The organism is Roseovarius tolerans, from assembly GCF_900109855.1.
Taxonomy (GTDB): Bacteria; Pseudomonadota; Alphaproteobacteria; order Rhodobacterales; family Rhodobacteraceae; genus Roseovarius; species Roseovarius tolerans.
On record NZ_FOBO01000009.1, the window covers coordinates 54100 to 111473 of the forward strand.

General features: G+C 65.4%; 52 protein-coding genes (2 of these 52 only partly in view). 27 read left to right on the forward strand and 25 right to left on the reverse strand.

Annotated elements, in window-relative coordinates:
* On the forward strand, positions 1–634 hold the 3' portion of the coding sequence (locus BMX04_RS10440) for a YeeE/YedE family protein (RefSeq protein ID WP_074786224.1). It extends 413 nt beyond the left edge of the window; only the last 634 of its 1047 coding nucleotides appear in the window; its start codon lies off the left edge, out of view; its stop codon occupies positions 632–634.
* Between the two features lie 285 nt (positions 635–919).
* Here the strand turns inward: BMX04_RS10440 and plsY are convergent, their stop codons facing one another.
* From plsY to BMX04_RS10470, 6 genes are all read right to left on the reverse strand, one after another.
* The gene (gene plsY, locus BMX04_RS10445) at positions 920–1528 is read right to left on the reverse strand and encodes a glycerol-3-phosphate 1-O-acyltransferase PlsY (RefSeq protein WP_074786226.1); all 609 of its coding nucleotides are present in this window, start codon (positions 1526–1528) and stop codon (positions 920–922) included.
* Positions 1528–2808, reverse strand: a complete 1281-nt coding sequence (pyrC, locus tag BMX04_RS10450) for a dihydroorotase (protein WP_074786228.1) — start codon at positions 2806–2808, stop codon at positions 1528–1530. Before pyrC ends, plsY begins: the two co-directional genes overlap by 1 nt.
* Positions 2809–3780 (reverse strand): DUF4268 domain-containing protein, encoded by a 972-nt coding sequence (locus BMX04_RS10455; protein WP_074786230.1) that lies wholly within the window; start codon positions 3778–3780, stop codon positions 2809–2811. It abuts the gene before it with no gap.
* Positions 3781–3881: 101 nt separating this feature from the next.
* A complete protein-coding gene (locus BMX04_RS10460; protein ID WP_083398161.1) occupies positions 3882–4334 on the reverse strand; it encodes a hypothetical protein in 453 nt (150 codons plus the stop codon).
* Positions 4331–4861 (reverse strand): hypothetical protein, encoded by a 531-nt coding sequence (locus tag BMX04_RS10465; RefSeq protein WP_074786232.1) that lies wholly within the window; start codon positions 4859–4861, stop codon positions 4331–4333. The genes BMX04_RS10460 and BMX04_RS10465 overlap by 4 nt, the downstream gene beginning before the upstream one ends.
* A complete protein-coding gene (locus tag BMX04_RS10470) occupies positions 4858–5799 on the reverse strand; it encodes an aspartate carbamoyltransferase catalytic subunit (RefSeq protein ID WP_074786234.1) in 942 nt (313 codons plus the stop codon). The genes BMX04_RS10465 and BMX04_RS10470 overlap by 4 nt, the downstream gene beginning before the upstream one ends.
* A gap of 174 nt (positions 5800–5973) precedes the next feature.
* Here BMX04_RS10470 and BMX04_RS10475 point away from each other — a divergent pair, with 174 nt between their 5' ends.
* From BMX04_RS10475 to BMX04_RS10510, 8 genes are all read left to right on the forward strand, one after another.
* Positions 5974–6768, forward strand: a complete 795-nt coding sequence (locus tag BMX04_RS10475) for a uracil-DNA glycosylase (RefSeq protein WP_074786236.1) — start codon at positions 5974–5976, stop codon at positions 6766–6768.
* A complete protein-coding gene (locus BMX04_RS10480) occupies positions 6765–7385 on the forward strand; it encodes a LysE family translocator (RefSeq protein WP_074786238.1) in 621 nt (206 codons plus the stop codon). The genes BMX04_RS10475 and BMX04_RS10480 overlap by 4 nt, the downstream gene beginning before the upstream one ends.
* A gap of 6 nt (positions 7386–7391) precedes the next feature.
* Complete coding sequence (gene moaB / locus BMX04_RS10485; RefSeq protein ID WP_074786240.1) at positions 7392–7934, forward strand: molybdenum cofactor biosynthesis protein B; 543 nt, start codon at positions 7392–7394, stop codon at positions 7932–7934.
* Positions 7935–8039: 105 nt separating this feature from the next.
* Positions 8040–9485 (forward strand): efflux RND transporter periplasmic adaptor subunit, encoded by a 1446-nt coding sequence (locus BMX04_RS10490; RefSeq protein WP_074786242.1) that lies wholly within the window; start codon positions 8040–8042, stop codon positions 9483–9485.
* 5 nt (positions 9486–9490) lie between these two features.
* Positions 9491–12838 (forward strand): efflux RND transporter permease subunit, encoded by a 3348-nt coding sequence (locus BMX04_RS10495; RefSeq protein WP_074786244.1) that lies wholly within the window; start codon positions 9491–9493, stop codon positions 12836–12838.
* A 42-nt stretch (positions 12839–12880) separates the two neighbouring features.
* A complete protein-coding gene (locus tag BMX04_RS10500) occupies positions 12881–13819 on the forward strand; it encodes a bifunctional riboflavin kinase/FAD synthetase (RefSeq protein ID WP_074786246.1) in 939 nt (312 codons plus the stop codon).
* Entirely contained in the window at positions 13816–14286 is a 471-nt protein-coding gene (locus BMX04_RS10505; protein WP_074786248.1) for a YcgN family cysteine cluster protein, read from the forward strand. Before BMX04_RS10500 ends, BMX04_RS10505 begins: the two co-directional genes overlap by 4 nt.
* Positions 14286–15332: a threonine aldolase family protein gene (locus tag BMX04_RS10510; RefSeq protein ID WP_074786250.1), complete on the forward strand. Its 1047-nt coding sequence runs from the start codon at positions 14286–14288 to the stop codon at positions 15330–15332. Before BMX04_RS10505 ends, BMX04_RS10510 begins: the two co-directional genes overlap by 1 nt.
* 8 nt (positions 15333–15340) lie before the next feature.
* Here the strand turns inward: BMX04_RS10510 and BMX04_RS10515 are convergent, their stop codons facing one another.
* The gene (locus tag BMX04_RS10515; protein WP_074786354.1) at positions 15341–15739 is read right to left on the reverse strand and encodes a (R)-mandelonitrile lyase; all 399 of its coding nucleotides are present in this window, start codon (positions 15737–15739) and stop codon (positions 15341–15343) included.
* Between the two features lie 515 nt (positions 15740–16254).
* Here BMX04_RS10515 and rpmB point away from each other — a divergent pair.
* From rpmB to BMX04_RS10530, 3 genes are all read left to right on the forward strand, one after another.
* Positions 16255–16545, forward strand: a complete 291-nt coding sequence (gene rpmB, locus BMX04_RS10520) for a 50S ribosomal protein L28 (protein ID WP_050662501.1) — start codon at positions 16255–16257, stop codon at positions 16543–16545.
* 120 nt (positions 16546–16665) lie between these two features.
* Entirely contained in the window at positions 16666–17013 is a 348-nt protein-coding gene (locus BMX04_RS10525) for a DUF2946 family protein (RefSeq protein WP_074786252.1), read from the forward strand.
* Positions 17014–17054: 41 nt separating this feature from the next.
* A complete protein-coding gene (locus tag BMX04_RS10530; RefSeq protein WP_074786253.1) occupies positions 17055–17519 on the forward strand; it encodes a copper chaperone PCu(A)C in 465 nt (154 codons plus the stop codon).
* Positions 17520–17800: 281 nt separating this feature from the next.
* Here BMX04_RS10530 and BMX04_RS10535 read toward each other — a convergent pair whose 3' ends face one another.
* Positions 17801–18493, reverse strand: a complete 693-nt coding sequence (locus BMX04_RS10535; RefSeq protein WP_074786255.1) for an NAD-dependent deacylase — start codon at positions 18491–18493, stop codon at positions 17801–17803.
* A 40-nt stretch (positions 18494–18533) separates the two neighbouring features.
* On the opposite strand from BMX04_RS10535, the gene BMX04_RS10540 reads away from it, so the two are divergent.
* The 3 genes from BMX04_RS10540 (at position 18534) to cuyB (ending at position 21102) form a co-directional block, all read left to right on the forward strand.
* Positions 18534–18971 carry a low molecular weight protein-tyrosine-phosphatase gene (locus BMX04_RS10540; protein ID WP_074786257.1) on the forward strand — a complete coding sequence of 146 codons (438 nt, stop codon included), beginning with the start codon at positions 18534–18536 and terminating at the stop codon, positions 18969–18971.
* A 145-nt stretch (positions 18972–19116) separates the two neighbouring features.
* Positions 19117–20412 carry a histidinol dehydrogenase gene (hisD, locus tag BMX04_RS10545; RefSeq protein WP_074786259.1) on the forward strand — a complete coding sequence of 432 codons (1296 nt, stop codon included), beginning with the start codon at positions 19117–19119 and terminating at the stop codon, positions 20410–20412.
* A gap of 9 nt (positions 20413–20421) precedes the next feature.
* Positions 20422–21102: a cysteate racemase gene (gene cuyB / locus BMX04_RS10550; protein ID WP_074786261.1), complete on the forward strand. Its 681-nt coding sequence runs from the start codon at positions 20422–20424 to the stop codon at positions 21100–21102.
* Positions 21103–21162: 60 nt separating this feature from the next.
* On the opposite strand, the gene BMX04_RS10555 is transcribed toward cuyB, so the two are convergent.
* A complete protein-coding gene (locus tag BMX04_RS10555; protein WP_074786263.1) occupies positions 21163–21897 on the reverse strand; it encodes a hypothetical protein in 735 nt (244 codons plus the stop codon).
* 140 nt (positions 21898–22037) lie between these two features.
* Between BMX04_RS10555 and BMX04_RS10560 the strand changes: the two genes are divergently transcribed.
* On the forward strand, positions 22038–22310 hold the full coding sequence (locus tag BMX04_RS10560; protein ID WP_217644459.1) for a winged helix-turn-helix transcriptional regulator: 273 nt from the start codon (positions 22038–22040) through the stop codon (positions 22308–22310).
* A gap of 17 nt (positions 22311–22327) precedes the next feature.
* Here the strand turns inward: BMX04_RS10560 and BMX04_RS10565 are convergent, their stop codons facing one another.
* The 3 genes from BMX04_RS10565 to ubiA form a co-directional block, all read right to left on the reverse strand.
* Positions 22328–22660, reverse strand: a complete 333-nt coding sequence (locus tag BMX04_RS10565) for a hypothetical protein (RefSeq protein WP_050662492.1) — start codon at positions 22658–22660, stop codon at positions 22328–22330.
* Positions 22647–24563: an OmpA family protein gene (locus BMX04_RS10570; RefSeq protein ID WP_074786267.1), complete on the reverse strand. Its 1917-nt coding sequence runs from the start codon at positions 24561–24563 to the stop codon at positions 22647–22649. Before BMX04_RS10570 ends, BMX04_RS10565 begins: the two co-directional genes overlap by 14 nt.
* Before the next feature lie 61 nt (positions 24564–24624).
* Positions 24625–25587, reverse strand: coding sequence for a 4-hydroxybenzoate octaprenyltransferase (ubiA, locus tag BMX04_RS10575; RefSeq protein ID WP_074786269.1), 963 nt, complete (start codon positions 25585–25587; stop codon positions 24625–24627).
* 11 nt (positions 25588–25598) lie between these two features.
* Between ubiA and BMX04_RS10580 the strand changes: the two genes are divergently transcribed.
* The 6 genes from BMX04_RS10580 (at position 25599) to BMX04_RS10605 (ending at position 30910) form a co-directional block, all read left to right on the forward strand.
* The gene (locus tag BMX04_RS10580) at positions 25599–26324 is read left to right on the forward strand and encodes a 16S rRNA (uracil(1498)-N(3))-methyltransferase (protein ID WP_074786271.1); all 726 of its coding nucleotides are present in this window, start codon (positions 25599–25601) and stop codon (positions 26322–26324) included.
* Complete coding sequence (locus BMX04_RS10585; protein WP_074786273.1) at positions 26321–26848, forward strand: hypothetical protein; 528 nt, start codon at positions 26321–26323, stop codon at positions 26846–26848. The genes BMX04_RS10580 and BMX04_RS10585 overlap by 4 nt, the downstream gene beginning before the upstream one ends.
* A gap of 68 nt (positions 26849–26916) precedes the next feature.
* Positions 26917–28287 carry a glutamate--cysteine ligase gene (locus BMX04_RS10590; protein ID WP_074786275.1) on the forward strand — a complete coding sequence of 457 codons (1371 nt, stop codon included), beginning with the start codon at positions 26917–26919 and terminating at the stop codon, positions 28285–28287.
* 206 nt (positions 28288–28493) lie between these two features.
* Positions 28494–28928, forward strand: a complete 435-nt coding sequence (locus tag BMX04_RS10595) for a universal stress protein (RefSeq protein ID WP_074786277.1) — start codon at positions 28494–28496, stop codon at positions 28926–28928.
* A 29-nt stretch (positions 28929–28957) separates the two neighbouring features.
* A complete protein-coding gene (locus BMX04_RS10600) occupies positions 28958–30511 on the forward strand; it encodes an alanine/glycine:cation symporter family protein (RefSeq protein WP_074786279.1) in 1554 nt (517 codons plus the stop codon).
* Positions 30512–30625: 114 nt separating this feature from the next.
* Entirely contained in the window at positions 30626–30910 is a 285-nt protein-coding gene (locus tag BMX04_RS10605; RefSeq protein ID WP_074786281.1) for a sll1863 family stress response protein, read from the forward strand.
* A gap of 75 nt (positions 30911–30985) precedes the next feature.
* On the opposite strand, the gene BMX04_RS10610 is transcribed toward BMX04_RS10605, so the two are convergent.
* The 8 genes from BMX04_RS10610 to BMX04_RS10645 all read right to left on the reverse strand — a co-directional run bounded on the left by BMX04_RS10610 (position 30986) and on the right by BMX04_RS10645 (position 41231).
* Positions 30986–32335, reverse strand: coding sequence for an aminotransferase class III-fold pyridoxal phosphate-dependent enzyme (locus tag BMX04_RS10610; protein WP_074786283.1), 1350 nt, complete (start codon positions 32333–32335; stop codon positions 30986–30988).
* 111 nt (positions 32336–32446) lie between these two features.
* On the reverse strand, positions 32447–33760 hold the full coding sequence (locus BMX04_RS10615) for a M16 family metallopeptidase (RefSeq protein ID WP_074786285.1): 1314 nt from the start codon (positions 33758–33760) through the stop codon (positions 32447–32449).
* The gene (locus BMX04_RS10620; RefSeq protein ID WP_074786287.1) at positions 33757–35100 is read right to left on the reverse strand and encodes a M16 family metallopeptidase; all 1344 of its coding nucleotides are present in this window, start codon (positions 35098–35100) and stop codon (positions 33757–33759) included. The genes BMX04_RS10615 and BMX04_RS10620 overlap by 4 nt, the downstream gene beginning before the upstream one ends.
* 69 nt (positions 35101–35169) lie before the next feature.
* Positions 35170–35703 (reverse strand): DUF3035 domain-containing protein, encoded by a 534-nt coding sequence (locus BMX04_RS10625; RefSeq protein WP_050662480.1) that lies wholly within the window; start codon positions 35701–35703, stop codon positions 35170–35172.
* A gap of 50 nt (positions 35704–35753) precedes the next feature.
* Positions 35754–36224 (reverse strand): signal peptidase II, encoded by a 471-nt coding sequence (gene lspA, locus BMX04_RS10630; RefSeq protein WP_050662479.1) that lies wholly within the window; start codon positions 36222–36224, stop codon positions 35754–35756.
* An 8-nt stretch (positions 36225–36232) separates the two neighbouring features.
* Positions 36233–37822: a bifunctional phosphoribosylaminoimidazolecarboxamide formyltransferase/IMP cyclohydrolase gene (gene purH / locus BMX04_RS10635; protein WP_074786289.1), complete on the reverse strand. Its 1590-nt coding sequence runs from the start codon at positions 37820–37822 to the stop codon at positions 36233–36235.
* Between the two features lie 32 nt (positions 37823–37854).
* The gene (locus BMX04_RS10640; RefSeq protein ID WP_074786291.1) at positions 37855–39597 is read right to left on the reverse strand and encodes a heparinase II/III family protein; all 1743 of its coding nucleotides are present in this window, start codon (positions 39595–39597) and stop codon (positions 37855–37857) included.
* A gap of 365 nt (positions 39598–39962) precedes the next feature.
* On the reverse strand, positions 39963–41231 hold the full coding sequence (locus BMX04_RS10645) for an RsmB/NOP family class I SAM-dependent RNA methyltransferase (protein ID WP_074786293.1): 1269 nt from the start codon (positions 41229–41231) through the stop codon (positions 39963–39965).
* 68 nt (positions 41232–41299) lie between these two features.
* Between BMX04_RS10645 and BMX04_RS10650 the strand changes: the two genes are divergently transcribed.
* Positions 41300–41491 (forward strand): DUF1674 domain-containing protein, encoded by a 192-nt coding sequence (locus BMX04_RS10650; RefSeq protein ID WP_074786295.1) that lies wholly within the window; start codon positions 41300–41302, stop codon positions 41489–41491.
* Positions 41492–41504: 13 nt separating this feature from the next.
* On the opposite strand, the gene BMX04_RS10655 is transcribed toward BMX04_RS10650, so the two are convergent.
* From BMX04_RS10655 to BMX04_RS10670, 4 genes are all read right to left on the reverse strand, one after another.
* The gene (locus BMX04_RS10655) at positions 41505–42110 is read right to left on the reverse strand and encodes a LolA family protein (RefSeq protein ID WP_074786297.1); all 606 of its coding nucleotides are present in this window, start codon (positions 42108–42110) and stop codon (positions 41505–41507) included.
* Positions 42111–42226: 116 nt separating this feature from the next.
* Positions 42227–42937, reverse strand: coding sequence for a dimethylsulfonioproprionate lyase family protein (locus tag BMX04_RS10660; RefSeq protein ID WP_074786299.1), 711 nt, complete (start codon positions 42935–42937; stop codon positions 42227–42229).
* A gap of 131 nt (positions 42938–43068) precedes the next feature.
* Complete coding sequence (locus BMX04_RS10665) at positions 43069–45963, reverse strand: DNA translocase FtsK (protein ID WP_074786301.1); 2895 nt, start codon at positions 45961–45963, stop codon at positions 43069–43071.
* Between the two features lie 18 nt (positions 45964–45981).
* Positions 45982–47160, reverse strand: a complete 1179-nt coding sequence (locus BMX04_RS10670; protein ID WP_074786303.1) for an aminotransferase class I/II-fold pyridoxal phosphate-dependent enzyme — start codon at positions 47158–47160, stop codon at positions 45982–45984.
* A 245-nt stretch (positions 47161–47405) separates the two neighbouring features.
* Here BMX04_RS10670 and BMX04_RS10675 point away from each other — a divergent pair, with 245 nt between their 5' ends.
* Positions 47406–50279: a type I secretion protein gene (locus tag BMX04_RS10675; RefSeq protein ID WP_074786305.1), complete on the forward strand. Its 2874-nt coding sequence runs from the start codon at positions 47406–47408 to the stop codon at positions 50277–50279.
* Between the two features lie 176 nt (positions 50280–50455).
* Here BMX04_RS10675 and epsE read toward each other — a convergent pair whose 3' ends face one another.
* Entirely contained in the window at positions 50456–51670 is a 1215-nt protein-coding gene (epsE, locus tag BMX04_RS10680) for an exopolysaccharide biosynthesis GT4 family glycosyltransferase EpsE (protein ID WP_083398162.1), read from the reverse strand.
* Between the two features lie 92 nt (positions 51671–51762).
* On the opposite strand from epsE, the gene BMX04_RS10685 reads away from it, so the two are divergent.
* The 3 genes from BMX04_RS10685 to BMX04_RS10695 form a co-directional block, all read left to right on the forward strand.
* Complete coding sequence (locus BMX04_RS10685; protein WP_244888523.1) at positions 51763–52608, forward strand: glycosyltransferase family 2 protein; 846 nt, start codon at positions 51763–51765, stop codon at positions 52606–52608.
* Positions 52609–52821: 213 nt separating this feature from the next.
* Positions 52822–54189 (forward strand): oligosaccharide flippase family protein, encoded by a 1368-nt coding sequence (locus tag BMX04_RS10690; protein ID WP_074786309.1) that lies wholly within the window; start codon positions 52822–52824, stop codon positions 54187–54189.
* 117 nt (positions 54190–54306) lie between these two features.
* A protein-coding gene (locus tag BMX04_RS10695; RefSeq protein WP_175477351.1) for a type I polyketide synthase crosses the window boundary here: on the forward strand, positions 54307–57374 show its 5' end (the start). Its footprint extends 3328 nt past the window's final position; the window shows 3068 of its 6396 coding nt (coding positions 1–3068); it begins with the start codon at positions 54307–54309; the stop codon falls past the right edge of the window.

Consider the following 57374-nt stretch of genomic DNA (forward strand, 5'->3'; position numbering starts at 1 on the left):
CCCGCTGGCGCGGCTGCGGATCATGGCGACCGAGGCCACCACGCCGGCGCTCGACACGCAAAGCTATGCCCAGATCGTCGAGCGCCTGACCGGGGTGCCGATGATCTGGGCGGGGCTGCTCATTTCGGGCGGTATCGCACTTCTGGCGCTTGGCTCGCGCGGGTTCCTGCGCGATCGCCGGTCAATGCTCTGGGGTGCGCTGGTGGGGCTTGCCATCACCTCGGGTTGGGTCGGCACGTCATGGGTGGCGACGCATGGCTTCATGCTGCAACCGGTCCAGAGCCACACGTTTTCCGCACCGCTTGGCGAATCCATCCTGTTCCTGATGACCGCCAGTGGCGGCGGGCTCAGCTTTGGCGTGGCCTCGGTCTTCGGCGTGCTGGCGGGCGCGTTCTGTGGCAGTCTGATCAAGGGGCATTTCCGGTGGGAGGCCTGCGAGGACCCGCGCGAACTCAAGCGGCAGATCCTCGGCGCGGTCTGCATGGGCTTCGGCGCGGTGCTGGCCTTCGGTTGCACGGTGGGTCAAGGCATCTCGGCGTTTTCGGTGCTGTCGCTCAGCGCGCCGGTGACGTTTGCGGCGATCTTCGCGGGCGCGGCGCTCGGGTTGCGGCAACTGATCACGGGTTTTGCCTGAAGGGGACCAAGCGGGGCGCGGCATCGATTTTGGCCTGGAGCTGGCGTTCGACTAAGCCTCGCCATTGCCAGGCCGCGGATTGGCGATCCTACGCTCTCTCAGCGCGCTTTATGTCTGCCAAATCCGAAAAACTCTAATCGGCGCGCTCACTTGGACAAATCGCCAGTCCGTGGGGGCGGCCTGGCGATGGCGCGGCGGCCTTCGGCCTTGTTCCGCGCCGGGTCTGCTGCGCAAAGGTGCGCTTCAGACCCAAATCCACCAAACCAGCACCACACCGTATCCGTCTCACCCCTTCTGACCGATCTTCGGTTCGGTCCCTGCGTTGATCCGCGCGATGTTGTCGCGGTGTCGCCAGAAGATCAGCCCCGTCAGCAGCACCGCCAGCACCAAGGCCTCGCCATAGCCCATCAGCAGCACCCAGATCACCGACGAGGCAGCCGCCACCAGCGCGCCCATCGACGAGATCCGCGATAGCTTGGCCGCCGCCAGCCAGGTCACGCAACAGGCGATCCCTACCGGCCAAGCCAGCGCCAGCATGAGGCCGAGGAATGTCGCCACCCCCTTGCCGCCGCGAAACCCCAGCCAGACAGGGTAGCAATGGCCGACAAATGCCATGAGCGCGGCAAGCTGCACCGCGTCGCTCCCCGCATAGGCCCGCGCCAGCAGTACCGCGACCGCGCCCTTGCCGCCATCGAGCAACAGTGTCAGCGCCGCCGCCGTCTTGTTGCCGGTGCGCAGCACATTGGTCGCGCCGATATTGCCAGAGCCGATGTCACGCAGGTTTCCCAACCCCATCAGGCGCGCCAGAACCATGCCGAAGGGGATCGAGCCAAGACCGTAGCCGATCGCGGCCCAGAGCAGAAGCACGCTCAAATCGCTGTCAAAGGGGGGCATCACTCGGCCTCGTATACGCGGGTTCCGGCAACATAGGTCGCGGTGACCCTACCCTGTAGCCGCGCCCCGTCAAAGGGGGTGTTCTTGGATTTCGAGTTCAGCGCGAACCGATCCAGCACGAAGGGCTTGCCCGGATCAAAGAGCACAAGATCAGCCGGTGCGCCCTTGGTCAGCCGACCACAGGACAGCCCCAGCCGTTTCGCGGGGTTGAGCGACATCGCCCGCCAGAGCGTCGGCAGATCGAGCGCCTCGGCATGATAAAGCCTGAGTGCGGCGGGCAACAACGTCTCGAGCGCCACCGCCCCGCTCGCCGCCGCCTCGAAGGGCAGGCGCTTGCTTTCCTCGTCCTGCGGGGTGTGCATCGAGGAAATGATGTCAATCAGCCCCTCGCGCAGCGCCTCGATCACCTCCTGCCGGTCCTCCTCGGAGCGCAGCGGCGGCTTGACCTTGAAGAAGGTGCGGTAGTCCGACACGTCAAGCTCGTTCAGCGTCAGGTGGTGGATCGAGGTGCCTGCGGTGATATCCAGCCCGTTGCGCTTGGCCCGTTTCAGGGCGGGAAGCGCGCGCGCCGTGGTGATCTGATCGGCGTGATAGCGCGCGCCGGTCATCTCCAACAGCGCGATGTCCCGGTCGAGCCCCATCCGCTCGGCCATCGGCGAGACCGCAGGCAGGCCGCGCAGACTGGCGAACTTTCCGGAGGTCGCGGACGCCCCCGCGCTCAGCCCCGGATCTTGTGGGTGCCCGATCACCAATGCGCCTAGGCTGCGCGCATAGCTCAACGCGCGGCTCAGCACCTTGGTGTCGCGCACCACGTGGTCGCAATCGGTAAACGCTACGGCACCTGCGTCCATCAGAAAGCCGATCTCGACCATCTCACGCCCCTCGCGCCCCTTGGTCAGCGCGGCCATAGGCAGGACATTCACCGGGGCCGCCTCATTGGCGCGGCGCTCCACGAATTCGAGCACCTCTGGCGTGTCGATGGCAGGCAGCGTGTCGGGCCGGGTGGCCATGGTGGTGACGCCCCCCGCCGCCGCCGCGAGACCGGCGGAGCGATAGCTTTCCTTGTGCCGCTCGCCCGGCTCGCAGACCTTGACCCCGATATCGACGATACCGGGCGCGAGACACTGCCCGGCGCAATCAATCACAGTCTCGGCCTGCGGCCCCTCATCCCCGGTGCCGCGCGCGGCGATCACGCCCTTTTGGATCAACAGCCAGCCAAGCGTATCCGTCCCCGCCTCGGGGTCGATCAGGCGGGCATTGGTGAAAACGTTTGTAGTCATTCAATCATCCTCACGAACATCACGCCTGTCTAACCGTGTCACATGCGGATGAAATACCTCGCGCATGCGAACAGCATTCCGAACCAGCCATTCATGCTGACGCGGCCATTCCGCTTCATTCGCGATATCTGCTTTCAGGAGATGGCAAATCCGGGCGTCTTGCTTTTCCGGCAAACCTTGCCACTCGAGAGCCGAGCCGAAAGCGGTATCCAGTTCCGGTTTTCGTGCTTCAAGTGCCGCGAAATCCTGCTTGGCCCACTTTCCTGCCAGATAGATCTCGACCCGCACCCAGTTTTCTCGCGTGTTCATCGCCATATTCAAACCAACGCCCGTCTTACCGATTCCATGTGACAGCCAGGACTGCGCAGGTGCGGATACCGGGCGCATCGGCCCGCCATTCTGCGCTAATAGCGCTTGCACGCCGTTCCAGTAGCGTTGCTGCAAGGCGCGCGTGGGGGTCAGGGTATCTTCGACGGTTCTTTTCGCAGCGGCAGTGTTCCGTGACCAGTCGTTCGGCTTGCTAACGACGTTGAACTTGGGCGCGGCCGGGCTGTCGCCGATGCGCCAGAGCTCCACCTCCAGCGCAAAGAACCGCACTTCGGTATCAGTGATCTCGTTGAGCCAGTCCATGGCCGCCCGGTGCTCATCAGCCACCCGCGCCGCGATCCAGACAATCGTAACCGCATCCAGCCCTGCCGCGTAGGTCATCAACTGTCCCAGGTGCGTGTGATCGGTCCGCTCAAGTTGGTTTTCCACCAGAACCCAGCGGTCCGAGAGCGTGTTCTTGCACAGGATATCGGCGCGAAACGGCCCGACATTCTGCTCGACCGCCTCTAGCTCAAGGTCGATCTCGAGGGTTTCCCCCAAGAGCGCGAGATTGTCTTCACGCGCGAGCCACGGTGTGAAGTCCTGCGCCTCCGATTGCCAAATGTCGCGCAATTCAACCCTGTTCAGTCTGCCCAGTTCACTCATCCCGCCACCCATACCATTACGACCGTGAGCGCAACGATTACCAGCAGCGCCAGCATGGCGATCTTGCCGGATATGCGCGGATCTTTTGGTTCCTGCATCGCTCAGCCCTCCTTCAGACCGGCGGCGGCGCGAAGGCGGGCCTCGACGCCCGTACGGTCGGCCTGATACTTGATCAGGTGCTTGTCCCCGGCGGCGGTGATCACTTGCACAGCACTACCCAGCCCGCGCACCGTCTTGATCTCGGCCAGCCGCACCGCGCGCGTCTGCGGGCCAAGGAGACGATGATCTGTCAGGTCCCACCGCGCCTTGAGCTCGTCCGAGGCCACGTAACCCGCCCGCACGGCGATGGCGGCCAGCCCGCCGACCGCCCCGGTCCAGGCATGCGGATTGCCGACGGCCCAGAGCACGGCCATGCCCAACGCCATGGCCCCCGCCGCCAGCCACGCATGATCGCGCCAATAGGTCGCGCGGTCGGGATGAAAGCTGTGCAGCACCTTCTCGCCCTCGGCCAGGGCCGTGGTCGGCGTCATGGAATGAATGAGCCCCTCGCTCATGATCCACCCATCAGCACGAGCACCAGCACGGCTACCGCGATCAGCAACGCGACCAGCGCCAGCGCCGCCCGGCGCATGCCGCGCGGGGTCTCGCTTGGCGCGCCCGTGCCCGCCACCGTGCCATGCGCGCCGCCCGCCGGAAGCGGGTCGAAACTGACCGGGGTCACGTCTTCCTCGAACCGGCCCACGAGACGCAGAGCGCCGCCCACGCGCATCTTCATTGCCTGCCCCTGAAAGGCCCGCGAGGGCAGGATCAGCACGCGGCCTTTCAGCTCATCGAGCTGCCCGCGCATATCCTTGAGGTCAGCCTCGGCGATGCCGTGTCCCTCGGTCAGATAGGCCGACAGCGACATGTCCTGAAGGTCGGTCAGGTCGAACAGCTCGATCTCCTCTGAGCGCAGCTTGCCCTCGGTGCCCAGAGCCTCCAGCACTGCGGCATCCTCCAAAGGCGCACCCGCCTCCTCGACCACGGAGAAGACCCGCACCACATGCGCCTCCTGCGCGGGGATATCGAGCACCGTGCTCATGCCGCGCGCCGCGCCCGCAGGCCCTGCGCCAGAAGGTCCATCGCCGCCATACGCACCGCGACGCCCATCTCGACCTGATCCTGAATGACCGAGCGGTTGATGTCGTCGGCAATCTCGCCGTCGATCTCGACGCCCCTGTTCATCGGGCCGGGATGCATCACGATGGCATCCTCCTTGGCATAGGCCAGCTTCTCGGCATCGAGCCCGAAACGGTGGTAATATTCACGCTCGGACGGGATGAACCCACCATCCATCCGCTCTCGCTGAAGCCGTAGCATCATCACCACGTCAACGCCTTCAAGGCCTGCGCGCATGTCGTCAAAGACCTCGACCCCGAACGCCTCGATCCCGGTGGGCATCAGCGTTGGCGGGCCAATGAGGCGCACGCGGTTTTCCATCTTGCCCAGAAGGATGATGTTCGAGCGCGCCACGCGGCTATGCGCGATATCCCCGCAGATCGCGATGCTCAGCCGGTGCAACCGTCCCTTGGCACGGCGGATCGTCAGCGCATCCAGGAGCGCCTGCGTGGGATGCTCGTGCCGCCCGTCGCCCGCGTTCAAGACCGCGCAACGCACCTTTTGCGCCAGAAGGTCCACCGCGCCCGATTGCGGATGCCGCACCACCAGCAGATCGGGATGCATTGCGTTGAGCGTCATCGCCGTGTCGATCAGCGTCTCGCCCTTCTTAATGGAACTGGCCTGCATCGCCATGTTCATCACATCCGCGCCCAGCCGCTTGCCCGCCAGCTCGAAACTGGCCTGCGTGCGGGTGGAGTTTTCGAAAAACATGTTGATCTGCGTGAGACCCACCAGCGCGTCGGCATGCTTGGCATCGCTGCGGTTGAGCGTGACGTACTCTTCGGCCAGATCAAGGATCGCGGTGATATCCCCTTGCGACAGCGGCTCGATCCCCAAGAGATGCGCGTGCGGAAATGTCATGCTGTCCTCCGACCGGTTTCTTGCCTTGTAAGACCCCGGCCCGTTCGGGGCAAGGCGGGGATTGACGGCACAGTGCCGCTTCACCTTTCCAGACATACTCGAAATTCGCAGCGTGGGAACCGCAACGATCATCGCCCCTTTTCCACCGCGCCTGCGCGGGATAGCCTCACGCGCATGGAATCGCCCCTGAACCCCGAGACAGCCCTTGCCAGCCTTGCCTGGCAAATCGAGCTTGGCGCGACCGAAGCGATCGGCGATGCGCCGGTCAATCGTTATGAGCTGCCCGAGAAATCTGCGAAACCTGCCGCCAAGCCGGACACCGCAACGGCCACGCCCGAGAGCCCCGCGGCAAAGGCCGAGGCCGACCCGTTGACGGCGGCGACAGCCGCCGCAGCGGTCGCTCCCACACTCGACGCGCTGCGCGCGGCACTTGCCGCCTATCCGCATTGCGATCTGCGGCGCGGCGCGCGCAATCTGGTGTTCTGCGACGGCCACCCCGCCGCACGACTGATGATCATCGGCGAGGCGCCGGGCCGCGACGAGGATATCCAGGGCAAGCCCTTCGTGGGACGTGCCGGGCAGTTGCTCGACCGGATGTTCGACGCCATTGGCCTGTCGCGCGGGGCCGAGACGCCCGAGGCTGCGCTTTATATCTCCAATATCCTGCCATGGCGGCCGCCGCAGAACCGCGACCCGAATGCCGACGAGATCGCCATGATGCGCCCGTTCATGGCCCGCCATGTGGAACTGGCCAATCCCGAGATGATCGTGCTGATGGGAAATATCAGCTGCGAGGCGGGGCTGGGCAAGCGCGGCATCACGCGGCTGCGCGGACAATGGACCGAAGCCTATGGCAAACCCGCCCTGCCGATGTTCCACCCGGCCTACCTGCTGCGCACCCCTTCGGCCAAGCGCGAGGCCTGGGCCGATCTTCTGGCGCTCAAGGCGCGGCTTGCGGGGCGGGCATGATCGTCGACCCGCTGACCCTGCTAGCGTTTATTCCCGCCGCCCTCGCACTCAACCTGACGCCGGGGGCGGACATGATGTTCTGCCTCGGGCTCGGGTTGCGGGCAGGCCCGCGCCCCGCCATCGCCGCGAGCGCGGGCATCTCGGCGGGCGGTATCGTGCATGTCACGCTGGCGGGGCTGGGCCTTGCCGCCCTGATCGCCGCCCTGCCACTGGCGCTCGACGTGATCCGCTGGCTTGGCGTGGGCTACCTGCTGTGGCTGGCATGGGGCGCGCTGCGTCAGGGGCCGATGCGCCCCAACGCGCCACATCTCGGCGCCGCCCGCGCCTTTCGCGAGGGCATGCTGGTGAACCTGCTGAATCCCAAGGTGATCCTGTTCGTGCTGGCCTTCGTGCCGCAATTTATCGACCCCGCCCGCGCCATCCTGCCGCAATTCCTGATCTACGGCCTCGTGCTGGCTGTGGGCGGGTTTTTCATCAACGGCGCGGTCGGCGTCTTTGCAGGCGGTGTCGGCCGCCGCCTTGCCACCTCGGCGCGGTTCAATCGCGGGCTGGGCTATGCCTCGGCCGCGATCTTCACGGCACTCGCCGCCCGTCTCGCCCTCATGTCCCGGAGTTAACCAATCATGTCCCGCATTGACGACACCAAGGATTTCATCCCCGTCCGGATCGCCGTTCTCACCGTGTCGGACACCCGCGACATGGCCGATGACCGCTCAGGCGACACGCTGGTCAAGCGGCTTGAGGCGGCGGGCCATATCCTTGCCGACCGGATGATCGTGCGCGACGAGCGCGACCAGATCGCCGATCAGCTGCGCGAATGGGTGGCAAGCCCGGAGGTGGACGTGGTGATCTCGACCGGCGGCACCGGCCTTACCGGTCGCGACGTTACGGTCGAGGCGCATCGCGATGTCTACGAGAAAGAAATCGACGCGTTCGGCACGGTTTTCACCATGGTCTCGATGCAGAAAATCGGCACCTCGGCGATCCAGAGCCGCGCCACGGGCGGCGTCGCGGGCGGAACATATCTCTTTGCCCTGCCCGGTAGCCCCGGTGCCTGCAAGGACGCGTGGGACGAGATCCTGAGCTTTCAACTGGACTACCGCCACCGCCCCTGCAACTTTGTCGAGATAATGCCACGGCTCGACGAGCATCAGCGCCGGAAATGAGTGCGCCCTGCGTATAACCCTCCCGTGACTTGGCATTTGGCCCTGCGCGGTTAAATGTAGTCCATCCGCCAGCCAGTCGGGCCGGTTATTTGAGAGTGGCATGCCATGCGGTTTCTGCGTCAGGGGCTTTTCGGTCTCTTCCTTCTGTCACTGACCCTGGGTCTGCTGGCCTATGCCGGTCAGATCGTGGTCAGCGCCGTACAGGAGCGCATGGCCCAGGAGCCGCGCGCGCCCGAGCGCCGCGAGCGCGTCTTTGCCGTGCGCACGGTGACCGCCGAAGAGGCCCGGATCGCCCCCGTCCTCACCGCCTTTGGCCAGATCGAGAGCCGCCGCACGCTGGAAATCCGCGCGCAGGTGACCGGCATCCTCACCGAGCTTTCGCCGGATTTCGTCGAGGGCGGCACGGTGCAGACCGGGCAGTTCCTGGCTCGGATCGACCCTGCCGATTCCGAGACCGCCGTCAGCCGCGCGCGCACCGATCTTGACGACGCCCGCGCCGAAGAGCGCGAGGCGGCGCGCGCGCTCGACCTCGCAAAGGACGAGCTGGCCGCGCGACGCGAGCAGGCCGAAATTCAGGACCGGGCGCTGGCCCGTCAACGCGACCTTGAGGATCGCGGCGTCGGCACCCTGACGGCGGTGGAAACCGCCGAATACAACGTCGTGCAGGCGCGGCAGGCGGTGCTCGCCAGCCGTCAGGCGCTGGCCCTCGCGGAGGCGCGCGTCGATCAGGCCAAGACCTCCGCCGCCCGCGCCGAACTGACCCTCTCGGAGGCCGAGCGGCGTCTGGCGGAAACCCGCATCACTGCCGGGTTTTCCGGCACGCTCAGCGATGTGACCGTGATCGAGGGGCGGCTGGTGACGGCCAATGAACAGATGGCCACGCTGGTCGATGGCACGGCGCTCGAGGTGGCGTTCCGCGTCTCCACCTCGCAATATGCCCGGCTGTTGGGTCAGGACGGCACGCTTCTGCCTGCGCCCGTGACCGTGACGCTGGATACCGGCGGGCTCGACCTGACCTCGACCGGCCAGATCACCCGGCAATCCGCGAGCCTCGCCGAGGGCGAAAGCGGCCGCATGCTCTTTGCCACGCTCAGCGAGGCCCCGGCGATGAAACCCGGTGATTTCGTCGCCGTCACGGTCGAGGAGCCGCCGCTCGACGCAGTGATCCGCCTGCCCGCCACCGCGCTCGGGCCGGATGGCACGGTGCTGGCGCTTGGGGCAGATGAGCGGCTTGAGAGCCTGCCCGTCACCCTGCTGCGCCGTCAGGGCAATGATATCCTCGTGCGCGGCGCGGAGCTATCGGGCCGCGAGGTGGTCAGCGAACGCAGCCCGGTCCTTGGCCCCGGCATCAAGGTGCGCCGCCTGAGCCCCGAGGCGAATGCCGGGGCGACGCTGAGCCTCAGCCCCGACCGCCGCGCACGGCTGCGCGCCTATGTCGAAGGCGACCGTGCCATGCCAGAGCCGATGCGCGCCCGCCTGCTGGCAGAGCTTGAGCGCCCGGAGGTGCCCGCGCAGACCGTCGAACGGCTCGAACGCCGGATGGGGGGCTGAGGCCGATGCGCGGCGTCATCTCATGGTTCACCCGGCACCGCACGGCAGCCAACCTGCTATTGGTGCTGCTGATCGCGCTTGGCCTGATGGCAATGCCGCGGATGCGCGCGCAGTTCTTTCCCGACATCATCATCGACAACGTTTCCGTCTCGGTCACCTGGGACGGGGCCAGCGCCGAGGATGTCGATAACGCCATCGTCCAGATCATCGAACCCGCCCTGCTGGCGGTCGAAGGCGTCGAAAGCTCGCGCGCATCGAGCCGCGAGAACAGCGCCTCGGTCACGCTGGAGTTCGAGCCCGACTGGGACATGGGCCGCGCCGCCGACGAGGTGCAGGCCGCACTTGACCAGATCACCACCCTGCCCGACGAGGCCGACGAGCCGGTGGTGCGGCGCGGCGCATGGCGCGACAGCGTCACGGACGTGGTGATCACCGGCCCCGTCGGCACCGAGCAACTGGCGCGGATCGCCGACGAATTCGTCACCCGCCTATTCGATGCGGGCGTCACCCGGACCACGATCGAAGGTGTCGCCGCGCCTGAAACGGTGGTCGAGGTGCCCGGTGCCAACCTGATCGCGCATCGCATCACGATGGAAGAGATCGCAAGCGCCATCGCCGCCGAGATCACCAGCGACCCGGCGGGCGACATGGAGGGCGCGAATACCCGCGTGCGCACCGGCACGGCAAAACGCAGCCCCGCCGAGATCGCCGACATCCCGCTTCGGATGGAGCGCGACGGCACCGCCCTCACCATCGGCGACGTGGCACATATCCGGGTGGCCGGGACGGCGCGCGACGTGGCCTATTTCGTGGGCGACCGGCCTGCCATCTCGGTCAGCGTGGCCCGCTCGGCCAAGGGCGACGCGCTCGATATCGAGGCGCAGGTGCGCGAGGTGGCGGGCACCATGCTGCAAACCCTGCCCGAGGGCGTCTCGATCGACCTTATCCGCACCCGGTCCGAGGCCATATCAGGCCGTCTCGACATGCTGCTCGACAATGCGCTGACGGGCCTCGCGCTCGTGGTCGGGCTGCTCTTTCTCTTTCTCAACGCGCGCACTGCCTTCTGGGTGGCGGCGGGCATTCCGGTGGCGATGCTGGCGGCGGTGGCGATCATGTATGCCGCCGGGCTGACGCTCAACATGATCTCGCTCTTCGCGATCATCATCACCCTCGGAATCGTGGTGGATGACGCCATCGTGGTGGGCGAGCATGCAGACGCGCGCCACCGCCGCTATGGCGAGCCGCCGATGGTCGCCGCCGAACGCGCCGCCGGGCGCATGGCGTTGCCGGTCTTTTCGGCCACGCTGACCACGCTCATTGCCTTTTTCGGGCTTGCGGTGATCGGCGGGCGGTTCGGCGACCTGATCTATGACATTCCCTTCACCGTGATTGCCGTGCTGGCGGCGAGCCTTGTGGAATGCTTTCTGATCCTGCCCAATCACATGGCCCACGCGCTTGCGCATTCGGCCAAGTCGCATTGGTACGACCTGCCCAGCCGGGTGGTGAACCGGGGCTTTAGATGGGTGCGTGAGCGGGGTTTTCGCCCGGCTTTGGGCCTGCTGATCCGGGCGCGCTACGCGGTGCTTGCGGGTGCAGTGCTGCTGCTGGCCACGCAGATCGGCAGCTTTTTGCAGGGCGATGTGACGTGGCGGTTCTTCAACGCCCCCGAACGTGGCAGCGTGTCGGGCAATTTCGCCATGGCGCCGGGGGCCAGCCGCGCCGACACGCTGGCGCAGATGCGCGAGATGCAGCGCGCGACCGAGGCGCTTGGTGCGGAATATGAGGAGCGCTACGGGGCCAATCCGCTCAGCTACGTGATCGCCCAGGCGGGCGGCACCTCGGGGCGCGGTCTGTCGGGCGCGGACACCAAGGATGCAGACCTTCTGGGCGGCATTTCCATAGAGCTCATTGATCCGGACCTGCGCCCCTATTCCAGCTTTGCATTCGTCGCTGACCTTCAGGAAAAGGTCACGCAACTGCCGCTCACCGAAACGCTCAGCTTTCGCGGCAGCCGTTCGGGGCCGGGCGGTGATGCGCTCGACGTGGAACTGCACGGAGCCACGGCAGAGGATCTCAAGACTGCCGCCGAAGCCCTCAAATCCGCGCTCGCGCGCTATCCCGAGGTCTCGGCGCTCGAAGACAACCTCGCCTATGACAAGTCCGAACTGATCCTCGATCTCACCCCGCAGGGTTCGGCCATGGGCTTTTCCATCGACGACCTGGGCCGCATCCTGCGCCACCGCGTGAACGGGATCGAGGCCGCGACCTATCCCGACGGGCCGCGCTCAGCCGAGGTGCGGGTCGAACTGCCCCGGGGCGAGTTGACCGCCGATTTCCTCGACACGATCCAATTGCGTGCGCCCTCGGGCCAATATGTGCCGCTCGCCGATGTGGTCAGCGTCACCGAGCGCACCGGCTTTGCCACCGTGCGCCGCGAGAACGGGCTGCGCCTGATCAACGTGACCGGCGATATCTCCGAGGACGACCCGGCGCGCGCCGCCGAGATCAGCCGCGCCTTGGAGGCCGAAATTCTGCCCGAGATCGCCGCCACCCATCAGGTCGAATACCGCCTCGCGGGGCTGTCTGAGCAAGAGGACGAGTTCATGGCCGACGCCCGCATGGGGCTGATCATGACGCTTCTGGGCATTTACCTCGTGCTGTCGCTGGTCTTTGCCAGCTGGACCCGGCCGATGGTGGTGATGGCGATCATCCCCTTCGGCCTTGTCGGCACGATCTGGGGCCATGCGCAATGGGATGTGCCGCTGTCAATGTTCACCGTGGTGGGCCTGTTGGGCATGACCGGGATCATCATCAACGATTCCATCGTTCTGGTGACCTCGATCGACGAGCATGCCGAGACACGCGGGCTGATCCCCGCCATCATCGAGGGCACCTGCGACCGGTTGCGACCGGTGCTGCTGACGACGCTGACCACCGTTCTGGGGCTCGCGCCGCTGCTCTTTGAGCGCTCCACGCAGGCGCAATTCCTCAAGCCCACGGTGATCACGCTGGTTTACGGCCTGGGCTTTGGCATGCTCTTGGTGCTGCTGGTGGTGCCTGCCCTGCTGGCCATCGGGCGCGACCTTGCGCAACCCGTCACCACCCTGCGCCGGGGCCTGCGGGTGCGCCGCGCGGGGCTGCGCACGACGCTTGGCACGGCGGCGGTGATGATCCTCGGCTGGTTCGCGGTGACACTGGGCTGGACGCTGGCCACGGGCACCCTGCCCGGCCCCGTCGCCGCACTCCTGCCGCTGGCCCCGTTGATGGCCGCACTGGCGCTGTTCGTGACCGGCGCGGCGGTGCTTCTGATGCTGGTTTATGTGACAGCGGCCCTTGCCCGCCGTCCCGCCTGATCGCCCTTGCGCAAGCCGCCGCGCGGCGCTAGGCCATGCCCCATGCGTATCATCCGGGATTACACCTATGTCACCGAGGCCGATCGCGGGGCCTCAGTCGCCATCGGCAATTTCGATGGCGTCCATATCGGCCATCTGTCGGTGATAGATCAGGCGCGCGCGGCGGGCGCACGCAGCGGTGCGCCCCTGGGCATCCTGACGTTCGAGCCGCATCCGCGCGAATATTTCGCGCCCGATGCCCCGCCCTTCCGGCTGATGGGCCGCGAGGCGCGCGCGCACCGGCTGGAGAAACTGGGCGTCGAGCGGCTCTATGAGATCAATTTCAACGCCGCGCTCGCGTCGCTCAGCCCCCGGGAATTCGCGCAGAACGTGATCCGCGACGGGCTGGGCCTTGCGCATGTCGTGGTCGGCGCGGATTTCTGCTTTGGCAAGGGGCGCGCGGGCAATGCCGCCGATTTGCAGGCGTTCGGCGCGGAGATGGGCTTTGGCGTGACCATCGCGCAATTGCTCGAAGGTGACGCCGGTCAGGTCTCTTCCACCGCCATCCGCCGCGCGCTCAGCGACGGCGACCCGCGCGCCGCGGCCGCCATGCTGGGCCATTGGCACCGCATCGACGGGCCGGTGGTGGGCGGCGAACAGCGTGGCCGGACGCTTGGCTATCCGACCGCGAACATGTCCATCGAAGGGCTGCACCCGCCGAAATTCGGCGTCTATGCAGTGCTCGTCGATGTGCTCGACGGGCCGCATAAGGGGCAGTATCACGGCGCGGCCTCGCTTGGGCTGCGGCCGATGTTTCAGGGCGAGGTGCCCAATCTGGAAACCTTCATCTTCGACTTCTCGGGCGATCTCTACGACGCGCCGCTGTCGGTCGCCCTCGTCGATTACCTGCGCCCCGAGGAAACCTTTGACAGTCTCGACGCCTTCATCGCGCAGATGGATGCCGATTGCGCCCGCGCGCGCGGCATACTGGCCGCGCTATGAGCGATCCCATCGACCGCAGCGGATTACGCCCACGCTTCTGGGAGACCACCCGCCTCGACCGGATGACGCAAAAGGAATGGGAGGCGCTCTGCGACGGCTGTGGCAAATGCTGCCTCAACAAGCTGGAGGATGACGAGACCGGCGAGGTGGAATTGACCCGCGTTGCCTGTCGCCTGTTCGACGACACCACCTGCCGCTGCGGGCAATATGCCATCCGCCAGCAATTCGTGCCGGAATGCATCTCGCTCAAACCCCACACGATCGAGCGCCACGCCTACTGGCTGCCCGAAACCTGCGCCTATAAGCTGCTTTACGAGGGCAAGCCGCTATACGATTGGCATCCGCTGATTTCCGGCGATCCGCAGAGCGTGCATGACGCCGGCGTCTCGATGCAGCATCGCACGATCCCTGAGTTCGACGTGCCCGAGGATGACTGGGAAGATTATATCATAGAGGAGCCCACCTGATGCAACTCGCCTCCGACAATTCCGGCCCGGCGCTGCCTGCCGTCATGCAGGCGATGAGTGAGGCCAATGCCGGGCATATGCCGTCCTATGGCGACGAGGCGCTGATGAGCCGCGTCCGCGACCGGCTGCGCGCGCTCTTTGAGGCGCCGCAGGCCAGCGTCTATCTGGTGGCCACCGGCACGGCGGCCAATGCGCTGGCGCTCGCCACCCTGTCGCAGCCGTGGCAGACGGTGTTCTGCACGCCGCTGGCCCATGTCCACACCGATGAGTGCAACGCGCCCGAGTTCTTTACCGGCGGCGCAAAGCTCAGCCTTGTGGGCGAGGCCGACAAGATGACGCCGGATGAGTTGCAGGCCGCCATCAGCGCCTGGCCCGCGGGCGATGTGCATAACCCGCAGCATGGGCCGCTGGCGCTCACGCAGGCGACCGAGCGGGGCCGCATCTACACCTGCGCGGAGATCACCGCGCTCGCGCAAGTGGCGCGCGATCACGGCCTGCCCTGCTATCTCGACGGCGCGCGCTTTGCCAATGCGGTGGCGGCACTCGGGTGCAGCCCCGCCGAGATGACATGGCAGGCGGGCATCGACGCGGTGTCGATGGGCGGCACCAAGAATGGCTGTCTCGGGGTCGAGGCGGTGATCTTCTTCAACGCCGAGAATGCCTGGGAATTCGAGTTGCGCCGCAAACGCTCGGCGCATCTCTTCTCCAAGCACCGCTATCTCTCGGCGCAGATGCTGGGCTATCTGGCGGATGATCTATGGCTGACCACCGCACAAATGGCCAATGCGCAGGCGGCCAAGCTGGTGCAGGGGTTGCGCGGCCTGCCGCAGGTCGAGATCACGTTTGAACCGCAGGTCAACATGATTTTCGCGCGTTTGCCGCGCGCCACGCATCAGCGGCTGAAGGCGGCAGGCGCAAGCTATGCGCTCTACGAAGGTCCGCTCGACCAGGGCCCGTCGGAGGAGCCGCTGCTGGCGCGCTTTGTCTGCGATTGGTCGATCACCGACGCGGAAATCGCGCGGTTTCTGGACGTTGCACGCGGCTGACGCGGCCTTTAGCTGCGGCTATAATCCGCATCACTCACCTGTTCGAGCCAGTCCGCCACGCGCCCGTCCTGCGCTTCCTGGATCGCCATATGGCACATCATGCGGTCAGGCGTGGCCCCGTGCCAATGCTCTTCATTGGGCGGAATCCAGACCGTGTCACCGGCGCGGATTTCCTCCACCGTGCCGTCCCGTGTGCCGATGAGGCCCACCCCCGACAGCACGTGCAGCGTCTGACCGAGGGGATGGGTGTGCCACGCGGTGCGCGCGCCCGGCTCGAATGTGACGCGCAGGGCCCGCACGCGCGCAGGTTCCGGGGCCTCGACCACGGGCTCCTGCCAGACCCGGCCGGTAAAATAGGCGGCATCGGCCAGCTTGCTCCTGACGTCTTGCGTTCGGACGATCTGCATCATGCTCTCCCTTTCGACTCGTCGCGATCTTAGCAGCCTTCGGGGAATTTGAAATGACGGTCTGCGGGGGGCCTTGAGCGGACATAGCGCCCCGCCAGAAGGTGCCGCGTGATCGCAGGGCCGGGGACTGGCGATGCAACACCCGTGGCGGGTGCTTTATGCCAGCCAAGTCATTGTGACTCCGACACGTTGCGCGCCCTATCAAATCGCCAGGCCGCGGGACGGCGTCATGCCGGAGGCATGCCTCTGGCATGACGATCGCGCGGCACCTTCGGTGCGTATCGCGCGGGATGCGACAACGACAGCCTCAGGCCACTCGCACCCCCAACCACTGGCGCCAAGCCCTACCACAGCCCTCTTGCAAACCAACCCGCCTTTTTCCCGCTCGAATCCCTTGACGCCCCTGCGCATTGGGCCTAAAGACCCCAGACGGAATTCGGGGCGCTGCCGGTGGCGGTGCCCGTTTGTGTTAAGCAGGGCCAGACCGCGCCCTCAACAAGAACGAGGATGACCCCATGTCGCGCCGCTGCGAACTGACTGGAAAAGGCCCGATGGTTGGCAATAACTCCAGCCATGCCAATAACAAGACCAAGCGTCGGTATCTGCCGAACCTCAACGATGTGACGCTGCAGTCGGAAACCCTGAACCGTGGCATCAAGCTGCGGATCTCGGCCCACGCGCTGCGCAGCGTCGATCACCGGGGCGGGCTCGACGCCTTTCTCGCCAAGGCCAAGGACGACGAACTGTCGCCGTCGGCCCTCAAGGTGAAGAAAGAGATCGCCAAGGCGCAGGCCGCCAGCGCCTGATACCCCGATTGTGTTGATCACGCACGGCCCCGCCCCTTTGGCGGGGCTGTTTGCGTTTCACGGGCCCGGTACGTTTTGTCGCTTGTCCTGTGTGCGCATGCCCGCCTATACCTGCGGGCAATGACGATCCTGCGCAGCATAACCGCCCTTGGGCTTTGTCTCTTTCTGGCGCTGACCAGCGTCGGCCTCGCCGTGGCGCGCGGCGCGGCGCAGCCGGTGGGGCAGATGGTGCTTTGCACCGGCGAGGGCACGCGCACCGTGCTCGTGGACGCCAAGGGCCAGCCTGCGACACCGCCGCATGTCTGCCCGGATTGCCTGCTCGCGTTCTATGCGGATGCAGCCCGCCCGCCATTGCCCTTGCCACGTGATCTGACTGCAACGGCCCGCCAAACCTTCACCGGTGCCCGCCATGAGGCGAGCCTTGCGCGCCCCGCGCCGCTGGCGCGGGCACCGCCCGTCTCGGTCTGACCCTGCAAATCCCTTACATTCAGACCAGAAGGAGCGACGCCATGTCCCTCAAATCCACGCTTTTCGCCGCCCTCGCAGGCCTCACCCTTGCCGCCCCAGCCATGGCGCAGGAAATCCACGTCCTCGACACCTATGCGCGCAGCGCCAGCCCGATGGCCAAGACCGGCGCGGCCTTCATGCTCATCGAGAATATCGGTGATGCGCCGGACCGCCTGATCGCCGTCAAATCCACTGCTGCCAAGAAGGTGGAACTGCACACCCACCGCGAACAGGGCGGCGTGATGAAGATGGTGCATGTCGAGGAGGGGTTCGAACTCGGCGCGGGGGAGACGCTGTTTCTCCAGCGCGGCGGGCATCATGTGATGTTCATGGGGCTGACCGAGCCGTTCGAGCAGGGCAAGACCATTCCGCTAACCCTCGTCTTCGAGACCTCCGGCGAGATCACGCTCGACATTCCCGTCGATCTGGAGCGCATGCCGAAAGAGGGTCACGGTCACGGCAACTGATTTTTGGGTAGCGGTCGGGGCACCTTGGAGGTGCCCCGATAGGGGGATGGCTTGGTCTTGAGCTGACCTTCGCCGTGATGCCCTGCGCGGAATCAAGGCCGAAGGCCGCCGCGCATCGCCGGGCCGCCCCCCGGCACGGCGATTTGGCTGCAACCTGCGCAGCACTCAGATGTTTTTCGGGCTTGGCAGATATAAAGGTCTGCAGAACAGGCGTTGGATCGCCGTACCGCGGCCCGTCGATGCGCGGCTCACGTCAACGGCAGTTCCAGGCCAAAACTCACCTACCCGCCCAGGATTTCCGCGACCCAGAGCGGCACCACCTCCGAGGCACGCCCCTGTCGGACCTCGTCAAAATCACCGGCCACCGCCGATGGCTCCAGATTGATCTCCACGCAACGCGCCTCCGCCAGTGCCGCTTCCTGTGCAAACCCCGCCGCCGGATAAACCTGCCCGGAGGTGCCGATCGCCGCAAAGATATCCGCCGTTGCCAGATGCGACAGGATTTCCTCCATCCTGTAGGGCATCTCGCCGAACCAGACCACGTCCGGACGGCAGGCGCAGGCACCGCAATCCGGACAGGCATCCCGCACGCTCATCTGCGCAGCGGCCTCCCACCGACCGCCACAGGCGGCACAAAGCGCGCGCGCCAGTTCACCGTGCATATGGATCACATCGCGCGCGCCGCCTGCCTCGTGCAGCCCGTCCACATTCTGCGTCACGATCACCACCTCGCCCGCATGCTCGGCCTGCATCCGCGCCAGCGCGCGATGCGCCGCATTGGGCCGCGCCTCCGCCGCCTGCACACGGCGTGCGTTGTAGAACCCGTGCACCAGATCGGCATCGCGGGCAAAGGCCTCGGGCGTGGCGACATCCTCGATCCGGTAGCGTTGCCAGATCCCGCCGACATCGCGAAACGTGCCAAGCCCACTTTCCGCCGAAATCCCGGCACCGGTCAGTATGACGATCTTTTGCATCGCGCCCTCCTGTTCTAATCTCTGCCGGAAAGGACGCGTCATGACCACCCGAATCCTCTTTGTCTGCCTTGGCAATATCTGCCGCTCGCCCGCCGCCGAAGGGGTGTTCCGCGGCCTCGCCCCACAGGCCCGGACCGACAGCGCAGGCACCAGCGGCTGGCATATCGGCGATCCGCCCTACGGCCCGATGCAGGACGCCGCCCGCGCCCGCGGTCTCGACATCTCGGACCTGCGCGCGCGCCAGTTCGAGGCAGAAGACTTCACCCGCTTCGACCTCATTGTCGCGATGGATGCAAAGAACCTCGCGGCCATCGACGCGCTGCGACCTGCGGGCAATACCACGCCGGTACGGCTGTTCACCGATTACGCGCCCGACCGGGACGCGGATCATGTGCCCGACCCCTATTACACCCGTGATTTCGACGGCACGCTCGACCTGATCGAGACCTGCGCCAAGGGCCTGGCTGCAAACCTCTAGATCGTTCGGTGGCGGAGACGGCCGCGCCTTCGGATATTCCGAAACCCGCTTTCAGCAGCTGGAAAAACCCCGCCATCGGACCGGCTATTCCCTTGCCCAATGGGTCACGACGCCCCAATCAATAGGGGCAAAGGAGACCCGCACCATGCCCTTCACCCAGCTCAAGACCGCCCCCGGAGAGCCACCGCAGACCGCCCATGACGTCACCGACACGGTGCAGATCATGCTGGCGCGGCTGCGCGCGGGCGGCGCGCAGGTGGCGCTGGAATATGCGCGGCAACTAGATGGCTGGCAGGGCGAGATCACCGTCAGCCGCGCCGAGATCAAGGCCGCCTGCGCCCGCGTGCCGCAATCGCTCAAGGACGATATCGCATGGGCGCATGACAATATCTCGCGCTTTGCCGCCGCTCAGCGCGCCACGGCGCAGGATATGGAGATTGAGCTGCGCCCCGGTCTGCGGGCCGGACAGCGTCAGATTCCGTTGCAGGCGGCGGGTTGCTACATACCGGGCGGGCGCTACAGCCATATCGCCTCGGCGCTGATGTCGATCGCCACCGCTCGTGAGGCAGGCGTGCCCGACATCACCGCCTGTTCGCCACCCTGTGGCAGCGGCCCTATTCCCGATGCGATGCTCTTTGCAATGGACCTCGCCGGGGCGACGCGCATCCTGACCATCGGCGGGGTGCAGGGCATTGCCGCGATGGGTTTTGGCCTCTTTGGCGCGCCGCCTGCCGATATCCTGGTCGGCCCCGGCAATGCCTATGTGGCCGAGGCCAAGCGGCAGCTTTTCGGCCCCATCGGGATCGACATGTTCGCAGGCCCGACCGACAGCCTGATCCTTGCCGATGACACGGCCTGTCCCGACACCGTGGCCGCTGATCTGGTGGGACAAGCGGAGCATGGGGCGAACTCGCCGGTCTGGCTCGCCACCACGCACAAGCCCTTGGCCGAAGCGGTGATCGTGCGCGTGCCCGCACTGATCGCGGCCCTGCCCGAGCCCAACCGCACCGCCGCCGCCACCGCATGGCGTGATCTGGCCGAAGTGGTGCTCTGCGACACCCCCGAGGAGATGGCGCAATTCGCCGATCAAAAGGCCCCGGAACACCTGCACGTGCAGGCCCTTGATCTGCCCTGGTGGCGCAACCGCCTGCGCGCCTATGGCTCGCTGTTCCTGGGCGAGAACACCACCGTGGCCTTTGGTGACAAGGCGGCAGGGCCCAACCACGTCTTGCCCACCTCGGGGGCCGCGCGCTACACAGGGGGGCTATCGGTGCACAAGTTCCTCAAGACCGTCACCTGGCAGGAGGTGGACGAGTTCGCGCTGCCAGATCTCGCGCGCGTCACCGCCAGCCTCAGCCGCGCGGAACGGATGGAGGGGCATGCCCGCAGCGCAGATATCCGCCTCGGCCCCGTTTCCGGTGCCGCGCAATCGACGGGGTAAGACGACCGCATGAAAACCGTGGGCATTCTGGGGGGCATGGGCCCCGAGGCCACCATCCTGCTGATGCAAAAGGTCATGGCGGCCGTGCCTGCGCGCGACGACGCCGACCACGTGCCGCTGATCGTGCATCAGAACCCGCAGGTGCCGAGCCGGATCAAGGCGCTGATCGAGGGCTCCGGCGAAGACCCCGGCCCGACGCTCGCGCGCATGGCGCGTGATCTGCAGGCGGCGGGCGCGCAGGCGCTGGCCATGCCCTGCAACACCGCGCATCACTACGCGCCTGCCGTGGCACAGGCGACGTCGTTGCCCTTTCTCGACATGCTGGACGTGACCGCTGCCTCGCTTGCCGCGCAGGGCGCGCGGCGCGTCGGTATGCTCGCCTCACCTGCGACGCGGCTCGCTGGCGTGTTCGAGGCACCCTTTGCCGCGCATGGCCTGACCCCGGTATTTCTGCCCGACGACAGCGACTTGCTCGCGATCATCCGCGCGATCAAGGCAGGCGAGGCCACCGCCACGCTCGGCCCGCGCCTCGCGACGCAGGCCGAGGCGCTTGTCGCTGAAGGGGCCGATCACCTGCTCGTGGCCTGCACGGAACTGTCGCTGATGACGTCGGCCCTGCCTGAAAGCGTGGCTCATACGGACAGCCTCGATTGCCTGACCGCTGCCATTGTGGATTTTGCCAAGGGCTGAGAGGTGCGGGACAGCATCGCGCGCAAGGCGGAACAGCGCCGCCTTGCGCGGTTTCGTATCTCAGGCGGCTGCCGGAACGCTGGAGGGGGATCGCAGCTTGCTCAGAGAAACGAAATGAAAGGCGAGAAAGATCGCCACGAAATAGCCCGGAAACATCGCCAGCGGATGCAGGTTGATGATGTTGGGCGTCTCATGCGCCATCAGATGGGCAAACCCTTCCGACGTCGTGATGCCGACCAGAACCGCGACGACGAAATCGCCCAACCCCACGATATTGGCGCGCATCACCTTGGCACGCGCATCGGGCGCGCCCTTGGCGCAGGCCTGCCACGCCCGATATCCCTCATACCCGGCCCAGATGTCGCCCAGACCCGCCAGCAGCGCGAACTGCCACGGGATGACGCCTGCCACCCATCCGACGAGAAAGATCGCGCCCATCACCCGCGGGATCTGAAAGGCGATGAGCAGCCCGGGATCGGTCTGTGCCAGGATGGCCTGCCCGGTCTGCGTGCGCGTCGCCAATAGCCACAGCGTCAGCGCACCCGCAAACATCGAAAAGAGAACGATCGGAGGATCGGTCAGCGTCGCGGGGACCATGAACGCGCCCGAGCGCGACAGCGCCATCGCGACGGCCCCCCAAAGCGACAACAGACCGACCGGCCACAGCACGGCCCGAGCCAGCGCAGCACCGCCAAGCCCGGCGCGCGCCGCACCGAGGGCCACGACCGCCACGGCCAACGCCGGGAGCAGGATGAAGAAGACATGCACATAGGCAAGAAAGATGTCGGACAGCATTGGAATCTCCATGTTGGGTATGTATTTCATAGTGACTATATTTATGGTCGTCACTTCTCATTCTGAATTCTCTCGCTATACTTTGCGCTATGACACCAAACAGACGTGACAACTGCCCGATTCTAAGGGCCACCAATGCCATGGGTGACCAATGGTCGATCCTCATCCTGCGCGAATTCTTCCTTGAAGGACCGCGCCGATTTCAGGATTTGCAGGATATACTCGGGCTCTCACCGAACACGCTTTCGAACAGGCTCAAAAAACTGGAAGGCGCGGGAATTTTGACGTGGCAAGCGTATTCAGCGAACCCGCCGCGTTCGGAATACGTGCTGACAGAGTCTGGAAAGGCCCTCGGGCCTGTGATGGGCGCCTTGCGCCAGTGGGGCGAGGCTTATACGCCCGACCTCAGATAACAAAGTTTTGGTGCGGCTCAGCTCGCAGCCCGGCTCAGCTTGTCGAGATGGGCGCGCATCTGTTCGGCCTCGTAGCGCGCCTCGCGCAGGCCCTCCATCGTGGCGGCAAGCTCCGCCTCGGTCTGGCTCAGTTGGTTGGTCAGTTCCGCTTCGCGCTGCTGGAGGTAGGTGATCGCCTGATCGCGGGTCTCCTCGGCCTCGTGCAACTCCTGCGCCATGCGCTCCAACTCGCCCACATCAGACGCCCCTACCCGGATGAAGCGATGCACCAGCCAATTGGCAAACCAGCCCATGCAGAACGCCACGAACAGCACGATGGCGGTGGCGATGATAAACTCAGTTCTGTTCATCCGTGGTCTGGTCCTGATTGGGCTCTTCTGTCTCCTGCCCTTCTTCCCCCGTATCCTCGAGGCTTTCAAGCGCTGTTTGCTCCTCGACCAGCGGCTTGGGACGGATAATCCTGAATTCGATCCGGCGATTGATCTCGCGACCTTCCTCGGTGTCATTGTCGGCAATCGGCGTGGTCTCGCCATAGCCCTTGGCCTCGATGGTCGAGGTCAGCACCCGCCGCAGCCGCAATTCGTTGAGCACCGCGCGCGCCCGCTCAAGGCTCAGTTGCCGGTTCATCTCCTCGCGGCCCTGGCTATCGGTATGGCCGCCGATCTCCATCTTCAGCTCGCCGCATTGCTTCAGAATTTCGGCAATCTCGTCCATGATCGCCGCACCTTGCGAATCGATCCGCGCCGATCCCGGCTCGAACCCGATCTTGCGGTCCGCCTGCACCTCGGCAACGCGCGCTTCGCACTCGTCAGGTGTCGGCAATTGCGCCACCGGATCAAGCTTCTCCTGATAGGTGACATCCATCGAGAACTGGCCGCCGCTTCCCAGCTTGTTCGACAGCAGTTGCGACAGTTCGGTGCCCGCGCTCTTGCGCCCGGTATTGCCCTGAACATCGAGGCCGTCGGGGGTGACCGTCACGGCACCGTTCGACAGATAGGACAGCGCCTCGAGCCCCAGAAGCACGCGCATCGACCAGTCGCGCGGCAGGTCTTCGGCCACACGGGCCGTGACATGCACCGCGTCCGAGGCAAAACGCGCCTTGGCGAAACTGGTGACCGTGTCACGCAATTGCGCGCTGCCCACGCGCCCCCGCAAGAGCACCTGCCCTTCGGGCGACAGGGTCGCGATGAACTCGGGCACGGTCTTTTCGCCATCGCCCTCGGGCGCGGGCAGCGTCGCATCGAGGGCGAACACCTCAGGCAAATCGGCCTCCAGCCGTCCGATCACATCATCGAATTTGCCTTGCTCGGTGCCCTGCGGCGCCCAGAGCGCGATATCGGCATCCGAAAACGTCACACTGCCGCCCCCCAGATCCTTGACTGCGGCAATCGCCAGTTCCGCCGCCTTCGCCCATCGGGGCGAGGGCACGCCCATGCCGACCGTACATTCGGCCTTGCCCTGCAAACCGGCACTGCCCGCCGCCCGTAGAATACGGTCGCGCGCCTCGACCGTATCGGCGGAACAGGCATCGAACCGCGCGCCGCCTTCGTCGATCAAAAAGCGCAGCGTGAAGGGCGTGATCACCGGGCGCGGCGCGGAAATATCGAGCGCGAGCCGCACATCTTCGGCAACCCGGCGCGCCAGGGCTGTCTCCAGCCGCCGTTGATCGGCGACGCTCTCGGCCATGGCCGTGATTTCCACCCGTTCGGCGCTGACCGAAATCTTGGTGCGCGACAGATCACCGAGCGACCGCACGGCATAGCGCAGCGCGTCTTCCCAAGTCTCTGGCGCGGGGTAATCGGCGGCATCCAGAAGATCGGCCACCGGGGCACCATCGGTCACATCCTTCACCTCGGCAAGGAATTTCGACCGATCAAGGGTCGCTGGCACAAGACCGATGAGGGAAATCCCGCTTTCGTTGCGCAGAATCTCGATGGCAAATCGCGGCGGGGCGATGTCGCCTGCCTCCTCGACCAGCATCTGGTCGATCACCCGCGCGGCATCGACCACCGTGCCCGCCACCGACAACGCCTTGAAGCGATCCGCCTCGGTTGGCGCGGTGCCCGCCAGAAAGACCTGCAAACCGTCGGTATCCACCTCGGTCCAGACCATGCCACGCTGATCCAGCGCCTCGCGCACACCCTGCCGCGATCCGTCCTCGATCGCGCTTACTGCGAATCCGGCGGCGACCGTGCTGAGCACGATGGCCCCGAGGAATGTCGACCCGATGGTAAAGACCGTGGATAACCGCATGTGACCGTTGCCGTTTTGTTGTCCCTGCCGCGTGTTTAGGCGCGTGCCGGGGCAATATCAATCACAGCAGGACGGCGACGGCGAAAAACGGCACAGGCAAGAGCCCGGCATCGCGGTTCGAGCGGAACAGCGACAAAAGCCGATCATTGTCCTCAAGGTCCAGTTTTCGCATCTGCCCCTGCATGTGCCAGCCCATCGCCCAAGGCCCGCACAGCGCCGCCACGAGGGCGGGCAGACCATCAGGGGCCGCCAGGATCACCGCCATCGCCATCAGAGACACGGTGCCGACCAGAAACCAGCGCAGCCAGCGCGGGGAGTTATGGCCAAAGAGCCGTGCGGTGGACTTCACGCCAATGAGCGCATCGTCCTCGGCATCCTGATGCGCATAGATCGTGTCATAGAAGAGCGTCCAGGCGATCCCGGCCAGATAGAGCACCACCGCCGGCGCCTCCAGCCGCCCGCTATGCGCCGTCCAGGCCAGCAGCGCACCCCAGTTGAACGCGAGACCCAGGAAAATCTGCGGCCACCAGGTGAAGCGCTTGGCGAAGGGATAGATCGCGACCGGTAAGAGCGACAGAATGCCAAGACCTATGGCCGCCCAGTTGAATGTCAGCAGGATGAAAAACGCCACCAGCGCCTGCGCGCACATCCACATTACCGCGCCCCGGACCGTCACCTGCCCCGAGGGGATGGGCCGCGACGCGGTGCGCGCGACCGATCCGTCGATATCGCGGTCGGTGATGTCGTTCCAGGTGCAGCCCGCCCCGCGCATGAGGAATGCGCCGATGCCGCAGCCCGCGAAAATCCACAGATCATGCCAGCCAGCCTGTCTATCCGACAGCATCGCCAAGCTAAGCCCCCACCAGCACGGCAACAGCAACAGCCACGTGCCGATGGGCCGGTCCGCGCGCGAAAGCCGCAGATAAGGCCGTGTCGCCGGGGGGGCCAGCCGGTCCACCCAATTGCCGCGATAGGCGTCGGCGACCGTGCCTTCGGCCTCTGGCGTCTGGTTGTCTCCGGTCATATGCTGGCCCCATGAAAACGGCAAAGATCAGGCTTTATGTAGAGCACCCCTTGGGGCAAGGGCAAACCATTCCTCTGTCGCGCGATCAGGCGCATTACCTCTTCGGCGTGATGCGTCAGGGGGTGGGTGATGCGGTGCTGCTCTTCAACGGGCGCGACGGTGAATGGCGCGCCGAGGTGGCCGAGGCGGGCAAGCGCAGCGGAACGCTGGTGTGCGAGGCGCAGACCACCCCGCAACGCGACCCGCCCGACCTGTGGCTGCTGTTTGCCCCGATCAAGAAGGCGCGCACCGATTTCATCGTCGAGAAGGCGGCCGAGATGGGGGCCGCGCGGATCGTGCCCGTGCAGACCGATTTCACCAATTCCGAGCGCATCCGGCAGGACCGGCTTCAGGCGCACGCGGTCGAGGCGGCGGAACAATGCGGCGGCACGTTTGTCCCCGAAGTGACCGGCCTGCAAAAGCTCGACACACTGCTCGCCAACTGGCCCGAGGAGCGGCAATTGATGTTCTGCGATGAGGCGCTTGCCGGGGCGGGGGCCACCTTGCGCGCGGCGGGTGGCGAGCGTTGGGCGATCCTGATCGGCCCGGAGGGTGGGTTTTCCGAGACCGAGCGCACGCGGCTCTCGGCCCTGCCCGCCGCCCATCCCGTCAGCCTCGGCCCGCGCATCCTGCGCGCCGATACCGCCGCCGTCGCCGCCCTGACGGTCTGGCAACAGGCGCTCGGAGACTGGGCATGAGCTTTGTGCGTCCGCAAGCGCGCGCCGCCCTCTGGCGCTGGCGCGAGGTGCTGACCGGCACCGGGCTGGCCGTGCTTGGCCTGTGGTGGACGCTTGGCACCGGCGGGCTGCTGCACTGGTTGGGTTATGTCCTGTTGATCGCGGCGGGCGCGATGTTGATGATCGGCGTGCAGCGCGCACGCTTTCGTGGCGGCGCGGGCGGCCCGGGCGTGGTGCGCGTGGATGAGGGCCAGGTCGCCTATTTCGGGCCCCTAACCGGCGGCGTCGTGGCGATCCGCGATCTCGACCGGCTCACGCTCGACCCCTCGGGCCAGCCCGCACATTGGGTGCTCAGCCAGCCGCAGGCCCCCGATCTGCACATCCCCGTGAATGCCGAAGGGGCCGAGGCGCTGTTTGATGCCTTCGCCACCCTGCCCGGCCTGCGCACCGAGCATATGCTGACCCAGATGCACCGCCTGCCCGATCACCCGACAGTGATCTGGCAACGGCGCGCGCCTGTCACTTCATCCTTCCGGCTGCATTGACACCGCTCGCGATTGCCGCCAACTGTGACCCCCGACAACAGATGCGCAGAGCTTCAGGAGGCCCGACCATGTCCATCCCTCAATCCGGCGGCGGGCCGATTGAACGCCATGACCAGCTTGCCGAATACATGGCAAGCGGCTGCAAACCCAAGGCCGATTGGCGCATCGGCACCGAGCACGAGAAATTCGGTTATTGCAAGGACACGCTCCTTCCCATCCCCTATGACGGCGAACGCAGCGTGCTTGCCGTGCTCGAAGGGCTGCGCGACGGACATGGCTGGGCCCCTGTCGAAGAGGCTGGCAAGCTCATCGGGCTGGAAAAGGACGGGGCCAATGTCTCGCTGGAGCCGGGCGGGCAACTGGAACTCAGTGGCGCGCCGCTGGAGAATATCCACCAGACCTGCGACGAGGTGAACGTGCATCTCGCCGAGGTGAAGGACGTGGCCGACAAGGTAGGCGTCGGCTTTATCGGGCTGGGTGCCGCGCCCGTCTGGACGCATGACCAGATGCCGATGATGCCCAAGGGCCGTTACAAGCTGATGGACAGCTACATGCAAAAGGTCGGCACCATGGGTCAGACCATGATGCGCCGCACCTGCACGGTGCAGGTCAATCTCGATTTCTCGACCGAAGCGGACATGGTTCAGAAATTCCGCGTGGCGCTCGCCCTGCAACCGGTCGCGACCGCGCTTTTCGCCAATTCCCCGTTTCTGGAAGGCAAGCCCAACGGCCACAAGTCCTGGCGCGCGCGGGTCTGGCGCGATCTCGATGCCGACCGCACCGGCATGTTGCCGTTTGTCTTTGACGAGGGGTTCGGGTTCGAGGCCTATGCCGATTACGCGCTCGATGTGCCGATGTATTTTGTCTATCGCGACGGGCAGTATATCGACGCTTTGGGGCAGTCCTTCCGCGATTTCCTGAAGGGCGAACTGCCCGCCCTGCCCGGCGAAAAGCCCACGCTCAGTGATTGGGCCGATCACCTCACCACCATTTTCCCCGAGGCGCGGATCAAGAAATTCATGGAGATGCGTGGTGCAGACGGCGGGCCGTGGCGCAGGCTCTGTGCGCTGCCCGCGTTCTGGGTCGGGCTGATGTATGACCAATCCGCACTCGATGCCGCATGGGATATTGCCAAGGGCTGGGATGCGGAAACTCGCGAGGGCCTGCGGGTCGCGGCGAGCGTCGACGGGCTTCAGGCCAAGGTGAACGGGGTCGACATGCACGCTCTGGCGCGCGAGGTGCTCGACATCTCCGAAGCCGGGCTCAAGGCCCGCGGCTGCGCAGGCGGCGGCGGCATGATCCCCGACGAGACGCATTTCCTCAACGCCCTGCGCGAGAGCGTCGATTCAGGAAAAACCCCCGCCGATGAGCTGCTGGAACACTATCACGGTGACTGGCAAGGCGATCTGAGCCGCATCTACGCCGAATTCAGCTATTAAGGCTGCCTGTGACACCCCGTCGCAGCGCGGGTCGCTCTGCGGGTTCGGGATATTTTTGCAAATCGGGCCGAATTGCGTCGAATTTTGGCGCATATGGCGCGAGAAAGCGCGGATTCCGGGAAAATTGAAATCCTAACCTCTGGTAGAGTGATTCACCGGGTCAATTGAACCGCACCCGGAAAAGCAACCAACGAGGGAATATCATCATGTCTGGAAAATTCGTCGTCGGCTACGACGGCAGCGTGTCGGCGCGGCGCGCATTGGAATTCGCGGTGGACCGTGCCCGCGCTCAGGGCGGCACCATCGTGCTGACCCATGTGCTCGAATGGTCGCCGTATTCCTTTCTCACGCCGCAGGAACTGGAAGAGCGCCACGCCCGCCGCAAGGACGAAATGACCCGCGCGGAAAAGGCGATCATGACCACGGTCAAGGCGGAACTCGACGATGCCGGGCTCCCCAACGAGGTGGTGATCCGCTACGGCAACACCGCTGAAATCCTCGGGCGGGTCGCCAAGGAGCACAACGCCGTGCAGATCGTCATCGGTCGTGACGGGCAATCGGCGCTTGGCGCGCGGGTTTTCGGCTCGGTCGCGGGCGCGCTCGTCCAGACGGCACCGGTGCCCTGCACCATCGTGCCGTGACAGAACAACAAGAACAGGGATTACAACAGATGTATCGAAACGCATTTCCCGCGGCCCTCGCCGCGGCGGGGCTCGCGCTGATGAGCGCGCCTGCCTTCGCACAAGAGCAGGTGGCCTCGCTTGACGACAAGGTCAACCAGATCTTCGCCAGTTCCACGGGCTGGTTCGTCAGCCTGATCTTCTCCAACTTTCCGGGCACCAATTTCCCCTGGATCGTGGCCTGGCTGGTGGTCGGTGCCACGGTCTTTACGCTCTATTTCGGCTTTATCCAGTTCCGCGCCGTGGGCCATTCCATCGCGCTGGTGAAGGGCGATTATTCCGATCCCAACGACGCCGGTGAGGTCAGCCACTTTCAGGCGCTTGCCACGGCGCTGTCGGGCACGGTGGGCCTGGGCAATATCGCGGGCGTCGCGGTCGCCGTGGGCATTGGCGGGCCGGGGGCCACGTTCTGGATGATCCTCGCTGGCCTGATGGGCATGGCGTCGAAATTCACCGAATGCACATTGGGCGTGAAATACCGTAACGAGTATCCCGATGGCCGCGTCTCGGGCGGGCCGATGTATTACCTCACCAAGGGTTTTGCAGAACGCGGCCTGCCCGGCGGCAAGATCCTCGCCGTGCTGTTCTCGATCTTCTGTATCCTAGGTGCGCTTGGTGGCGGCAACATGTTCCAGGCCAACCAGGCGCATCAGCAGATTTCGGGCATCGTTGGCGACTATCCGGGCTGGATCACCGGGGTCATCTTCGCCGGTGTGGTCTTCGCGGTGATCGTGGGCGGTCTCAAATCCATCGCCAAGGTGACCGAGAAAGTGGTGCCGTTCATGGGCATTGTCTATGTCGGCACGGCGTTGATCATCATCGTGATGAACGCCGATCAGATCGGCTGGGCCTTCGGCCAGATCTTCGAGGGGGCCTTTACCGGGCTCGGCGTCGCGGGCGGCATGGTGGGCGCGCTCATCCAGGGCTTCAAGCGGGCGGCGTTTTCGAACGAGGCGGGCGTCGGCTCGGCGGCCATCGCCCACTCGGCGGTGCGCACCAAGGAGCCGATCACCGAAGGGTTCGTGTCTCTGCTGGAGCCCTTCATCGACACGGTCGTTGTCTGCACCATGACGGCGCTGGTGATCATCATCACCGGTCAGCTCATGACCGATCCCGAGACCGGGCTCTACCTTGTCGGCGACAACGGCATGATCCAGACGATGGACGGCAGTTCGGGCGTCAGCTTGACCTCCGCCGCCTTCGGCAGCTCGATCAGCTGGTTCCCCTATATCTTGGCGCTCGCCGTGGTGCTCTTCGCCTTCTCGACGATGATCAGCTGGTCCTATTACGGCCTCAAGGCCTGGACCTACCTCTTCGGCGAGGGTGAAACCAAGGAACTGGTGTTCAAGATCATCTTCTGCATCTTCGTCGTGATCGGCGCGGCCGCCAATCTCGGCCCGGTGATCGACTTCTCGGATGCGGCGATCTTTGCCATGGCGGTGGTGAATATCATCGGCCTCTACTTCCTGATGCCGATCGTCAAACGTGAGCTCAACAGCTACACGAGCCGCCTGAAATCAGGGGAAATCAAGAAGTTCGAGTAACCCTCGCATCTTGCAAACCCGCGAAGGGGCCATCGGGAAACCGGTGGCCCCTTTCATTTGCGACAGGGAACACATAGCTTTGCCTGAGTAAAACAACGCAAAGGAGGATCGGATATGGACAAAGAGACATATCAGCAAAAACTGCAGGCCCAGCTCGATCAGTGGAAAGCCGAGATCGACAAGCTGCAGGCACAGTCGCGCGAAGCGTCCGCCGACATGCAGGCCAAGTATCAGGAGCAAATCAAGGACCTGCGCGAAAGGCGTAGTGAGATGGAGGCCGAGTATGACAAGATACAGGCCGCCAGCACCGAGGCGTGGAAGGACTTCAAGACTGGTGCCGATCAGGCCTGGGAGAACATGTCGAATGCAATGAAATCGGCGTGGAGCCGGTTTGGCTGAGCCTTGCAAGGCTCAGCGCGCAGGCGCTTTTCAAAGCGCTTGCGCCAAGCCGTTTGAAACGGCTTGGCCTGTCGCTCAGGCCGCTGCAAACCCTGCATCGAGCGAAGCGAGGATCACATCGACCTCTGCCTCAGAGATCACCAGAGGCGGCGACATCAGCACGTTATGCGCGCCAAGCCGCACCATGGTCCCCGCCTCATAGGTTGCTTGATGCACGCGCTTCATGGTCTCGGCATCCATCGGCGTCTTCTTCGCGCGGTTGCTGACCAGTTCGATCCCGGTCATGAGGCCATGCCCACCCCGCACATCGCCGATGATGTCGTATTTCTCGGCCAGCTTGCAGACACCGTCATAAAGCTGCGTGCCGCGCGCCGCGGCGTTGGTCTTGGTGTCCAGCCGCAGCGTCTCTGACAGGCAGGCCACCACCGCCGCAGCCCCGACGGGATGCGCCGAATAGGTGTAGCCGGTCCAGATGCTGCCCTCGGGACCCGCGTTCTCGAACACATCCGCCACCTTGTCGCCCAGCAAAACGCCACCCACGGGAAAGTAGCCCGAGGTGATGCCCTTGGCGATGGTCATCATGTCGGGCTGCACGCCCCAATGCCGTGCGCCGGTCCAGTCGCCGGTGCGGCCAAAGCCGGTGATCACCTCGTCGGAGATCATCAGGATGCCGTAGCGGTCGCAGATCTCGCGCATGTGCTTCATAAAGCTCGCATCCGGCACGATCACCCCGCCCGCGCCCTGTATCGGCTCCATGATGAAGGCGGCGATGGTGCTGGGATCCTGAAACTCGATCTCGTCGACCATCGCGGCGGCGATCTTTTCAGCCAGTTTGACGGGGTCACTCTCGTCAAAGGGGTTGCGATAGGTATAGGGGCTGGGCAGGTGGAAACAGCCCGGCAGTAGCGGCTCATAGGTGATGCGGAAACGGTTGTTGCCGTTGACGCTCGCGCCGCCCCAATGGGTGCCGTGATAGCCCTTCTTGAGGCTGAGGAACTTGGTGCGTGTCGGCTCATTGCGCAGGCGGTGATACTGTCGCGCCATGCGCAGCGCCGTGTCCACGCTATCGGACCCGCCCGAGGTAAAGAAGACACGGGTCATCCCGTCCTCGGCAAAGAACTCCTGCACCGCATAGGACGCCTCGATCGCCGCCGGATTGGTGGTTCCGGCAAAGGCCGAGTAATAGGGCAACTGCCAAAGCTGATCGGAAATCGCCTGTTTCACCGCGTCGTTGGAATAGCCGAGGTTGACGCACCAAAGCCCGCCAACCGCATCCACCGGATCATGCCCGTCGATATCGGTGATCCGCACGCCCTCGGCCCCCTTGATGATCTTGGGTGCGTTGGCCTGCTGCTCGCCGGGATGGCCCATCGGGTGCCACAGGTGGCGGGCGTTCATTTCACGCAGGAAGTTGTCGTCTTTCATGGAGGGCCTCCGGGCAGCCTTGAGGAATTTGATCAAATCCTGCCACCACGGCCCGGCACTGTCCAGAGGCATATCGCCGGGCCACGCGAGGGTCGCCCGGCTATTGCAAGGTCAGTTCACCTGCTCGTCGAGCCCCTCGGGCTGGCCAACCACCACAAAGGTCAGCGCCTCGGGGTCAAGCCGCTCGCGCGCGACGCGGTTGATCTGTTCCAGGGTCACGGCATTCACCATGTCATTGCGATTGGCGATATAATCGAGCGGCAAGCCGTCCATCTGCATGCCAACGGCAATCGACGCAATCGGGCCGTTGCCCTCGAACCGCAGCGGAAACGCGCCAGTCAGGTAGGTCTTGGCATCCTGCAATTCCTCTGCGGTCACACCTTCATCGCGGATGCGCGCCCATTGATCGCGAATGACGGAAATCGCCTCGGCGACGCGGTCATTTGCCGACGCGACAGACCCCATCCAAAGCTGCGCGGCATCCTTGTCCGCGAGGTAGGAATAGACCCCGTAAGTCAGGCCGCGCTTTTCGCGCACCTCGGTCATCAGGCGGCTTTCGAACCCGCCGCCGCCAAGGATATGGTTGAGCACGAAGGCGGCAAAGAAATCCGGATCGTCGCGATCAACGCCGCGTTGTGCAAAGGCTGCGACGGATTGCGGCGTCTCGAACGGCACCACCTCGACACCGCCGGGCAGGTTCAGATCGGCCTCGGCGGGCAACGGCGCACCCTCTTGCGGCAAATCACCCAGCAGATCGTCGAGCAATGTCGCCAGATCCGCTTCGGTGATGTCCCCGACGGCGCTGATATAGACCTGCTCGCGCGTCAGCCCACGCGCGTGGGCGGCCACGATATCCTCGCGGTTCAGCGCCTCGACGCTTTCGACCGTGCCTTCCAGCTGGCTGCCATAGGGGTGATCGCCAAAGACCAGCCCGTCAAACGCCTTGCTCATCAGATCGCGCGGATCGGTCCGCGCCGATCGCAGGCCGGACAGCACCTGCTGGCGCACCCGCTCGAGCGCCTCGGGTGAAAAACTCGGCTCCACAAGGCTCGCGCGCAGCAGGTCGAGCGCCGCCTCGCGGTTCTCGGTCAGGAACTGCGCGGACACGGCGACCGCATCATCGCTCACGTTATAGCTGAACTTCGCTGCCAGCGCGTCGCGTGCCCGGGCGAACGCTTGCGCGTCCATGTCAGCCGCACCCTCTTCCAGCAGCCCCACCATCAGGTTGGTGGCCCCGCGCGCGTCCTGGACATCAAGCGAGGCACCGCCGCGAAACCGCAATTCCAGCGCCACGAACGGGATCGCATGATCCTCGACCAACCAGGCGGTCAGCCCGCCGGGCGTGGTAATCTCCTTGATATCGACCTCGGCGCGCGCGGGCAGCGCCGCGATCAGCAGGAACAGGCTCAGCAGAATACGGATCATTGGGTCACCTCCGGGGCCATCAGCCAGCCGGTGACCGATTGACTGCGGTCCAGCACTCGGCGCGCGGCCTGCATGATTTGCTCTGGTGTCGTGTCTTGCAGAATGCCCGGCCAGGCCTGCACATCCTCGACCGTCAGCCCTTGGGTCAGCGCACGGCCATAGCGCCGTGCAAGGCCACCGGCATCGTCGCGGTCATAGACTTCCTCGGCCCGCACCTGCATCTTGATGCGCTCCAGCGCCTCTGCGTCCGGCCCGGTCTCGAGAAACGCGGTCAGCGCCTCGTCGAGCGCATCTTCAGCCTGTTGCAGGCTCACTCCGGCCGCCGGCACCACTGCAAGGTCAAACGTCGTGTCATCGAGCGAGGTCGCCGAATACCACGCCCCCACCTGCACCGCGATCTTCTCATTGAATTGCAGCCGCTCGTTCAGGAACGAGGTCTGTCCCCCGCCCAGCAACTCGGCCAGAAGCATCAACGCCGCAGCCTCTTTCTGCGCGCCGCTATCGCGCTCGGGTGCAAGATAGGACCGCGTGACATAAGGCTCCGAGACGCGCGCATCGCGCATCGTCATCCGCCGCTCTGCCAGTTGCGGGGGTTCCTGCGGACGGGTGCGCTCGGGCAGGTCGGTATTGGCCGGGATCACACCGTAATGCTGTTCGGCGAGGCGGCGCACCTCATCCGGGGTCACATCCCCCGCCACGACAAGGATCGCATTGTTGGGTGCGTAATACATCTCGTAGAAGTCGAGTGCGGCGTCGAGATCAAGCGCCTCCATCTCATGGCGCCAGCCGATGATCGGCACGCCGTAGCGGTGGTTGAGATATTGCGTCGCGCTCTTTTGTTCGCGAAAGAGGGCGCTTGGATTGTTCTCGACCCGCTGATTGCGCTCTTCGATGATGACATCGCGCTCGGTGGCGATATCGGCCTCGTCCAGTTGCAGGTTGATCATGCGGTCCGCCTCCATCCCCATCACCAGATCAAGACGATCCGCGGCGATGCGCTGGAAATACGCGGTGTAATCATAGCTGGTAAAGGCATTGTCCGAGCCGCCGTTGCGCGCCACGGTGGATGAAAACTCGCCCGGTTCCATCGTCTTGGTGCCCTTGAACAGAAGGTGCTCCAGAAAATGCGCCACGCCCGAGACGCCGGGCCGCTCATCCGCCGATCCGGCGCGATACCAGACCATGTGCGTGACCACCGGCGCACGATGGTCCTCGATGACCACCACCTGCATGCCATTGTCGAGGGCGAAGGACGTGACCTGCTCTGATGTCTGCGCCATCACGCTAAGGGGCAAGATGGCGGTCAGCGCGGCAAAGAGCCAGACGGTGAGGTTTCGCATGACGGGGGTCTCCGGTCGGTCAGGACTTGGTTTCGATATAGATACGCCTTGCCCGCCCGGATTCAACCATCAGCCTTCAGGCGGCGGCGGGCTTGCGGGGGTCACGATTCCGCGACGGCGCAGACGGCGCTCTTCGGCATAGGCATCGAGCCAGTCACGGCGATACGCCTGCACGTAGTCATCGCCGGGCAGGATGCGCAGCACGTTGACCCGGCCATAAGAGCGGCGGATTTCGCGATCTTCCTGCGCCAAGGTCTGCCGGATGCCGGGCGTGCCGCCATAGCGGTTGGCGTGATTGACCAGCGCGCCGTTGCTCGCGGCGGGGGCCTGCGCATTCACCGCCGCCGGATTGCCACCCAGTGCAGCGACCCCATCGGCCAGCGGGTTTTGATCGGTGCGATTGCTGCCGCCGGGCGTCGGCACCGGCAGCGTCGACAGGTCCTCGGGCGCTTGCAGCGGCTTGCCCGGGATGATCGAGAATTCGTCGGGCCCGTTCCCGGTGTTGCGAATGCGCGTCAGCGTCACGTCGTCATCGCGCGCGCCACAGCCCGCAACAATGGTCGCGGCCAGAAGGATCAAAACGGTCTTGCGCGGCATCTTCATCGCCACTCCCCTGCAACTTTCCCGCTCCTTATCGCATTCCAAGGCCAAGGTCACGAGGGCTTTTTCCCCGCAGGCAACAGAACCAGCCCGAAGGCCCCGACAAAGACCGCGATATCGGCCACATTGAACGCATAGGGATTGTTGATCCCGCAGCACGACATGTTGAGAAAGTCAGCGACAGCACCATAGATCAGCCTGTCGATCACGTTCCCGAGCGCACCGCCGACCAGAAGGCCGGCTGCGATTTTCTGCCACCGGCCCGCAGGCTCATGATGCACCCACCACAGAACCGCACCCGAAATCACCAGCGCCACCGCGATCAACACCCAGCGTGTGACCGGATTGTCACCGGCCATGAGCCCGAAGTTGATCCCGTAATTCCATGCCATGCGCAGGTTGAGATAGGGCGGCCAAACGTCGATCCGTCCAAGCATCCGCAGGTCCATCGCGTGAACCACGAGGTATTTCGTCGCCTGATCGAACAAAAACACCCAAAACGCTGTCCAGTAGAAAAGTCTCATCCGCACACTCAGTGCCGGAAGTGGCGCATGCCGGTCAGCACCATCGCCAGCCCTGCCTCATCCGCCGCCGCGATCACCTCGTCATCGCGCATCGAGCCGCCGGGATGAATGACCGCCGTCGCCCCCGCCTCTGCCGCCGTCAGCAGCCCGTCGGCAAAGGGAAAGAACGCGTCAGAGGCCACGACGCTGCCCTGCGTGAGCGGCGCCGCGAGGCCCAGCGCCTCGGCCATGTCCTGCGATTTGCGCGCGGCGATGCGGCAACTGTCGACGCGGCTCATCTGGCCTGCCCCGACACCCACCGTGGCACCGTCCTTGACGTAGACGATGGCGTTGGATTTCACGTGTTTCGCCACTTTCCAGGCGAAGAGCATATCCGACATCTCGCGATCCGTCGGCGCGCGTTTGGTCACGACACGCAGGTCATCGGCGCTGATTCGTCCGGTATCCTTGTCCTGCACCAGATAGCCGCCCGCCACCTGTTTGATCATGCGTCCCGCAGTCGCCGGATCAGCCAGACCCTCGGTCAGCAAAAGACGCAGATTCTTCTTCTTGGCGAAAATACTCACCGCGTCGTCATTCGCCCCGGGCGCAATCACCACTTCGGTGAAGATGCCGGCGATCTCTTCCGCCGTGGCGCCATCGAGCGGCTGATTGAGCGCGATGATCCCGCCAAAGGCGCTGGTCCGGTCGCAATCGAAAGCGGATTTGTAGGCTTCCAGCAGCGTCGCGCCGCGCGCCACGCCGCAGGGATTGGCGTGCTTGATGATCGCGCAGGCGGGCCCATCGCCGGGCGCAAATTCGCTGACCAGCTCGAACGCCGCGTCGGTATCGTTGATGTTGTTGTAGCTCAGTTCCTTGCCCTGCACCTGCCGCGCCGTGGCGACACCGGGCCGGTCCGAGCCATCCACATAGAAGGCCGCCGCCTGATGCGGGTTCTCACCATAGCGCAAGGTCTGCGCAAGCGTGCCCGCCACGGCGCGGCGACGCGGGGCAGGCTCGTTGATGGCATCCGCCATCCAGCTGCTGACCGCCGCGTCATAGGCCGCCGTGCGCGCATAGGCCACCTGCGCCAGTCGTTGCCGGAACGCATAGCGCGTCTGTCCGTCCTGCGCGTCAAGTTCCGCCAGCAGGGCCGGGTAATCCTCGACATCGACCACCACGTTGACAAAGGCATGGTTCTTGGCCGCCGCGCGGATCATCGCCGGGCCGCCGATGTCTATATTCTCGACGCAGGCGTCATAGTCGCCACCGCGCGCCACGGTGTCCTCGAACGGATAGAGATTGACCACCAGCAGGTCGATGGGGCCGATGCCATGCGTCTCCATCGCGGCCACGTGATCGGCGTTGTTGCGCAGCGCCAGCAGACCGCCATGCACCATCGGATGCAGCGTCTTGACCCGCCCGTCCATCATCTCGGGAAAGCCCGTCACCTCGGCCATGTCGCGCACGGCAAGCCCCGCCTCGCGCAAGCTGCGCGCGGTGCCCCCGGTCGAGAGCAGTTCGACCCCTCGCTCGGCGAGGGCACGGCCCAGCTCGATCAGGCCGGTCTTGTCGGATACGGAGAGGAGGGCGCGGGTCACGGGCGCGAAATCGGTCATCGGGTGTCTGTCCTGCCTTGGCGGTCTCGGGTTCAGTCCTCGGCTTCCGGTTCCAGCACCTCCTCGTGGACATCCCTGATGCCGACGGGGGTATCCTGCGCCTTGGCCAGGGACCATCTCATGCGGGTCGCATATCCCAACGCACGACCGGAGAGAACGATCTGTTTGGTCGCACGCGGTTTGAGCCGCGTCTTTTCAAGATAAACGCTCGGTTGCAAGGACAAAGCGGCCTCGCCATCGGCGCGGAATATCCAGATTTCACCACTGCGCAGCGCGATCGACACCGCAGTGCCCCCCATATCGACCGAAGCGTCGACCTCGGGATGCAGGTGAAACCGGATATCATAGGGCACGCCATTCAGCCGCGTGCCGTCGAGCGCGCGATCGAAACGGCGCTTGTCGGCCTCTGCCACCGCGAGCAGCATATCCTCGCCCGCCAGCCCCCGGCCATCCGCCGAAAGGTCGAGATTGCGAACATGGGTCAGGCCATGGCCGCGCACATACCCATCATGCGCCGTCTCGAAACGCAGCCCGTCAGACAGTTTCGAGAGGGTCGCGGGCACATTGACCGGTGCTTCGCTCAGCCAGTCCAGATGCCGCGCGTCATTGCTCAGCCGCGCGCTCGATCCAGAGGCGAGCACCAGCGCCGAATGCGACGGTGTCGCGCGCCCCGCGCGCCGCCACTCAGCGCCGAAACTCGCGCCCGAACCGCAGTTGACGATCACCGGGCGCCGCCCGGAGGTCAACTCGAAGGCCAGCGTCGAGGCATGCGCCCCCGCCGAGGCCGCGCCCTTGGGCGGCGGGGCGGCATCCACGATCACGCTGGTGCGCCCGGCACTCAGACGGGCAAAGCCCATGGCCAGACCGTCGGGCATGCGCGTCTTGACGCCACTTGCGGCCAGCGCCCCGTCGAGCCGTCCGTCAAGCCCCCTGCCCCCGCCATGAAATCGTGCCAGCGCCCCATCGGCATGGCGCAGGGTGCGCAGCGTCGGCGCGATCCGCTCCACCGCGCGCCAATGCGCCTCCGCCGCCGACTGCCCCGAATCGCTCAACCCCAGAGCAGCCCAGGTGAGCAGCGTGAACACCTCCAGCAACTCCTCGGGGTTGCGCGTCGGAATGCCGCCTGCCGCGTCGATCTGCCGTTCGCATTCCCGCGAGAGCGCGGCGCGCGCAGGCTCGGTCAGACCCTGCATCCCCTCCAGCGACACGCCCGCATAAATGAGCCCGGTCAGCGCCTCGAACCGGGGCAGGCCCGGCGCCGCCGCCTGCCAGCGCCGTGACAGGAACGCCGTCTGCTGCGCCAAAGAGCGAAAGAACGGCGCAGACGCCTCCGACGGTTGCCCGCGCAACAAGAACAGTGCCTGTGATATCCAACGGATCAGCCGCCGACCTGTCAGATCAGGCGTCCATCCCGGCCCGGTGCCCTTGCCGTAGCGCGCGATCCATTCCCATAGCCAGGCCTGCGCCCGCTCGCGCGCCGCCGCGTCCCCCGCAGCGGCCAGGTCATCGAGCCAGCCAAAGCCATGCAATTCGGCCGCGAAGGCCGCGTCCGGCGGCTCGATATCCCAGATCGAGGTCTCGGGGGCCTGCACGAGGCTGCCCGCAAAGACGAAATTTCCGGCACATAGCTGCCGTCCGCGCGCCAGATAGCCGATGCTGCGCGGCTCGGGCTGCGAAATGAACGCCGTTGCCGGACGGCTCATCGCCGCCCGTCGAGCGGCCATACGGTTCATCGCGCGTGACCAGCGCTCTGACAGAGGGTGCAGGTGGAACATGTGCCTCGACACGCTTCTTGCGGCGTTGATGGGTGCACTATAGCCAGCCCATCCGGTCAAGTCACCGCCTGATTGCGTCCCGGTGGGTCAGCATGTGGCGTCAGGGGTGGAAAGGGCGTGATGCGGACCTTGGCGGTTTCAGAGATGAGCCGTGCGGTGCCCGACCGCCGGGTGGGCGCAGCAACCTCGGTGGACCGCACTTTATGCCCGCCAAGCACTCCCGCGTTTTCAATGGCTTGAAACGTTGCAAAAGCGCCCGCCCGAGGGGGCGGTCGGGCGCTGCGCGGCGGCGCGTTCCGCGCCTTGATTCCGCGCATTGGGGCTGAACTTCAACGGCCGCAAAAGGCCAAAACCACCCCTACGCCTTACCCTTTCTGCAAGCACGCCATGTAGAACCCGTCCATCCCGCCGAGATCCGGCCAGTAATCAGGCCGCAAGCGTAGCCCGCCCTCTTCGGTGATCCACTCCGGCGCGATGCCGGGCCGGTCGAGCGCCGCGCGGTCGGCCGTCAGCCCCGCATGCCGCACCAGTGCTTCCTCGACCTGACATTCCCCCTCATCGGGCAAAAGCGAACACGTGCAGAAAACCAGCCGCCCACCGGGGGCCAAAAGCCCGAGTGCATGATCAATCATCGCCGCCTGTATCCCGATCAGCGCGCCGAACTCGGAGCCGTCCTTGGCATAGGGCAGATCGGGATGGCGGCGAATCGTGCCGGTGGCCGAACAGGGTGCATCGAGCAGAACGGCGTCATAAACCCCCGCATGCTCCAGCGCGTCGCCCACCACGCACGTAGCCGTCAGCCCGGTGCGCGCAAGATTTTCCGCCACCCGGGCCATGCGCCGCTCGGATATGTCGAGCGCGGTCACCTGCGCGCCTCTGGCTGCCAGTTGCAGCGTCTTGCCGCCCGGTGCCGCGCAGAGATCGAGCACCCTTTCACCCGGCCTTGGATCAAGCACCTGAACCGGCAGGGCGGCGGCGGCATCCTGCACCCACCAGTCGCCGCTTTCATAGCCCGGCAGCGCCGACACCTGCCCCGCCTCGCGCAGACGGACGGACCCGGTGGGCAGCACCATGCCGCCCAGCCGCGCGGCCCAGGCTTCGGCATCGCTCTTTACTGTCAGATCAAGCGGCGCGCCTTCGAAATGCGCGCGCTCCATCGCCGCGACTGGACCCTTGCCCCACGCCTCCACCAAAGGCTCACGCAGCCAGTGCGGCAGGCCGGGCTGGCGCAGGTCGTTCCATTTCGCCGGAGCTTCCTCGGCCATCTTGCGCAGCACCGCGTTGATCAGCCCCTTGAGGCGATTGTGCCGGGGATGCCGCCCGATGATCGCCACCGCCTCGTTGACCACACCGTGCGCGTCACCGCCCTGCGCCAGTTCCACCGTGCCTGCGCGCAACACATTAAAGACCGGCAAGGGCGGCGGTTTGCGCAGATGCTTCGACAGCAGACGATCGGCGCGCGCCAAGCCGCGCAGCGTGTCCGCCGCCAGACGCTGCGCGCGCGCTCGGTCCGCCGGGGCCAACGCCTCAAGCGCGCCGCCCGCCACCAGTTCGGACATCAGCCGACCTTCGCCCAGCACCTGATCGAGCAGGTAGACGGCAGCAGAACGGGCGGAGTGGACGGTTTTTTTCACGGGTTGATCCTTGGCGAGACGGCAGGCGCGCGATATATCAGCGGCACACGCACAAGGAAAGCCCGGTCATGAGCACCGACGACACCCCTGAGACCCGCGACCTGCCCCCCGCCGCGCAACGCGCACTGGCCGAGGCCGAGGCCCGCCGCAAGGCCGCGCAGGACGCGGACCTGCCCACCGAACTCGGCGGTCGCCGCGAGGGGCTGGAGCCGGTTCGCTACGGGGATTGGGAGAAAAAGGGGATTGCGATCGACTTCTGAGACTGTGGCGGGATCACGGGTCCACGCGCATCCGTCGCTTGCCGGGAATCTCGAACTGCTCGTTGCGCAACCGCACGCCGGTCTGCAGATCCCCCAGAATGACCGTGGTCTGACTGCCGCTGCCGTCATGGATGACCCATTGACGCAACTCGACCGGATCGCCCGTAAAGACCAGGTCGATACTGCCATATTCGGGATGTTCGGGATCCTGCGCGCGCACCGTGGTCGAGGTGCCGTCGCTGGCATGGCCCACCACCATCCGCTCGCGCGTCAGATCGACGTTGTTGGCCAAGATGATCTTGAGCGGCGTGCGGTGCAGCGGATAGCCCACCGGCCCGTCATTCGAGCGCGGATCGATGATGCCCACGGTGTCGCCATCGGCCACCACCAGCGCCTCTTTGGGCGGTGCATATTCGAACCGCACCCGGCCCGGCCGCTTGAGCAATATCTGCCCGGTGCTGATCGTGCCATCATCGTTCACCTGCGTGAACGCGCCCTGCGCGGTCTTGAGCCGGTTGAGATAGAATGAGATTTCCCCAAGCGAAAGCTTTTCCGCCGCCGCCGGGAGGGCCATCGCCGCCCACAGGACGGGAACCATCAGGATACGCATAGATTTCATACTGTCTGCCCAAGCCTTTCCGCAGGATCGTGCTTCCTGCCTTGGCTGGAAACATGGGGGGCCGCGCCCCGACCTGCAATATCACGCATGCTGTTATCCAATAGCAGGGGGCCCGTTCAAGGTGCCAGCTTGCTCTTGCGGGGCGATGACAGTTTCATGTCAGGCTTGGCAAGACGCGCCTCGGGGCCGATCCACGCATAGGCGAGCAAGCAGGGGTCCCGATCGCCCGTGGTGATGCGATGCTCATCACCGGAGCGGTTCAGGATCAGCGATCCCGGCGCGAACACCGCCGCATTGTTTTCCGACCACGCCCCCGACACGGAGATATAGCTTTCCTCGATCTCTTTGTGGCTGTGCTGTGGATAGGTGGTGTTCGGGGCAAACAGCACGAACCCGAGGATCAGGCTGTCGCACTTCACAGGGCCTTGCGGGCCGAGGATTTCGCAATAGGCATATTTCTGGCTCAGCGCCTTCGAAATCCGGTCATACCCGTATTCCCAGGTCAGTTGGTCTTTTACCTCGCGCAGCGCCCGCGCCATGCCCTGCATCGCGGCCCGTTCGCCGAGGTCGAGGGCACGCGGAAGATGCGCCGTCACCGGCTTGGCCTGGCACGCGCGTTCAGTCATTTCCGGGTTGCGCGCCATGGCCGAGGACAACCTGTCGCGCACCCGTTTGCGATGGCCTCGGATGGCCGCGCTGCCGCCCGCAGAGCCATGACGATAGAGCGAGTCGAATTCGCGCAGGAGATAGAGCCAGTTCGGGCAATCCATCAGACGCGGTTCGCCCCCCGCCGCGACGGCGTCATTGGGGATGGGTGTGTCGGACATCTTTCCGTCTCCGCCTTTTGGGGTGGCTGCGTGCGCCGGTCGCGTGACTAACGCCCGAACCGGCACATGCCAAGCAGAGCAGAAGGTCTTTCAGGCCGCAATCGGAAACCCGAGTGACGACAGGTCCGGGATTACTGCTCCGGCACCAGCACCTCGCGCTTGCCGACGTGGTTCGCGGCGCTCACCACGCCCTCATCCTCCATCTGCTCCACGAGGCGCGCGGCCTTGTTGTAGCCGATCGCGAGCTTGCGCTGAATATAGGAGGTGGAACATTTGCGGTCTTTGATCACGATGGCGACCGCCTGATCATAGAGTGCGTCCTCGCCATCGGTGTTGCCGCCCGTCGACAGGCCAAGCACCGCGTCGATACTGTCGGCCTTGTCCTCGTCGGGGCCTTGCAGCACGCTGCCGACATATTCCGGCGGCCCGTAGGCCTTGAGATGGCTCACCACCTCCTCAACCTCCTCGTCGCTCACGAAGGGGCCGTGACAGCGGGTGATCTTGCCGCCGCCCGCCATGTAGAGCATGTCACCCATGCCCAGAAGCTGCTCGGCGCCCATTTCGCCCAGAATGGTGCGGCTGTCGATCTTCGATGTCACCTGAAAGCTGATCCGAGTGGGGAAATTGGCCTTGATCGTGCCGGTGATCACATCGACCGACGGGCGCTGCGTGGCCATGATGAGGTGAATGCCCGACGCCCGCGCCATCTGTGCAAGACGTTGAATGCAGGCCTCGATCTCCTTGCCGGCGACCATCATCAGGTCGGCCATTTCATCGACGATGACGACGATATAGGGCATCTTCTCGGGTGCGAATTCCTCGGTCTCGAACACCGGCTCGCCGGTGTCGTCGTCAAAACCCGTCTGCACGGTGCGGCTGAACAGCTCGCCTTTCTTCAGTGCCTCCTCGACGCGGCCGTTATAGCCGTCGATATTGCGCACGCCCATCTTGGACATCTTGCGGTACCGGTCCTCCATCTCGGCCACCACCCATTTGAGCGCGACCACGGCTTTCTTGGGGTCGGTCACAACGGGCGACAGCAGATGCGGGATGCCGTCATAGACGCTGAGTTCCAGCATCTTGGGGTCGATCATGATCAACCGGCACTCATCCGGCGTCAGCTTGTACAAGAGGCTCAGGATCATCGTGTTGATCGCCACGGATTTACCCGAGCCGGTGGTGCCCGCGATCAGAAGGTGCGGCATCTTGGCGAGGTTGGCGACGATCGGATCACCGCCGATATCCTTGCCCAGCGCCAGCGGAAGGCGCTGATTGCCGTCGCCATAGGCGCGGCTCGACAAGATTTCGCGAAAACCAACCATCTCGCGGTTGTCATTGGGCAGTTCGATCCCGATCACGCTGCGCCCCGGCACGGTGGACACCCGGGCGGAAAGCGCCGACATCGAGCGCGCGATATCATCGGCCAGCCCGATCACGCGGCTGGCCTTGAGGCCCGGCGCGGGCTCCAGCTCGTACATCGTCACCACGGGGCCGGGGCGCACGCTCACGATCTCGCCCTTGACGCCGTAATCGTCTAGCACGTTTTCCAGCATGCGCGCGTTTTCCTCCAGCGCCTCGTCGCTCAGGTGATGGCGCTCGATGCGCGTCGGATCCGATAGCAGGCTCAGCGGCGGCAATTCGTATTTGGGCAGCGCGGGCTCTTCGAATTGCAGCGCGGGTTGTGCTTCGGCGATGGCGCGGGTCGAGGGCTGCGGTGCCTTGCGGGGCGTGTGCTGCACGACCTTGCGCGGTTCCGGCACAGGGATGCGCGGGGCGGCCTGGGGCTGCGGCGCGGGCTCGGCCAGATAGGCCGCCATCTCATCGTCCATCTCGGACTCGGGGGCATAAAGATCATCGCGTTCGATCACCGGATCCAGCTCCACGGGCGCAGGCGCCACGGTCTCAGCGTGACGCGCGGTCAGCGGCGGCTCGGGCGGCAAGCCCTCGCGCGGCGCGGTGTTGAGGATCAGCGGATCGGGCCCACGACCCCGGCCCTTGGTCAGCGGGGCGACCGAGGCCGCCTGCACCGCCGGGTTCTGCCGCACACGGGCGCGGATCACGTCAGAGATGCGTGCCTTGATCCGGTCATCGGCGGGCTGCTCCGCCTCGCCATGATAGCTTTCTGATTCAACGAGTTCCGGCTCCGGCATCGGATCGGGACGGCGCATCAGCATCGGCATGCGCGCCAGCAACCCGCCGGGTTTTTCCGCCGCCGCCATTTGCGGGGCGGCACCCAGAACCGGCTCTGCGCGGCGCACTCGCGGGGCCTCCGCGACCGGCGCGTCATCCTCATAGATCACCGCGTCGGCGCGGCGCGCGCGGCGCTCGGCCATACGGGCCTGCACCGCCTGCCCGGCCTGCGCCATGCCACCGGCCCCATGGCCCAATAGACGCATCAGCCCAGAATAGCTCACGATCACGCCGACCAGCAGAAAGCGTGCGATCCGCCCCAGTTCAAACCGCGTGAAGCCAAGAACGAAGGCCCCGAAAAGCAGCACGCAGAGGCCCATGACAACCGACATCAACTTCAACCCGAGGCTCGCCGCCACCGGCAGAACACCAAGAAACGTGCCAAGGATCGTGTCGCCGAAAAGCCCGCCGAGACCAAAACTATGCGTTGCGGCCCAGGCCTCGCCGGGGGCAAGCGTCGCGGCATAAAGCGACAGCACCGCCAGCCAGATTGGCGCGAAAATCAGCCGTCCGGTCGCGCGCTCTTCGCCCAGATGCAGGGCGAACCGCACGCCCCATGCGCCCAGCACGATCGCAAGACCCCAGGCCCCCCAACCGATGATCATGAAGAGCGGAGAGGCGATGGCCGCGCCGACGCGCCCCATCCAGTTCTGCACCGGTTCATCCGTGGCACTCACCCAGCTGGGATCGTCGGGACTGTAAGAAGCAACCATCGCCGCCGTCATCAGCGCGATGACTACCAGCACGAGGCCCAGCAATTCCTTGCCGCGCTTTTCGATCGCCTCGGCCGTCGTGCTATCCAGCAATGGGTCGCGTCCACGTGTCTGATATGCCATCTCGTCCCTCGTCCTCGATCATCCGTAAAGACAGTCGCGCAGGCGGGTCAGCCCGTGCGCCATCTCGTCCTTCGGGGCCACCATCGCGGCCCGAATATACCCTTTGCCGGGGTTCTCGCCCCCGGCCTCCTGCCCCAGATAGGCCCCGGGCAGAACCCGAACGCCGGTCTCCTGCCAGAGCTGCAGCGTCGCCGCCTCACCATCCGCGACCGGCAACCACAGGAAAAACCCCGCCTCGGGGCTGTGATAGCCGGGCAGGTTGCCGAAAATCTCATCCGCGATCTCGTATTTTTCACCGTAGAGACGGCGGTTTTCGATCACATGGTCCTCATCGGTCCAGACCGCCGCCGCCGCGTGCTGCAATGGCATCGGCAGCGGGCTGCCTGCATAATTGCGCAACTGCTTCATCGCCTTGATGCTTTCGGGGCCCGCCGCGACAAAGCCCGAGCGCAACCCCGGCAGGTTCGACCGCTTCGACAGGCTGTGAAAGGCGACGATCCGCTCAGGGTCGGCACCCAGTTCCTGCGCCACCTGCAACACACCCACGGGCGGGGTATCGCGGTAGATCTCGGAATAGCATTCATCGGCAAAAATGCGGAAATCGTGTTTTTCGGCCAGCCGGATCAGGGTCGCCCAATAGTCCCGCGTCGCGACTGCGCCCTGCGGGTTCGAGGGCGAGCACAGATAGACCACGCCCACCCGGTCCAGAACGTCGGGCGCCACCGCGTCGAAATCCGGCAGATGCCCGGTGGCCTGTGTCGCGTTGAGGAACATCGGCTCCGCCGCCACGCTGAGGGCTGCCACCATGTAGACCTGATAAAACGGGTTCGGCACCAGAACGATGGGTTTGCCGCCGCGCTTTGTCTCTGGGCAAAGCGCCATCATCGCATTGTAAAGCCCCTCACGCGTGCCGTTGAGCGCCATCACCCGGGTCGAGGGATCAAGCGTCACGCCATAGCGCCGCGCGACCCAGTCGGTGATCGCCTCCAGCAGCGCGGGCATGCCTTCATTGACCGGGTAATTGCCAAATCCATCGGCATTTTGCGCAATGATATCAACGATCCAGCGCGGAAAATCATGCTTTGGCTCGCCGATAGTCATATGCACGACTTCGCCGCCCGGTTGATGGGCGTCAAGCAGGCTCCGCAGGCGCGGAAACGCATAGGCCGGAAGGTTCGAAAACCGCTCGGGAAACATCTGATACTGCCTCAAGGTTCGGGATCATTCACGCCCCGTTTGATGCGAATCTACCCAAGCACTTGCGTCAGGTCCAGCAAAACCAAGGGCTTGACAGGGCGAATGTGGCATTTTTGGCAAGTCCCCCCTGCCCGGACCCACAAAAACGGCTGGCCACGGCACGTTCCCCGGCACCTTCTCATAGCCATGCAAAGGCCGGCCCCCTATATTCACGGGGCAATGAGACCGCGAGGGGAGACAGAGCCATGTGGGAACGGATCGGGTTGGTTTGGCTGGCCTTTATCTCGGCGTTTGCCGCCGCCCCTGCACTCGCGGATCGCGACAGCGCGCGGGTGCATGTCTTTGGCAACAGCCTGATCAACCACCTCAGCGAGGCGGATGGCGACACCACCACCGTGCCCTATTGGCTCGGCCAACTGACCCGGGCCTCGGGACGTGACTTCGCGCTCTCCGGGCAATGGGGATTCCTGCGCGATTTCGTGCGCGACGGGGCGGCACCGAACTGGTCCTTCAAGGGCGTGTCCTCGCCGCGCGGGCGCATCGACACGGTGATGATCAACCCCGCCAATTTCATCCAGTATCAGCCCCCCGACGCCCCCTATGAGGGCGACAATCCCGATGGCAGCAGCCCGCTCTCGGCCACGCTCGCGATCATCGACCGCGCCCAAGAGAAATGGCCCGGCGCGCGCATCGTAATCTACGAGGGCTGGCCCGACATGGGCGGCTATGGCCGCAGCTTCCCCCCGTCTGACCGCAACCTGCGCCGCTGGCACGGCTACGCGCTGAGCGACTACCACGACTGGTACCGCACCTATGTCGCACAGGTGCAGGATGCTCGCCCCGACACCGATATCACCCTCGCGCCGGTCTCCTCGGTGCTGTCGGGGCTGCAAACCGGCCTGTTGGAGGAGATCCCCGTCGAGGCGCTCTATTCCGACAGCGCGCCGCATGGCACGCCGACGCAATATTTCCTCGCGGCGCTCGTGACTTATACCGCCCTCTTCGAGGCCCCCGCCTCGGCAAATTTCGCGGTGCCAGACGCCATCCATCCGGGCGTGCGTGACCGGTATGACCGCCTCACCGACGAGATCGCCCAGGCCCTCGGGCTGCAGGATGACCTTGCGGCAACCCCGACCACGCAGGCAACGCAAGACGCGCGCGCAGGCATCGGTATCGCCAATCCGAGCCTTGCCATGGGCCTCAACGGCATCGCCGACTGGTCGAGCCAGCACCCTTTCATCAACGTGATGAAAACCGCACGGCCCTGGATCGGGCACAGCGCCGATGAGTGGGGGGCGTTCTCGACCGAGGCGCTGCGCGCGGGCGGCTATCTGAGCGAGACCGGCTATCCGGTGGCGCTCCCCGATGGCGCGAAATCGCTGGAGTCGTTCTTCCTCACCGATCAGCCCGCAGGGGCCACGCACCTGAACGGCCGCTACCTCGTGCGCTATGAGGGCGAGGGGGTGATCCGCGTCACGGGACGCGCGGACAATGTGCGCTATAATTACGACACCCGGGAAATCCGCTTCGACTTTACGTCGGGCGACGGCCCGGCAGTCCTGCGCCTGCTCGAGACAGACCGCGACAACCCGATTCGCGACATCACCATCATCCGCGAAGACCAGGTCGCGTTGCACCAGGTGGGCGCGCTGTTCAATCCGCTCTGGATCGAGAAAATCGCCGATCTGCGGATGGTGCGCTTCATGGACTGGCAATTCACCAACGGCTCCACCCAGACCACCTTGAAGGGCCGCCCGGTGCCCGACGATGCCACCTATGTCTGGCGTGGCGCGCCGATCGAGGTGATGGTCGCCCTGGCCAACCGGATCGGGGCCGACCCTTGGGTCAACATGCCCCATGCCGCAGATGACGCCTATATGCGCGCCTTTGCCGAGTATATGCGGGATCATCTCGATCCGGGCCTCAAGGCGCATGTGGAATATTCCAACGAAGTCTGGAATTTCATCTTTCCGCAAGCGGTCTGGGTGCGCGAGGCCGCCGAGGCACTTTGGGGCGATGCGGCGGGCGATGATGCATGGATGCAATATGCCGGGCTGCGCGCAGCACAGATGGCACTGATCTGGCGCGAGGTCTACGAGGGACAGCACGACCGGCTGTCGGTTGTCGTGTCCACCCATACCGGCTGGCCCGGTCTGGAAGAGCCGATGCTGCAGGCCCCGCTCGCACTGGACAACGGCCAACTGTCCACGCCTCCGGTCGAACAGTTCGACGGCTATGCGGTCACCGGCTATTTCGGCTTTGATCTGGGCAGCGAGGACATGGCCGATACCCTGCTGGGCTGGATCGCTGCAAGCCGGGCGGTCGCACAGGCCAAGGCCGCCGAGACCGGAGCCGATCCCGACACCTACCTCGCGGCGCATGAATTCGACCTCGCCTATGATCTCGCCGCCGAGGCGCTTCGGCAGGGCTCGCTTGGCGAATTGCTCCGCGACATCTTTCCGTATCACGCCGATCTGGCAGCCCGGCACGACCTGCAACTGATGATGTATGAAGGCGGCACGCATGTGGTCGGCCACGGGGCCACGGTCGAGAACGAGACGCTGACGGGCTTTTTCAACGGCTTCAACTACAGCCCGCAGATGGGGCGCATCTACGAAGAGCTGATCGCCGGCTGGCACGCGGCGGGCGGCACCGCCTTCAACGCGTTCGTGGACGTGGCCACGGCCTCGAAATGGGGCAGTTGGGGGGCGCTGCGCCATCTCAACGACGACACCCCCCGCTGGCGCGTGCTGATGGCCGCCAACGCCACCCCGCCCGACCAGGCCGAACCGCGCGCGCCGGGGGCGTTCCTGCACGGCATCACGCAACAGGCAGGCGACGAGGGCACGACCCTCACCGGCACGGCCAAGGCCGATATCCTGCTGGGCGGCGCGGGAGACGACGTTCTGATCGGCCAGGGCGGCGCGGATCGCCTGCATGGCGGTCCGGGCCGCGATCTGGCAGTGCTCCCCGGTGCACGCGCCGACTATGACATCGCCCGTAACGGCCCGCGCCTGGTGCTTCAGGGCTCCTCTGGTCCGGTCTATCTGGTCGAGATCGAAGCGGTGGAATTCGCCGCGACACCCGGCCAGAAGATTCCCCTGGGCGAGCTGATGTAACTGTGACCCCAAGGGTTTTGCAAAACCCTTGGACGCGGTTTCCAAACCGCGTCGCAAGCTGTTTCAAAACAGCTTGCCGCCCGACAGCGATCCGCGCGCCACGGGGCAAGGGCTTTGCAAAGCCCTTGCACGCGTTTTGAAAAACGCGTGACAAGCTGTTTGCAAACAGCTTGCCCTCAGACCGACCCTCGGTGCATGCCTGCGATCAGCGCCTCCGCGCCAAGCGATGCACGGAACCCGGCCACCACATGCGCGCGCCCCGCTTTCGAGAGCCGCGCGCACAGGACCGGGTCGGCGGCCAGCGCGGCAATGGCATCGGCCAGCGCTTCGGGCGATCGCGGCGGCACCAGCATCCCGGTCTCGCCATGGGTGATCAGTTCGCGCACGCCGCCCGCATCGGTGCCGATGGTGGGCACCTCGCAGGCCATGGCTTCCATATAGGCCACGCCGAGCGGCTCGTGCCAGCTTGCCAGCACGAAGACGTCGGCCGCGAGCAGGTGCTGTCGGACCTGCGGCGCGCTGATCGCCCCCAGAAGGCGCGCGTGACCTTGCAGCCCCAGCGCCTCAAGATGTCGCTGCAACTCCAGGTGATAGCCCCCGCCACCCGCGTCATCCTCGCCCGCAATATCAAGCTGCACCTCGATGCCCCGATCCAGCAGCGTCCGCAGCGCCGACAGCAGATCCTGGTGCCCCTTCACCACGTTGAGCCGCCCACAGGCGAAAAGCCGCAGCGGCGCGCCGGGTGCTGGCGGTTCATAGGGCGTCTCGCGCTGGAAATCCTCCGTATCCACCCCCATCGGCTGCACCACAACGTCGGCGGGCATGTCCGCGCCCAGCACCGCCTCGGCCTCGGCCTGCAGCTTGCGGGTGATAATCGTGGCAAACGCCGCATGCCGCCACTTGAACCGCTGACCGGGCCCGTAATCCGACATCGGCCCGTGCAGCGTCAAACTGTAACTCGGCCCTCCCATGCGTCGCGCCAGCGCGCAGATCAGCGCGGCGCGCCCACAGCTATGGGCATGCACATGGGCGACGCCGCGCGCACGGCAGGTGGTGATCAGCGCCCGCGCGGCGGGCAGACAGATCACCACATCGCGCAGGAACGCGCGTCCCTCGCCCTCGCGCAGGATCTCGCCCCAGGGTGCGCGCAAAACTCCCGCCACCGCCGCCGCGAGGTCCATCTGCCCCAGATAGGTCGTCCGCGCCATCGCCGCCCGCGACCAGTCATGCGAAATCAACCCCTTGGGCGGCGGCCGCGTGCTCAGGATGTGGGGGGCGATGCCCAACCGCTCCAATTCCGCCAGTTCGCGCCAGAAAAAGATATGCGTCTGCCCCGGAAACTGCGGCACGAGATAGCCAAGCGGCAAGATCTGGGGGCTGTCCTGGGGCATTTCGGGTTCCGCGCGGGTTGGGTTTTCGGCTAAGGCTTAACACAAGGCCGCGCCCCACCGGTAGGGCGGCCATGTTCCGAACTGGAAACCCTGTGTTGACCGACGCCGAAAACCCCACGCTCAGCGTGATCGTCCCCGCCCATAACGAGGCGGGGCTGATCGGGGCCTGCCTGCGCGCGCTTTTTGCCTCGCATCCCGAGCCCGACGGGGCCGAGGCCATCGTGGTGGCCAATGGCTGCACCGATGCGACCGCCGCCGAGGCCCGCGCCTGCACAGACGCGGCCACGGCCCGTGGCTGGAAGCTGTCGGTTCTCGAACGCTCCGAAGGTGGCAAGCCCGGCGCATTGAACGCGGGCGAGGCGGTGGCACGCGGGCGGGTGCTGGCCTATCTTGACGCCGATGTCATCGTGTCGCCCGCGCTTTGTGCCGAACTCGTGCAGGCGCTTGACGGCGATGCCGCCCTCTATGCCAGCGGGCGCGTGGTGATCCCGACACCCGAGACGATGTTCAGCCGGGCCTATGCGCGGTTTTACCGACAGGTGCCGTTCTTTCACCACGGCGTGCCGGGCTGCGGGCTATTCGCCATGAACCGCCCGGCGCGCGTGCGGTGGGGCGAGTGGCCCGAGATCATCTCGGACGACACCTTTGCCCGGCTCAATTTCACCCCGTCCGAGCGTGTCGCGGTGCCCGCCCCCTATGACTGGCCCATTGTCGAGGGATTTGGCGCGCTGGTGCGTGTCCGCCGCAGACAGGATGCGGGCGTGGCCGAGATCGGGCGGCTCTACCCGGCGCTCCCGACCAATGACGACCCACGCCCCTCGGGGGCCGGGTGGGTGCTGCGCGCGGGCCTGCGCGCGCCTCTCGGCTTTGTCGCCTACGTCGCCGTCGCCCTTGCCACCCGCCTGCGTCGGGGCAACGGCTGGGCGCGCGGTCGCTGACCCACCGCCATCCTCGGACATGATCCGAGGACCTTCCGGCCAGCAGATCGCCCGGTCAAGCCGGGCGATGACATACTCGAACCCACACCCCGTCATCCTCGGGCCTGACCCGGAGATGTCCCGGACACCCCGAAAACCACGCGATTTCAATGGAAGCGCCATGAAATCGCCGCCATGATGCGACAAGCGTCCACAAACCGCGAAAGAGGATCGATGCGCGCCGCAAGACAGGCTTTTTCAGGCGAGGGGCTTCTGGCCCGGGCGCTGCGCTCTTCTGCGCTCACCGTGGCCGGATTCGGCGGCTCGCAAATCCTGCGGCTGGCCTCCAACCTGATCCTTGCCCGGCTGCTCTTTCCCGAAGCCTTCGGCATCATGGCCATCGTCAACGTGGTCATTCAGGGGCTGATGCAATTCTCCGACGTGGGCGTCAGCCCCGCCATCATGCAGAGCAAGCGCGGCGACGATCCGGCCTTTCTCAACACCGCATGGACCATTCAGGTGCTGCGCGGTGCGGCGCTGTTTATCACCGCTTGCGCGCTCGCCTGGCCGCTGGCGTGGTTTTACGACGAACCGCTGCTCCTGCAATTGCTGCCGGTTGCAGGGGTCGCGCTGCTGATCGCGGGGTTCAACCCCACGGCCCTCGACACCGCCAAGCGGCACCTCAGGTGGGGGCGTTTGACCTCGATCGAGTTCGGCGTGCAGATCACCGGCATCGTCGCGGGCGTGGCGCTGGCTTGGTGGCTGCAATCGGTCTGGGCGCTGGTCATCGCCAATGTCATCAGCACCGGCATCGCGCTCGCGCTGCACTGGCTGGCCCTGCCCGGCGCGCGCAACCGCTTTGACTGGGAGCGCCCGGCCCTGCGCGAGTTGGTGACTTTCGGACAATGGATCTTTCTCAGCACGATCTGCGGCTTTCTGTTCAATCAGGCCGACAAGCTGATCCTGGGAAAATATCTCAGCTTCGAGATGTTCGGTGTCTACAATATCGGATTTTTCCTCGCCTCATTCCCGATGCTTCTGGGCAATATGTTCACATGGCGGATGCTGATTCCGATCTACCGCGAACTGCCCCCCGGCGAGAGTGCCGCGAATTTCGCCAAGCTGCGGCGCATGCGCTTTGCCGTCACATCGGGCCTCATAACGCTCAGCGCCGGGTTCGCCGTCTGCGGCGTCTGGCTGATCGGGATCATGTATGACGACCGCTACGCGATGGCGGGGGCGGTCGTGGTGGTGATGGCCGCCATGCAAATCCCGCAAATTATCGTGATGACCTATGATCAGGCGTCGCTTGCGGCGGGCGATTCCAAACGCTTTTTCGTGCTGACACTGGCCAAGGCGGTGGTGATGATCGCCGCCCTGATCCTTGGCCTCGAATGGGGCGGATTGCTGGGGGCACTGCTCAGTTACGGGGCGGCGATGGTGGTGGCCTATCCGGTGGTGGTATGGCTGGCACGGCGCATGCAGGCATGGGATCCGCTGCATGATGCGGTGATGGCCGGTCTGGGCCTCGGTGTAGCGGCTCTCGCGTTCTGGCTCAACGGGGTAGCGATCGCGGATCTCGCGGCGCTTTCGGGTTGGTGAGGTGCCGGTCAGGGCGGAAAAGTCGGGTATTGCCAAGGCCATGCCGCAAAACCGTCGTATTGTGGAGAGATACGGGACACCCTATGATTTCCGCATTGTTCATTGATGGCCTGTGACATGAACGCGACCGACCTCAACGGCACCGAGATTGCCATTGTCGGAATGGCTGCGCATCTGCCCGGTGCGCGGACCGTGGTCGAGTATTGGGCGAACCTGCGCGCCGGCAGGCGTGCCATCAGACGGCTGAGCGAGGCCGAACTGCTGGCCGCCGGAGAGGCCCCGCAGACGATCCGCCGCCCCGATTACGTGCCTTTTGCCGCCCCGCTGGACGGGTTCGAGATGTTCGATGCCGAGTTCTTCGGCTTCGGTCCCAAGGAGGCTGCGATCCTCGACCCGCAGCACCGCCGCTTTCTGGAGGTGGCTTGGCAGGCGCTTGAGGATGCGGGCCACATGCCCGAGACCTTCCCCGGCCAAATCGGTGTTTTCGCAGGCTGCGGCATGGGCAGCTACTTCTATTTCAATCTCTGCTCCAACCGCGATCTGGTGGACGATGTCGGCATGTTCCTGTTGCGCCATACCGGCAATGACAAGGATTTCCTGACCACGCGGCTCAGCCATATCCTCGATCTCAAGGGGCCCTCTCTGGGCCTGCAAACCGCCTGTTCCACATCGCTTGTCGCGGTGCACTACGCCGCGCAATCGCTCTTGAATGGCGAATGCGACATGGCGCTCGCGGGGGGCGTGACCATCGAGTTGCCCCAGAACCGCGGCTACATTCACAAAGAGGGCGAGATCCTGTCGCCCGACGGCGAATGCCACGCGTTTGATCACCGCGCCCAAGGCACGGTCTTTGGCTCCGGCGCGGGCATGGTGGTGCTGCGCCGGCTGGAGGATGCGCTGGCCGACGGCGATCACATCTGGGGCGTGATCAAGGGCTCTGCGGTCAACAATGACGGCGCGGCCAAGGCAGGCTATCTCGCGCCTTCGGTCGATGGTCAGGCGGCGGCGGTGGCCGAGGCGCAGGCGGTGGCGGGCATCACGGCGGATAGCGTGGATTATGTTGAATGCCACGGCACCGGCACCTATCTCGGCGATCCGATCGAGGTGGCCGCCCTCACGCAGGCGTTCCGCGAGACGACCGAGGCAAGCGATTTCTGCCGCATCGGCAGCGTGAAAACCAATATCGGCCATCTCGACACGGCGGCGGGCGTGGCCAGTCTGATCAAGGCCACGCTGGCGCTCTATCACGGCGAGATGCCGCCCTCTCTGGGCTATGAGGCCCCCAACCCCGCCATCGCCTTTGACGGCAGCCCGTTTGCCGTCAATGATCGCCTGCGCGACTGGCCCAAGCGCGACCACCCGCGCCGCGCCGGGGTGAACTCATTGGGCGTCGGCGGCACCAACGCCCATGTGGTTCTTGAAGAGCCCCCCGCCCGCGCCGTCCCCGAGGCCAGCGACTGGCCGTTTCAGCCTATCGTGATCTCCGCGCGCACTAAATCTGCGCTGGACGACGCCACCACACGTCTCGCGGCGCATCTGCGAGAGTACCCCGATGAGCCGCTGGCCGATGTGGCCTACACCCTCAAGGACGGTCGCCGCGCGTTCGAGCGTCGCCGCATCACCGTCGCCCGCAGCCACGCCGAGGCCGCCGACCGGCTGGACAAGGGCGACACCCGCCGGGTCTTTACCCATCAGGCGCTCGACAATCCGGATGTGGTGTTCATGTTCCCCGGCGGCGGCGCGCAATATGCCGGCATGGCCCGCGATCTCTATGAGACCGAGCCGGTCTTTGCGGACTGGATGGATCGCGGCGTCGATATCCTCGCGCCCAGGCTCGATTACGACATCCGCGCGCTCTGGCTGCCTGACCCCGATCAAATGGCAGCGGCGGATGAACGGCTCAAACGCCCCTCGGTGCAACTGCCGCTGATCATGATCACCGAATATGCGCTGGCCCAACTCTGGCAGAGCTGGGGCGTCACCCCCGCTGCCCTGATCGGCCATTCCATGGGCGAGAACACCGCCGCCTGTCTGGCCGGGGTGATGAGCCTTGAGGATTGCATCGGCCTCGTCCATCTGCGCGGACAGCTCTTTGACAGCGTGCCCAAGGGCGGCATGCTCAGCGTGCCGCTCTCCGCCGATGCCCTGCGCCCCTATCTCGGCGACAGGCTCGACATCGCCAGCCTCAACGCGCCGGACCTGACCGCCGCGTCCGGGCCGGATGCCGATCTTGTTGACCTCGAACAGCGCCTCAACGCCGACGGGATCGAGCCACAGCGCATCGCCATCGACATCGCAGCGCATAGCCGGATGCTGGAGCCGATCCTCGACCGCTTCGGCGCCTACCTGCGCTCCATCCAACTGAGCGCACCGCAAATCCCCATCCTGTCCAACCGCACCGGCGATTATCTGACGGCGGCGGAGGCCACCGACCCCGCCTATTGGGTCGCCCATCTGCGCCATACGGTGCATTTCGCCGACGGCCTCACCCGGCTTGCCGAGAAAAAGGAGCGCGTCTTTCTCGAAGTCGGCCCCGGCAAGGCGCTCTCGTCCCTCGCGCAGGCGCATGGCACGATCAGCGCCAATCAGGTCATCGGCACCCTGCGCCACCCCGAGGACAGCATCGCCGACGACGAATATTTCATGGCCATGCTCGCCCGTCTCTGGGCCGTGGGGGTGGATATCGACTGGCCGCAGATCTGGGGCGAGGCGACGCGCAACCGCGTGCCCCTGCCCAGCTATGCCTTTCAGCACAAACCCTATTTCATCGCCCCCGGCGCGCCCCGCGCGGCGGCAGAGGACGAGTGGCCCACCCATCGCGACGACCTCGCGCAATGGGGCTACACCCCGCATTGGCGGCCCCGGCTGGCAGAGGTCGAGATCACCTCCGACGCCGACCTTGCCCGCCTGCCAAAGGAAACATGGCTGATCTTTGAGGACGAGACCGGCCTCGCCCGCGCCGTGGCCGACCGCCTCAGCGCCGCAGGCCACACCGTCACCACCGTCACCCCCGGCGACAGCTTCGCGCGGCTGAGTGAGGACCGCTACACCCTCTCCCCCGAACGCGGGCGCGAGGGCTATGACCAACTGATCCGCGCGCTGGTCGCCGACCATCGCCCGCCCACCCGCGTCGGGCATTTCTGGCTGGTCACGCGCGACGAACACCACCGCCCTGGCTCCAGCTT

Coding starts and splice junctions, on each gene's coding strand:
- plsY (WP_074786226.1), bottom strand. CDS start 1,528: ATGCCCCCCTTTGACAGCGATTTGAGCGTGCTTCTGCTCTGGGCCGCG.
- pyrC (WP_074786228.1), bottom strand. CDS start 2,808: ATGACTACAAACGTTTTCACCAATGCCCGCCTGATCGACCCCGAGGCG.
- BMX04_RS10455 (WP_074786230.1), bottom strand. CDS start 3,780: ATGAGTGAACTGGGCAGACTGAACAGGGTTGAATTGCGCGACATTTGG.
- BMX04_RS10460 (WP_083398161.1), bottom strand. CDS start 4,334: ATGAGCGAGGGGCTCATTCATTCCATGACGCCGACCACGGCCCTGGCC.
- BMX04_RS10465 (WP_074786232.1), bottom strand. CDS start 4,861: ATGAGCACGGTGCTCGATATCCCCGCGCAGGAGGCGCATGTGGTGCGG.
- BMX04_RS10470 (WP_074786234.1), bottom strand. CDS start 5,799: ATGACATTTCCGCACGCGCATCTCTTGGGGATCGAGCCGCTGTCGCAA.
- BMX04_RS10475 (WP_074786236.1), top strand. CDS start 5,974: ATGGAATCGCCCCTGAACCCCGAGACAGCCCTTGCCAGCCTTGCCTGG.
- BMX04_RS10480 (WP_074786238.1), top strand. CDS start 6,765: ATGATCGTCGACCCGCTGACCCTGCTAGCGTTTATTCCCGCCGCCCTC.
- moaB (WP_074786240.1), top strand. CDS start 7,392: ATGTCCCGCATTGACGACACCAAGGATTTCATCCCCGTCCGGATCGCC.
- BMX04_RS10490 (WP_074786242.1), top strand. CDS start 8,040: ATGCGGTTTCTGCGTCAGGGGCTTTTCGGTCTCTTCCTTCTGTCACTG.
- BMX04_RS10495 (WP_074786244.1), top strand. CDS start 9,491: ATGCGCGGCGTCATCTCATGGTTCACCCGGCACCGCACGGCAGCCAAC.
- BMX04_RS10500 (WP_074786246.1), top strand. CDS start 12,881: ATGCGTATCATCCGGGATTACACCTATGTCACCGAGGCCGATCGCGGG.
- BMX04_RS10505 (WP_074786248.1), top strand. CDS start 13,816: ATGAGCGATCCCATCGACCGCAGCGGATTACGCCCACGCTTCTGGGAG.
- BMX04_RS10510 (WP_074786250.1), top strand. CDS start 14,286: ATGCAACTCGCCTCCGACAATTCCGGCCCGGCGCTGCCTGCCGTCATG.
- BMX04_RS10515 (WP_074786354.1), bottom strand. CDS start 15,739: ATGCAGATCGTCCGAACGCAAGACGTCAGGAGCAAGCTGGCCGATGCC.
- rpmB (WP_050662501.1), top strand. CDS start 16,255: ATGTCGCGCCGCTGCGAACTGACTGGAAAAGGCCCGATGGTTGGCAAT.
- BMX04_RS10525 (WP_074786252.1), top strand. CDS start 16,666: ATGACGATCCTGCGCAGCATAACCGCCCTTGGGCTTTGTCTCTTTCTG.
- BMX04_RS10530 (WP_074786253.1), top strand. CDS start 17,055: ATGTCCCTCAAATCCACGCTTTTCGCCGCCCTCGCAGGCCTCACCCTT.
- BMX04_RS10535 (WP_074786255.1), bottom strand. CDS start 18,493: ATGCAAAAGATCGTCATACTGACCGGTGCCGGGATTTCGGCGGAAAGT.
- BMX04_RS10540 (WP_074786257.1), top strand. CDS start 18,534: ATGACCACCCGAATCCTCTTTGTCTGCCTTGGCAATATCTGCCGCTCG.
- hisD (WP_074786259.1), top strand. CDS start 19,117: ATGCCCTTCACCCAGCTCAAGACCGCCCCCGGAGAGCCACCGCAGACC.
- cuyB (WP_074786261.1), top strand. CDS start 20,422: ATGAAAACCGTGGGCATTCTGGGGGGCATGGGCCCCGAGGCCACCATC.
- BMX04_RS10555 (WP_074786263.1), bottom strand. CDS start 21,897: ATGCTGTCCGACATCTTTCTTGCCTATGTGCATGTCTTCTTCATCCTG.
- BMX04_RS10560 (WP_217644459.1), top strand. CDS start 22,038: ATGGGTGACCAATGGTCGATCCTCATCCTGCGCGAATTCTTCCTTGAA.
- BMX04_RS10565 (WP_050662492.1), bottom strand. CDS start 22,660: ATGAACAGAACTGAGTTTATCATCGCCACCGCCATCGTGCTGTTCGTG.
- BMX04_RS10570 (WP_074786267.1), bottom strand. CDS start 24,563: ATGCGGTTATCCACGGTCTTTACCATCGGGTCGACATTCCTCGGGGCC.
- ubiA (WP_074786269.1), bottom strand. CDS start 25,587: ATGACCGGAGACAACCAGACGCCAGAGGCCGAAGGCACGGTCGCCGAC.
- BMX04_RS10580 (WP_074786271.1), top strand. CDS start 25,599: ATGAAAACGGCAAAGATCAGGCTTTATGTAGAGCACCCCTTGGGGCAA.
- BMX04_RS10585 (WP_074786273.1), top strand. CDS start 26,321: ATGAGCTTTGTGCGTCCGCAAGCGCGCGCCGCCCTCTGGCGCTGGCGC.
- BMX04_RS10590 (WP_074786275.1), top strand. CDS start 26,917: ATGTCCATCCCTCAATCCGGCGGCGGGCCGATTGAACGCCATGACCAG.
- BMX04_RS10595 (WP_074786277.1), top strand. CDS start 28,494: ATGTCTGGAAAATTCGTCGTCGGCTACGACGGCAGCGTGTCGGCGCGG.
- BMX04_RS10600 (WP_074786279.1), top strand. CDS start 28,958: ATGTATCGAAACGCATTTCCCGCGGCCCTCGCCGCGGCGGGGCTCGCG.
- BMX04_RS10605 (WP_074786281.1), top strand. CDS start 30,626: ATGGACAAAGAGACATATCAGCAAAAACTGCAGGCCCAGCTCGATCAG.
- BMX04_RS10610 (WP_074786283.1), bottom strand. CDS start 32,335: ATGAAAGACGACAACTTCCTGCGTGAAATGAACGCCCGCCACCTGTGG.
- BMX04_RS10615 (WP_074786285.1), bottom strand. CDS start 33,760: ATGATCCGTATTCTGCTGAGCCTGTTCCTGCTGATCGCGGCGCTGCCC.
- BMX04_RS10620 (WP_074786287.1), bottom strand. CDS start 35,100: ATGCGAAACCTCACCGTCTGGCTCTTTGCCGCGCTGACCGCCATCTTG.
- BMX04_RS10625 (WP_050662480.1), bottom strand. CDS start 35,703: ATGAAGATGCCGCGCAAGACCGTTTTGATCCTTCTGGCCGCGACCATT.
- lspA (WP_050662479.1), bottom strand. CDS start 36,224: ATGAGACTTTTCTACTGGACAGCGTTTTGGGTGTTTTTGTTCGATCAG.
- purH (WP_074786289.1), bottom strand. CDS start 37,822: ATGACCGATTTCGCGCCCGTGACCCGCGCCCTCCTCTCCGTATCCGAC.
- BMX04_RS10640 (WP_074786291.1), bottom strand. CDS start 39,597: ATGTTCCACCTGCACCCTCTGTCAGAGCGCTGGTCACGCGCGATGAAC.
- BMX04_RS10650 (WP_074786295.1), top strand. CDS start 41,300: ATGAGCACCGACGACACCCCTGAGACCCGCGACCTGCCCCCCGCCGCG.
- BMX04_RS10655 (WP_074786297.1), bottom strand. CDS start 42,110: ATGAAATCTATGCGTATCCTGATGGTTCCCGTCCTGTGGGCGGCGATG.
- BMX04_RS10660 (WP_074786299.1), bottom strand. CDS start 42,937: ATGTCCGACACACCCATCCCCAATGACGCCGTCGCGGCGGGGGGCGAA.
- BMX04_RS10665 (WP_074786301.1), bottom strand. CDS start 45,963: ATGGCATATCAGACACGTGGACGCGACCCATTGCTGGATAGCACGACG.
- BMX04_RS10670 (WP_074786303.1), bottom strand. CDS start 47,160: ATGTTTCCCGAGCGGTTTTCGAACCTTCCGGCCTATGCGTTTCCGCGC.
- BMX04_RS10675 (WP_074786305.1), top strand. CDS start 47,406: ATGTGGGAACGGATCGGGTTGGTTTGGCTGGCCTTTATCTCGGCGTTT.
- epsE (WP_083398162.1), bottom strand. CDS start 51,670: ATGCCCCAGGACAGCCCCCAGATCTTGCCGCTTGGCTATCTCGTGCCG.
- BMX04_RS10690 (WP_074786309.1), top strand. CDS start 52,822: ATGCGCGCCGCAAGACAGGCTTTTTCAGGCGAGGGGCTTCTGGCCCGG.